A 55565-nucleotide genomic window follows, 5' to 3' on the forward strand; every position below is an offset into this window, starting at 1 on the left:
GGTCGAGTCGGGACCTGCCCTGCAGATCCTGCAGGACCCGCACCACGAGTACACCAAGCGATTGGTGCGCGCGGCGCCCTCGTTGGCCTCCCGGCGTGCAGACGGTGAGCTCATCGGTGACCAGGCGCTGCAGCTCAAGGTCACCGAACCCGCCCAGGAGGCGTCGTCCGGTCCTGAGGACGTGGTGGTCGCGGCGAACCTGGTCAAGGACTTCCCGATCCGCGGTGCCGTCCCCTTCCGCGGCGGCTCGACCTTCCGCGCCGTGAACGATGTCAGCTTCACCCTGCGGCGCGGGACGACCACCGCGGTGGTCGGCGAATCCGGCTCGGGAAAGTCGACGGTGGCGCGCATGGTGCTGGGGCTGTTGGAGGCGACCTCGGGCACGGTGCACTTCGACGGAAAAGACGTCACGTCGCTGCGCGGCGCCGCGGCAAAGGAGTTCCGCCGCCGGGTGCAGCCGGTGTTCCAGAACCCTTACGGCTCACTGGATCCCATGTACTCCAACTACCGGGCGATCGCCGAGCCGCTGAACATCCACGGCATCGGAGACAAGTCCTCCCGCACCGCCCGCGTGAAGGAGCTACTCGACCTGGTCGCGCTACCGCAGTCGGTCATGCAGCGTTTCCCCAACGAGCTGTCCGGCGGTCAGCGGCAGCGCGTGGCGATCGCCCGCGCGCTCGCCCTCAACCCTGAGGTGGTGGTGTGTGACGAAGCAGTGTCGGCGCTGGACGTCCTGGTGCAGGCGCAAATCCTCACGCTACTGCGCGACCTGCAGAACGAACTCGGGCTGAGCTATCTGTTCATCACCCACGACCTGGCGGTGGTGAAGGAGATCGCCCACGACGTGATCGTGATGTCCCGCGGCGAGGTGGTGGATTCCGGGCCCACCGACCAGGTGTACGAGAACCCGACGTCCGACTACACCCGAATGTTGATCGACGCGATCCCGGGCGAGACGATCGAGCTGGCGGGCTGATCTGCGGGCGTAGCCGGTCTTTGCGGGCTACGCCGCTGCGGCACAGCCACTCTCGGGGCTTGAATTCCACATGCGCGCTCTGCGCACCGCATTCACCAAATATGAAGAAGGCCCCCGGAGAAATCTCCGGGGGCCTTCTCGCTAGTAGCGGGGACAGGATTCGAACCTGCGACCTCTGGGTTATGAGCCCAGCGAGCTACCGAGCTGCTCCACCCCGCGTCGGTGAATACAACGTTACCCAACGCTGCCGAATGAACCAAATCGTATGGTCAGACAGGGTTTTTGGGACCACCTGGTGAACCTGCGCCAGATGCAGAACTGCCCAACTCCCGAAGGAGTTGGGCAGTTTCTGACTCGTGCGGACTACTTGGCGTCGCGGTACTTGGCCATGGCGTCGTCGAGCTTCTGCAGAGCCGCGCCGTACTGGGCGAAATTGCCGCTCTGCTGGGCCGCACGCATGCCGTCGAGGGCCGCGTTGACATCTTGCAGGGCAGCGGCTTTCGCGGGCGACAGCGTCAGCGGCACGCCAGGCGACTGCACCGCGACCGGCGGGGGCTGCGGTCCCACGGCCGGTGGCTGGACCGCGCCCGGAACGGCCGCCGGAGGCGGCGTGCCGGCCGGCACATCGGTCGGGGCCGGACCGGTCGCGGTGGCGCCGGCACCGGGACCGAAGATGCCGTTGAGGGCGTCCCGGACCGTCGGGCCGTAGCCGACCTTGTCGTTGTACATCATCGCCACACGGATCAGTCGTGGGTACGACGACGCCGCGTCACTGGCGCCTGGCGAGGCGTAAACCGGTGCGACATAGAGCAACCCGCCCTGCCCCACCGGCAGTGTCAAGAGGTTGCCCCAGCGGATCCGGTTCTGGTTGTCCCGGCCGATGACGCCCAGGTCCTGGCTGACGGCGGTGTCGGTACTGATCGCGTTGAACGCCAGCTTGGGACCGTTCACCTGACCCGGGATGGTCAGCACGGTGATCTTGCCGTACGTGGCCGGATCGGAGCTGGCGCTGATGTACGCGGCCAGGAAGTCCCGGCGGAACCGGTTCATCGCGGTGGTCAGCTGGAACGACGACGAATCACCGCCCGTGGCAAGGTCTTTCGCGACGATGTAGTACGGCGGCTGGAAGCTGCTGGCCGTCGGGTTGGGGTCCAGCGGCACGTCCCAGAAGTCCGACGTCGAGAAGAACGTCACCGGGTCGTTGACGTGGTACTTGGCCAGCAGCATGCGCTGGACCTTGAACAGGTCCTCCGGGTAGCGCAGGTGCTCGGCGAGTTCCTTGCTGATGGCCGACTTCGGCTTCACGGTGTCCGGGAACACCTTCATCCACGCCTGCAGCACCGGGTCGTGCTCGTCCTGCTCGTACAGGGTGACGGTGCCGTCGTAGGCGTCGACGGTGGCCTTCACCGAGTTCCGGATGTAGGACACCTGCTTGTCCGGCAACATCCGGTTGACCGCAACCTCATTGGAGTCGGCGGTCGCACTCGACAGCGACGTGAGCTCCGAGTACGGGTAGTTGTCCAGGGTGGTGTAGCCGTCGACGATCCACACCATGCGCTTGTTGACGATCGCCGGGTAGACCGTCGAGTCGGTGGTCAGCCACGGCGCCACCGCCTCGACCCGGTGGGCCGGGTCGCGGTTGAACAGGATCTTGCTGTTCGGCCCGATGACGCTGGAGAACAAGAAGTTCCGCTCGGCGAACTTGGCGGCGAAGACCGACCGGGCCAGCCAGTTGCCGATGTCCACACCGCCGGTACCGCCGTAGGTGTAGTTCTTGGTCTCGGTGTTGGTCTCGTAGTCGTACTCGCGGTCGGCGCCGTTCTTGCCGACGATGGCGTAATCCGATGGCGCGCTGGCGATCACCGGGCCGAAGTACACGCGCGGCTGATCCAGCGGTGCCGGGCCGGGTGAGACGGCCGCGCCGTTGGCGCCGACCACGCTGGCCAGGAACTCCGGGTACCCGCCGTTCTGGTTGGGATCGTTGGCGATACCGCGCACGGTGTTGGCGGGCGAGGCGATGAAGCCGTTGCCGTGGGTGTAGACCGAGTGCTTGTTGATCCAGTCGCGCTGGTTGTCGATCAGCCGGTCGGGGTTCAATTCCCGTGCCGCGACGACGAAGTCGCGCAGCTTGCCGTCGGGCCCGTTGTAGCGGTCGATGGACAGCTGGTCCGGGAAGCTGTAGAAGTTCTTGCCCTGCTGGAACTGGGTGAAGGCCGGTCCGACGATGGTCGGGTCGAGCAGTCGGATGTTCGACGTCGTCGCCCGGTCGGCCGCCACCTGCTCCGCGGTGGCGGGCGCGTTGCCGCTGTAGTCCCGGTAGGTCACCGCATCACCGGTCAGCCCGTACGCATCGCGCGTCGCCGTGATGCTGCGACTGATGTAGTCGCGTTCCTTCTGCGCCGCGTTGGGTTTGACGCTGAACTGTTCGACCAGCATGGGCCAGCCGGCACCGACGATCACCGAGCTCAGCAGCAGCAGGACCAGGCCGATCGCCGGAATCCGCAAGTCCCGCAACACCAGCGCCGAGAACACGGCCACCGCGCAGATCACCGCGATCGCCAGCAGGATCAGCTTTGCCGGCAGCACCGCATTGATGTCGGTGTAGCCGGCGCCGGTGAACGGCTTGCCGGCACGGGTGTGGCTGAGCAGCTCGTAGCGGTCGAACCAGTAGGCAACGGCCTTGAGCAGCACCAGGATTCCCACCAGCGATACCAGCTGCATGCGGGCCGCGCGGCTGAGCGCGCCCTGGCGGCCCGACAGGCGGATGCCACCGAACACGTAGTGGCCCAACAGGTTCCCGACGAGCATCAGGAAGACGCCGACGAACAGGTAGCCGAGCACGAGCCGGTAGAACGGCAGGTCGAAGGCGTAGAAGCCCAGATCCTTGCCGAATTCTGGATCGGTGATGCCGAACGAGCCGCCGTGCAGGAACAGCTGCACCCGCACCCAGTAGGTCTGCGCCACGAATCCGGCCAGCAGCCCGATGAACGCCGGGACACCGATGGCGAACAGCCGCAGCCGCGACAGGACGGTGGCGCGGTAGCGGGCCACCGGATCGTTGGGGCCGGACGCCGGCACGAACACCGGACGGGACCGGTACGCCAGTGCCATTCCCCCGAATGCCACGGCGCCGATGAAGACTCCGGCCACCAGGAAGACCACCAGGCGCGTCACCAGGACGGTGCTGAACACCGAACGGAAACCGACCTCACCGAACCACAGCCAGTCCACGTAGGCGTCGACCAGTCGCGGGCCGACCATCAACAAACCGACGATCAGCAACGCGATCCCGACCAGGATTCGGCTTCGTCGCGTCAGCTTCGGCATCCTCGCCGCAGGCCGCATCCCCACTCGTGCGCTCCAGTCTGTTGAAAGTCTGTATGAAATCCGAAAAGGCCAGCTTGACCTACGACTCTACGCAACCAGGGGTGATCGCACGCTCAGCAGCGGGGCGGTTCGCCACCAGCGGACACGGCGTGCAGGGCGTCGACCGCGCCGGTGAGGTTCTCGACCTTGATCAAGCTGAGTCCGTCGAGGTGGGCCGACACCGCTTCGGCGCAGTTCTCGGCGGGCACCATGAACACCGTCGCGCCGGCCTCTCGCGCGGCCAGCATCTTGTGCGTGATGCCGCCGATCGGGCCGACCTTGCCGTCGTCACCGATGGTGCCGGTACCCGCAACGAACTTGCCGCCGTTGAGGTTTCCGTCGGTCAGCTTGTCCACCACGGCCAGGCTGAACATCAGGCCGGCCGACGGGCCACCGATGTTGGCCAGGTTGAAGTCGATGGCGAACGGCGCCCAGGGCGCGTTGAGCACCGTCGTACCGAGATAGCCGTAGTCCCGGTCCTTGTTGGAGCCCAAAGTGATGGTCGCGACGCCGATTCCGGCGTTCTTGCGCCGGTAGTCGAGCACGACGTGGTCACCCGGCTTGGTCTTCTTCAACAGCGAGGTGAACTCCTCGACGTTGGCCACCGGGATGCCGTTGACCATGTCGATGGCATCGCCCGCGCGCAACTGACCGGCCGAGGGCCCCGGATCGGCGACGGCCTGGACCGTCACGGCCTTCGGGTACTTCAGGTAACTCAGCGCCGCGTACTCGGCGTCTTCCTCGGAGTTCTTGAAGTCGGCGTTGTTGGCCTTGTCGACCTGCTCCTTGGACTTGTCCGGCGGATAGACCAGATCGCGCGGCACCAGCTGCTCGCGGCCCGACATCCACAGCGCCAGCGCCTGGCCCAGCGTCAGCCCGTCGCTCTGCGACACCGTCGTCATGTTGAGGTGCCCCGACGTCGGATGCACCTTGACGTCACCCTTGATGTCGACGACCTTCTTGCCGTCGACCTCACCGAGCGTGTCGAACGTCGGGCCGGGACCCAGCGAGACGAACGGCACGGTCACCACTGACACGAGCACGACGAACACGATGATCGGCACCAGAGCGACCACGAGCGTAGAAATCCGCCTGTTCACGCCGCCAACAGTAAAGCTCGCGGCTAGGTTCGCTGACAGCATGACCCGCGAAGCCACCCGCGGCGCGGGCTGGCAGTACCGTTGACGGTATGGCTGACCTGCCTTTCGGCTTCTCCAGCGGCGAAGACCCCGACCGCGACAAATCCAAGAAAGAGCCTGGACCAGGCTCTTCCGGTGGCTCGTCGGACCCGTTCGGGTTCGGCAACGCGTTCGGCGGCCCCGGCGGCGCCGGCATGCCCGACCTGGGCCAGATTTTCACGCAGCTCGGCGCGATGTTCAGCGGCGCGGGCGCCTCGATGAACAACCCGCAGTCCGGCCCGGTGAACTACGACCTGGCCCGCAAGCTGGCGTCGAACTCGATCGGGTTCGTCAAGCCGGTGCCCGAGCAGACCGCGACGGCCATCTCCGACGCCGTGCACCTTGCGGAGACCTGGCTCGATGGCGTCACCGCCCTGCCGGCCGGCACCACCCGCGCCGTGGCGTGGACGCCGAGCGACTGGCTCGACAACACCCTGAACACCTGGAAGCGGCTGTGCGACCCGGTCGCCGAGCAGCTGTCGACCGTGTGGGTGTCGGCGCTGCCCGAGGAGGCCAAAGCAATGGCCGGCCCGCTGCTGGCGATGATGTCGCAGATGGGCGGCATGGCGTTCGGCTCGCAGCTGGGCCAGGCGCTGGGCACGCTGTCCAAGGAGGTGCTGACCTCCACCGACATCGGCCTGCCGCTGGGGCCGTCCGGCGTCGCCGCGCTGATGCCCGAGGCAGTCGAGGCGTTCGGCGAGGGCCTCGAGCAGCCGCGCAGCGAGGTGCTGACGTTCCTCGCGGCGCGTGAGGCTGCCCACCACCGCCTGTTCAGCCACGTGCCGTGGCTGGCCAGCCAGCTGCTCAGCGCCGTCGAAGCCTTCGCCAAGGGCATGAAGATCGACATGAGCGGGTTCGAGGAAATGGCCTCCGGCCTGGACCCGGCGTCGCTGATGGGCGATCCCGGCGCCATGGAGAAGCTGCTGAGCCAGGGCATGTTCGAGCCGAAGGCCACCCCCGAGCAGGCGGCGGCGCTCGAACGGCTCGAGACGCTGCTGGCGCTCATCGAGGGCTGGGTGCAGACCGTCGTCACTGCCGCGCTCGGTGAGCGGCTGCCCGGCACGTCGGCGCTGAGCGAGACGCTGCGTCGTCGTCGCGCCACCGGCGGGCCGGCCGAGCAGACCTTCGCGACCCTCGTGGGCCTGGAACTGCGGCCGCGCAAGATGCGCGAGGCCGCCACGCTGTGGGAGAAGCTGACCGACGCCGTCGGCGCTGACAAGCGCGACGCCGTCTGGCAGCACCCCGACCTGCTGCCCGGCGCAGCCGACCTCGACGAGCCCGCAGCCTTCATCGACCGGGCACTCGGCGGCGACACCTCGGACCTGGACCAGGCGCTGGCCGACCTGGAGAAGGACCTCAAGCGGGACTCGGGAGACGACCCAGCCGAGGGCTGAGGGTGCCTGTGGATAACTGATTCGCCGAATCGGCGTGCCGTTGGCACAGTTGGGCAGGTGACATCAGGGGTGGATCGCGGCGCCGCGCAGTGCATGTTGAACCCGGCCATGCCGGTGTTGCAGCGGCCCGACGGGACCGTGCAGCTCGGCTGGGACCCGCGGCGCGCCATCGGCATTCGGCCACCGGACGGGTTGACGGTCGGTGACCTGGCAGACCTGCTGCGCGGTATGCAGAGCGGCGTCGACGCCGAGAGCAGCCAGGCGCTCGCGCTGGCCGCCGGGCTGACCGACGTCGACGGCTGGACTGCGCTGGTCGACGCCCTGAACTCAGCGGGACTGTTGCAGACAGTGCCGGATACCGGCCGGCGACCGGTCTCGGTTCGCATTCACGGCAGCGGTCCCCTCTCGGACCTGTTGGCCGGCGCCTTGAACTGTTCCGGAACCCGGGTGCGCACCAGCCGATTCGGTCACGTCGCCGTCACACGGGACGCCGCAGATCTGGTGGTGCTGTCCGATTTCCTGGTGGCCGACCGCCGTCTGGTGCGCGACCTGCACCGTGCCGGGGTGCCGCATCTGCCGGTGCGGATCCGGGACGGCACCGGGCTGATCGGTCCCCTCGTTTTGCCCGGGGCGACGAGTTGTTTGAACTGTGCCGACCTCCACCGCAGTGACCGCGACGCGTCGTGGCCGGTCCTCGCCGCCCAACTGGAGGGCACCGTCGGCAGCGCCGACCGCGCCACCGTGCTCGCCACCGCGGCGGTGGCGCTCAACCAGGTGGACCGGGTGATCGACGCGATCCGCGGCGGCGGGGGCCGCGCAGAGCCACCGCCGACGCTCGACGCCACGCTCGAATTCGACATCGGCTCGCGGACCACTGTGGTGCGCCGGTGGTCGCGTCATCCGTTGTGTGACTGGTGTGATCGACTTTCGTGACAACACGCGTTGCCATGTCGCTGCCGTGCACTCAGCAACGTCATGGATGATGTGAATGTGGCTGATATCAAACGGGGCAGTGTGGCACGCAACGCGAAGCTCGCCGGTCTGGCCGGCGGCATGGCGGGACGGGCGGCGCTGGGCTTGGGCAAGCGCCTGGCGGGCAAGTCCAAGGACGAGGTGACCGCCGAGCTGATGGACAAGGCTGCCAACCAGCTGTTCACCGTGCTGGGCGAGCTCAAGGGCGGCGCGATGAAGGTCGGCCAGGCCCTGTCGGTGATGGAGGCCGCGATTCCCGAGCAGTACGGGAAGCCGTACCGCGAGGCGCTGACCAAGCTGCAGCGGGAAGCCCCGCCCCTGCCGGCCGCCAAGGTGCACCGCGTGCTCGACGCGCAGCTGGGCACCAAGTGGCGCGACCGCTTCCAGTCCTTCGACGACACCCCGGTCGCGTCGGCCAGCATCGGCCAGGTGCACAAGGCCGTCTGGTCCGACGGTCGCGAGGTCGCGGTCAAAATCCAGTACCCCGGTGCCGACGAGGCGCTGCGTGCCGACCTGAAGACCATCCAGCGTCTGGTCGGCGTCTTCAAGCAGCTGGCGCCCGGCGCCGACGTCCAGGGCGTCGTCGACGAACTGATCGACCGCACCGAGATGGAACTGGACTACCGGCTGGAAGCCGACAACCAGCGGGCGTTCGCCAAGGCCTACGCCGGGCACCCGCACTTCAAGGTGCCGGCGATCGTGGCCAGCGCGCCGAAGGTCGTCATCGCGGAGTGGATGGACGGCATCCCAATGTCGGTAATCATCCGGGAGGGCACCGTCGAACAGCGCGACCTGATGGGTACCCGCCTGTCGGAGCTGACATTTGACGCCCCGGCGCGCCTGGAGATCATGCACGGAGACACCCACCCGGGGAACTTCATGCTGCTGCCTGACGGCCGCATGGGCGTCATCGACTTCGGTGCGGTGGCGCCGCTGCCCGGTGGGCTGCCGACCGCGATCGGCGAGATGATCAGCCTGGCGCGGGACAAGAACTACGAGAAGCTGCTGCCGGTGATGGAGGATGCCGGGTTCATCCAGCCGGGCGAAGAGGTCCCGATCTTCGAGGTCGACAACATGCTGCGGCAGTACGTCGAGCCGATCCAGACCGATGTCTTCCACTACACGCGGCGCTGGATCATGAAAATGGCTGCGGGCCAGCTCGACAACGGCGTGGCGCAGATCAAGATGGCCCGTCAGCTCGACATGCCGCCGAACCTGGTCATCCCGCTACGGGTCATCGCGTCGACCGTCGCGATCTGCTGTCAGCTGGACGCCCACGTCCCCGTGAAAGCCATTGCCACGGAACTGGTTCCGGGCTTCACCCCCTAGTCAAGGGCGATTACGCGGCCGCTCGGCGCCGGCGAGCGGCCGCGTAATGCACGCCAAACACGGTGTGTCGGTGTGCAAACTCCCCCGCAAGCGGGAGGTACCCCCAGGCCGGCTCGCGGTTGGTGCCCCCCCGGGGTTTGCGCGCGGGGTCATGCCGCGACGACGTCCTTGCGCGGACGACCGCGCGGACGCTTGCGTGCGATGACGGCACCCCGTTCGAGGATCTCCCCGCCCCAAACACCCCACGGCTCTTCACGTTCCAGCGCCTCGCTGAGGCACTGGAGCCGGATCGGGCAGTCGGCGCACAGCGCCTTGGCCTGTTCCAGCTGAGTGGGGTTGTCAGCGAACCACATATCGGGGTCGCCAACATGACATGGCACCGCCAGCCTTTGTCGGCAAGTCTGGCTAGTCATGTCCTCATCACCTACTTCCTGGTCGTCTTGCGTCTCATCTGTCTGATGGATCGGTGACCAGGTGGTGGTTTTGAGGTTGTGCCCCAAAAACATTGGCCACGGATCCGGTGGTTTCGGGTCCGTGGCCAGGTTTTGGCTTTTGTAGGCGCTACCTAAGTAGTGCCCCGCTTCACGGACGCGAAGGTCTTGGCGTTGCGCTTGCGCTGCGGGTGGTCGGCGACATGCCCGGCCGTCGCGAGACGTGCCGCCGGCATAGCGGCGGCTGCAGCGGCAGCGGGAATGGCGGGGACGTCAACGATCTGATGCCAACCGGCGCCGACGCGCGATACCGCCTCATAGGCGGCAGCGGTCAACGGCGCACGGGAACCAGAGACAGCGAGGACAGCGCCACGGGACGCATCAAAACTGATCATCGGGGCCACCTCCTCAGCGGTCGACTGCGGATTCGCACGGTGCGAATTCGCGGGATTTCGTTGCGGCTTCGAGGCTAGACGCTACCACCAAAATCAGGCAAGCGATTTTTTGACCAGCAGTTTTGGCGCAATTTGCGTCATGTTTGGCGCAATTTAGTGGGGCTAACGGGACGCGTTCACCAATGCCAGCACATCCGGACCGTATTGCTCCAGCTTGCGCGCACCGATCCCGGGAATGGCCACCAGCGCGGCATTGTCGGCCGGCAGAGCCTCGGCGATCGCGATCAAGGTGTTGTCGGTGAACACCACGTAGGCGGGCACCTTCATCTCCTGCGCGGTACGCAGGCGCCACTCCTTGAGCCGGCCGAGCAGCTCCTCGTCGAGGTTCGACGGGCACGATTCGCAGCGCCGCAACAGGATCGCGGTCGACGACGTCAACGCCGCATTGCAGACGCGGCAGCGCGGCGCCGGACCCCGTTTACGTTGCGGCTGTTGGGGTTCCCGGCGACTCTGCGGTGTCAGCCCGTTGAGGAACCGCGAGGGCTTGCGGCTCTGCCGCCCGCCGGCGGCCCGGGCCAGTGCCCATGAGATGGTCAAATGCACTCTGGCCCTGGTGATTCCGACGTAGAAGAGGCGACGCTCCTCCTCGACCGGCTCGCTGTCCGCGCCGTGTGACAACGCATGCGAGATGGGCAGCGTGCCGTCGACCAGACCGACCAGGAACACCGCATCCCACTCGAGACCCTTGGCCGCGTGCAACGATGCCAGCGTCACACCCCGCACGACCGGTGGGTGCCGCGAATCGGCACGCTGACGCAACTCGACGAGCAGGCCCTGCAGGTCCAAATTGGGACGTACCGCGACTTCCTGCTCGACCAGTTCGACCAAGGCCAACAACGCATCCCAGCGTTCCCGGGCCTTGGTACCCGCCGGCGGCTCGGCCGTCAGCCCCAGCGGTTCGAGCAGATCCCGGACCAGCTGCGGCAGCTCGACACCGGCGACGTCACCCTGGTGTCCCGCGGCGCGCTGCAGCGCCAGCAACGACTGCCGAATCTCCTGGCGGCTGAAAAAGCCCTCACCCCCGCGCACCTGGAACGCCACCCCGGCCGCGGTGAGCGCCTCCTCGTACACCTCGGACTGCGCGTTGATGCGGTACAGCACCGCGATTTCCGAAGGTGCGGTACCGGATTGGATGAGCTTCTTGATGGCGGCGGCGACGGCGTTGGCCTCGGCGACCTCGTCGGGATGTTCCCGGAACACCGGCTTGGGCCCCGGATCGCGCTGACCGATGAGCTGCAACCGGCTGGCGGCCATCCGGCCGGACGCCGCCGAGATCACCTGATTGGCCAGCGACACCACCTGCGGCGTGCTGCGGTAGTCGCGCTCCAGCCGGATCAGTGCCGCATCGGGGAACCGTCGCGAGAAGTCGAGGAGGTACTGCGGGGTGGCACCGGTGAACGAGTAGATGGTCTGGTTGGCATCACCGACCACCGTCAGGTCGTCCCGCTCCCCCACCCAGGCATTGAGCACCCGCTGCTGCAGCGGGGTGACGTCCTGGTACTCGTCGACGACGAAGCAGCGGTAACGATCGCGGAATTCGCCGGCGACGGCGGCGTCGTTCTCGATGGCGGCGGCGGTGTGCAACAGCAGATCGTCGAAGTCCAGCAGCGCCGAACCGTCACGACGGGCCTTGAGACCCTCGTACCCGGCGTACACCGCGGCGACCTTGGCGGCGTCGAACGGAATGTCGCGCTCGATCTTGGCGACCTGCTCCGGATACAGCTCGGGACTGATCAGGGACGACTTGGCCCACTCGATCTCGCCGGCAAGGTCACGCACGTCGTCGGTGCTGGCCTGGATGCCCGCGCGGTTGGCTGCCTGCGCGACCACCGCGAACTTGCTGTCGAGCAGCTCCCAGCCGGTGTCGCCGACCACCCGCGGCCAGAAGTACCGCAGCTGCCGCAGCGCCGCGGCGTGGAATGTCATGGCCTGGACGGCCCCCGTGCCGGCAGCGCCGTCGATCTCCTGTTCCAGGCTGCGCAGGCGGCCGCGCATCTCGCCCGCGGCGCGCTGGGTGAACGTCACGGCCAGCACCTGACCCGGCGAGACATGTCCGGCGGCGACGAGGTACGCGATGCGGCGGGTGATGGTGCGGGTCTTGCCCGTGCCGGCGCCGGCCAGCACGCACACCGGGCCACGGGGCGCGAGGACGGCCTCGCGCTGTTCCTCGTCGAGGTCCTCGAGGAGCGTGGACGGCGGGGCCTCGGCTGGCATGGTCCCCATCATGACAGCCGGGTGTGACACACGAGGCACCGCCGGGCGGCATGACGCGGCCATCGGATACGTTGAGTCGCGTTATGAGTGCACTCATCATGTACAGCACGACCTGGTGCGGCTACTGCAAGCGGCTCAAGACCGCGCTGAAGGCCGAAGGCATCTCCTACACCGAGATCGACATCGAGCAGGACCCGGCCGCCGCCGAGTTCGTCGGTTCGGTCAACAACGGCAACCACGTGGTTCCGACGGTGAAGTTCCCCGACGGCTCCACGCTGACCAACCCCAGCATAAAGGACGTCAAGGCCAAGCTGGCTTAGCGATTTGTGCACGATTTTCCGCGCTGAGCGCGGATTTTCGTGCACAAATCACTGGGCCGCCCAGGATTCGATGATCTCCCGGGCGATCGAGATGGAGCCGGGCAGCAGCAGGCGGGTATCGGCAGTGCTGTTCCAGTCGCCGTGCTCGAGGGCCTCGCGCACCTCGGCGCGGGTGAACCAGTCCGCCTCGGCGATCTCGCCGTCGTTGAACGAGAACGGCTGCTCCGGATCGCCGATGGCGTGGAACCCGACCATCAGCGAGCGCGGGAACGGCCAGGGCTGACTGCCCAGGTACTTGACGTCGGTGACGGTCAGCCCGATCTCCTCGGAGATCTCGCGGACCACGCAGGACTCGAACGACTCGCCGGCTTCGACGAACCCGGCCAGCAGTGAGAACAACCGCTCGGGCCAGTTCGTCTGCCGGGCCAGCACCGCGCGGTCGTGGCCGTCGTGCACCAGGCAGATGATCGCCGGATCGATGCGCGGGAATTCCTCGTGGCCGCCGATGCTGTTGACCCGTGCCCAGCCGCCCTTGACCGGCTTGGTCGGCGCGCCGTCGATGGCGCTGAAGCGGGCGCTGTCATGCCAGTTCAGCAGTGCCGTCGCCGTCGAGACGAGCTGGGCGCTGATGTCGTCGAAGATGGTCCCCGCGCGGCGCAGGTCGAGAACCTCGACGGGCGCGTCCGTCCCGCCGGCGGGGTCCTCCAGTGCGGCGCGCACGCCCCACACGTGCCGGCCGTCGGGCATGCGGCCCAGGAACACCGCGTGCTCGTCGGGCTTGTCCCCGAGCTCCGCCGCCCGACCCAGCACCACCTGGCCGCCAGAGATCAGCACCTGGTTGCGGCGGTCGACGCGCAGCAGCAGCGCGTCCTTCCAACCGGCGATCGCGGCGTCGACGTCGGTGCGCAGCGTGTCGGCCCGGTCGGCACCGACCCGGGACAGCAGCGGGACGTTACGCAGGGTGAAATCGCTCATCGCAGCGGCTACCGTTCGACTTCGGCGTTGCGGATGTAGAGCAGTCGGTCCCCGGCCGCCAGGGCGTCGACCTCAGGGGCGTCGACCCGCAGCAGCCGTCCGTCCCGGACCACCCCGAGCACGATGTCCGTCAGGTGCCGCGGCGAGCCGCCGAGCTCCTTGACCTCGACCTCGCGCTCGGAGATCGCGAAGCCGGCATCCGGGGTGAGCAGGTCCTCGACCATCTCGACGACGCTCGGGGTCTGGGTCGCAATGCCCAGCAGCCGGCCGGCGGTCTCCGAGGACACGACCGTCGAGTCGGCACCGGACTGCCGCAGCAGGTGCTGATTCTCGGCCTCCCGGGCCGAGGCGACGATCTTGGCCTTGGGTGCCACCTCGCGCGCGGTCAGCGTGACCAGGACCGCGGTGGCGTCCTTGTCGGTCGCGACGACGATCGACTTGGCGTGCTGGGCCCCGGCCAGGCGCAGCACCTCCGACTTGGTGGCGTCGCCGACGACGGTGACCAGTCCGGCGGCCCGCGCCCGGTCCAGTGCCGCCGGGTTCTCGTCGACGACGACGATGTCTCCGGGTGCGACCTCGTCACCGACCATGGCCTGAACCGCGGTGCGGCCCTTGGTTCCATATCCGACGACGATGGTGTGGTTGCGCACGGTGCTCCTCCATCGCTGAATCTTCAAGGCTTGGCGAGACTGCGTGGTCAGCGTCTCGACGGTCGTACCGATGAGCACGATCAGGAACGCGATGCGCATCGGGGTGATCACCAGGACGTTCACCAGGCGCGCGCTCGGGGTGAGCGGCGTGATGTCGCCATAGCCGGTGGTCGACAGCGACACCGTCGCGTAGTAGATGCAGTCCAGGAGCGACATCTCGTTCTCCTGGGCGTCGCGGTAGCCGTCCCGGTCGAGGTACACGACGAGCACCGCGGCGGCGAGCACCAGCAGCGCGTAGATGACACGGCGCACGATCCGGCGGATGGGACTGACGAACGCTTCCGGAATCTGCAGCACATCAACCAGATCCGCGTTCTGGCGGCTCGTGAGGTTCTGTTCCATCGCGGCCATGCGCCGCGACAACCTAACGCGAGCCATCAAGAGCCAATATCTGGCACAGGCTCACCACGGGACGGCTCAGCACAGCACTATGTAACCATGACCGCTCCCAGCAGCACTGCCAACACCACCCCGAGCCAGGCGCCCGCGTACCGAATGGGCGCGCTGCTCGTCGGGATGGGCGCCCTGCATTTCGTCGCGCCCAAGCCTTTCGACGGCATCGTCCCGGAGGAACTGCCCGGCACGGCGCGGTTCTACACCTACGCGTCGGGCGTCGCCGAAGTCGCCACCGGCGCCGCGCTGCTGCTGCCACGTACCCGGAAACTGGGCGCGCTGGCTGCTGTCGCGCTGTTCGTCAGCGTGTTCCCGGCGAACGTCAACATGGTCCGCCTGTGGTGGTCCAAGGGTTGGCCCGCCCGCATCGCGGCACTGGCCCGGCTGCCGCTGCAGGTGCCGATGGTGACCCAGGCGCTCAAGGTGTACCGCAACTCACCCGAGGTGAACTAGCGCCGCCAGCTCGTCGGCGCCGGGCAGGTCGGTGGGAGCCACCGTCTGCCCCGCGCGCACGTAATGGAAGACCGCCCGCACCGAATCCACGGGCACACCCTGGATGGACGACCACGCCAGGCGGTACACCGCCAGCTGAATCGCCTTGTTGCGCATGGCCTCCGGGGTCGACGGCGGATCGCCCGTCTTCCAGTCCAGGACGGTGTAGCCACCGTCGGCGTCGGAGAACACCGCGTCGATCCGGCCGCGGATCACCCGGTCGCCGATCACCATGTCGAACGGCACCTCGATGTCGGTCGGGGTGCGGGACGCCCACTCGGACAGCGCGAACGCGGCCTGCAGATCCGCCAGTTCCTCAGCGACGGCCTGCCCCAGCTCGGCGTCGACCGCACCGGGCAGGTCGTCGAGGTCGAACAGCCGCTCGGCGGAGAAGTACCGTTGCACCCAGTCGTGAAACGCGGTGCCCAGCAGCGCCTGCGGGTCCGGCCGGGCAGGCAGCCGCCGCTGCAGCCGTTGCAGTGCGCCGGACCGGTCGGTGCCCAGATCCACCAGCGTGCTCACCGACAACTGCGGCGGCAGGTCGAGCGGACCGCGCTCGTGGGCGCGCGCACGCTCGGCCAGCAGGGCGTCCACGTCGGCGGACCACCCGTGCGGATCGTCGACGGTTTCGTCGGTGCGGGCGGTGAGTGCCTGGGCCACCAGCGCCGCACCCCGGTCGACGTCACCGCGACGGGAACCGGCCGGGTCGACGGGCCATGAGCATTCGACGACGTTGTCCCGCAACGGGTTGACGGCATTCTCGGCGGGTGCGGGCGCCCACTGTTCGATCTCGCCGCAGGGGTCGCCCTCCTGCGCTGCCCGGTCGATGATGTCGCGTATCTCGATGAGGAAGTCGGACGGTCCGGCCGGTTTCCCGGCCGTCGTCCCCCAGTGGTACCCGGACAGCAGCAGGGTGTCCTCGGCGCGGGTGAGGGCCACGTAGAGCAGGCGGCGTTCCTCATCGGTGCGCCGCTGCGCAAGCAGGTCCTTGTGCGCGGCGATCTTGTCCGCCAACATCTTCCGGTCGTAGACGTCGGAGGTGTCGAGTACGGGCACCCCGTGTTCGGACAGCTCGGCGCGGTCGCCGCGCAGCAACGGCGGCAGGTCCCCCGCATCGGTCAGCCAGGTGCGCTGCGACGCGGTGGACGGGAACACCCGGGCCACCAGGTGCGGAACCGCGACGATCTGCCATTCCAGTCCCTTGGCCGCGTGCACCGTCAGGATCTGTACCCGGTCCGAAGCCACCGTCACCTGCGCCGGCGCCAGCCCGTTCTCCACCTCAGCGGCCGCCGTCAGATACGCCAGCAGTCCGGCGATGGGCGCGAACATCTCGGCGTCGCCGGCCGGCCGCGCAGCGTATCCCGCGACCACATCGGCGAAGGCATCGAGATGCTCGGTGCCGCGCCAACCCTCGGAAACGCCACTGGCCGCCCGGGTTTCGGCGTCGATCCCCAGGACCCGCCGGACCTCGGCGACCAGATCCGGGAGCGGCTGATGCAGGTGTGCGCGCAGCTGGCTCAATTCGGCAGCCAGCGCCAGCAGCCGACGATGTCCCTCGGGTGAATAGCGGTCGGCCGGACCGGGATCGCTGATCGCGTCCGCCAGGCAGGCGTGGTCGGCGTCGGGGGCGACCTGTGCGACGGCCTGCTCGGCGGCCGACCCGGACGTCCGCGCGGCGTCGGGCACGTCGAGTTCGGCGGCGCGGCGCCAGAGTGCGGCCAGATCCGCGGCGCCGAACCGCCATCGCGGGCTGGTGAGCACCCGCATCGCGGCGACGCCGGCGGTCGGCTCGGCCACGAGGCGCAGCATCGCGACCACGTCGGCGACCTCGGGAATAGCCAGCAGCCCGGCCAGACCGACCACCTCGACCGGCACGCCGCGGGCGGTCAGCGCCTCGGCGATCGGCGCGGCGTCGGCGTTGCGGCGCACCAGGACCGCGGCCGTCGGCACCGGCTCACCCGCCGCCACGGCACCGTGGTACCGGCGGGCCAGGTGGTCGGCCACCCAATCACGTTCGGCGACAACATCATCCAGCAAGGCGCACTGGATGGTTCCCGGCTCGGCGCCCGGCCGCGGCAGCAGTTCGCGCACGCTGACGCTGCGGCGCCGGGCCTCCGCGGAGACCTCGTTGGCCAGCCTGAGCGCGCGCGGCGAGTTGCGCCAACTGGTCCGCAGTTCCAGGGTCGGCGCCGGTGACCCGTCCGACAGGCGGAAGTCGGTGGTGAACCGGGGCAGGTTCGTGGCCGACGCACCGCGCCAGCCGTAGATCGACTGGATGGGGTCACCCACCGCTGTCAGTGCCAGGGCGTCGTCGACGCCACCGCCGAACAACGACGAGAGCGCGACCCGCTGGGCGTGTCCGGTGTCCTGGTACTCGTCGAGCAGGACCACGCGGTACCGCTCCCGCAGTTGCGCACCGACCTGTGGAAACTGCTCGGCCAGACGGGCCGCGGCGGACATCTGGGTGCCGAAGTCCATCACCTGTGCGTCCCGCATCCGCTGGTGCACCGCATCGATCAGCGGCACCAGTTCGGCCCGCTCGGTCTGGGTGGCCAGCAGATTCAGCAGCCACTGGGTTGGTCCACCGCGCTGGCCGGGCCCCGCGGGAAGAGTGTGGATGAGCCGTTCGAGCTCGTGATGGGTGTCGCGCACGGCGTCGGTGTCGACGAGATGCTCGGACAGTTGGCCCGCCAGACGCAGCACCATCTGGGTGACGGCGGCCGGCGACTTGTCGGTGTCCAGGCGGCCCGGGAAGTCGGACACCACGCGAAAAGCCAACTGCCACATCTCGGTTTCGGTGACCAGCCGGGTGGCCGGCTCGATGGGCAGCAGCAGCCCGTACTCGCGGAGCAGCGTACCGGCGAAGGCGTGATAGGTGCTGACGGTGGCGTGTTCGTCGGCCAGCGAGACGCCGGGCAGCAGACCCGAACCGGCGAGGCGGGCCAGCCGGGTGCGTACGCGGCGCAGCAGTTGTCCGGCGGCTTTTCGGGTGAACGTCAGTCCCAGCACCTGCGACGGCGTGGCATAGCCGTTGGCCACCAACCACACCACGCGCGCGGCCATGGTCTCGGTCTTCCCGGCACCGGCGCCGGCGATCACCACCAGTGGTCCCGGCGGCGCGGCGATGACCGCCGCCTGCTCGTCGGTCGGGGTGAACAGCCCGAGTGCCTCGGCAAGGTCGGCGGGGCTGTACGTCACGGGCATGCCCCCTTCGTACCCTGCGCCGGGCACATGGCCCGCACCGGGCATGTCGCACACCCGGCGCCGGCGCGCGCGACGAAGTGCGGACCGGCCGTCGCGGCGGCGGCTTCGGTGACCCGCTGCCGCCACTGCGCCTGCGCCGTCTCCCCCATCGGATCCTGCTCGCGTTCGGTGGCGCCGGTCTTGGCAGGCTTGGCCGGATACACCAGCCGGCCGCCGCCAGGCTGATCACCATGCGGCACAACGCCTTCAGCGATGGCCAGCTGATACAGCGCGAGCTGGGCGTGCTGCTGGGCGTCGGCCTTGGTGGCGGGGCTCTTGCCGGTCTTGACGTCCACCACGACCAGGCGGCCCTCGCGGTCACGTTCCAGCCGGTCGATGCGTCCTTTCACCTGCACCTGCGGGCCGTCCGGCGAATCGACGATGGTGCCGGCGACCTCGAGCTCGGTACCGACCTCGGTGAGCTCGCCGCGGCTCTCCTGCCGCCAAGTCGTGAACGTCGCCAGCATGGCGCGGTACCGCTCCAGCTCGTTGTCGGCATACCAATTCGAATCGAAAGGCAGCTGCTGCCAGACTTTTTCGAGTTCACCCCGCAGCTGGGCCTCGCTAGAACCGGAATCGGCGACCAGCGCGTGCACCAGTGAGCCCAGCGCCGACCGCAGGTCCCGGCCGTCGCTGCCGCCGTGGCGCTCCAGCATCCACCGCAGCGGGCAGTCGGTCAGCGTCTGCACGGTCGACGGCGACACCGTGACGACGTGGTCATCCCCCGACCACAGCGGCTCGGCGGTGGACAGCTCCGTGCTGGCGTACCAGTGCGCCGGGTCGGCACCCGGCACACCGGCTGCGGCCAGCCGCGCCAATTGAGCTGCCGCACAAAGCCGATCGGTCTCCTCGACCGCGCCATCGGGCGCGCACACCACCGACCGCAACCGGCCGACCAGGGCCGCCGGGGACAACACCGCGGGCGCGTGGACCGGCGGTTCGTCCGAGCCGGGGTCGGTGCCGCCGGCCAGGGCCGCCAGCTCCTCGAAGAAGGTCGACGGCAGCAGCGCCTCGTCGCCGTTGTCGCTGTCGACGGCCGTCACCAGCACCCGGTTGCGGGCCCGTCCCAATGCGGCGACCAGCAGCCGTCGTTCCTCGGCCAGCAGCGGCGCGGTGGCCGACATACCGCGAACGTCGCCCACCCCGTCGACGATGTCGAGCAACTGCTGGGTTCCGAGCACGCCCCCGCGCGGAGCGGTGTTGGGCCACAATCCTTCCTGCAGGCCCGCGATGACCACGAACTCCCATTCCCGGCCCAGCGCGGCATGTGCACTGAGCACCGCCACCTCGTCGGCCTCGGCGCGTTCGGGGGCCGACCCCGACCAGGACAGGGCACGGACGTGGTCGATCAGGCCGGCGAGCGACGCGGCCGCGGTGCGGGCCACGTACTGATCGGCGGTGTCGAACAGCGCGGTGACGGCATCCAGATCGGCATTGGCCGCCAACCCGACCGCACCCGGGCGCCCGGCCGCGGCCTGCCACCGGCGGGACAACCCACTGGCGTGCCAGGCCTGCCACAGGACGAACCGCGGATCCTGGCCGGCCATTGCCGCCCGGTGCGCCGCGTCGAGGACCGCGCGGACGCGGCGCACCGGGCGGGCCAGCTGGTCGGAAAGCTGATCCTTGCCGTCAGTGCCCAGCGCCTCGACGAGCAGCTCACCGAACTCGCGGCCACTGTCGTCGGCCCGGCGCAGGGCGCGCCGCAACTGGCGCAGCGAGACCGGGTCGACCCGGCCGATGGGACCGGTCAGCAGGGCCAGGGCCCGGTCGCCGGTCAGCTGGTCGGCGACGCAATCGAGCACCGTGAGCAGCGCGCCCACCGCCGGATGCTGGGCCGGCGGCGCGATGCCGGCCTGCTGCTGCACCGGAACCCCAGCCGCCGTCAGGGCCCGGGCCAGCGCCGTCCCGGCCCGCGGCACCGATCGCACGATGACGGCCATCTGCGACCACGGCACGCCGTCGACCAGGTGTGCGCGGCGCAATGCGTCGGCGATGAGGGCGGACTCGGCGTGCGGCGACCCCGCGACACGCACCGCCAGCGAGCCGAGCTCGTCGGTCGCCGCCGGTGTCAGTGCCCGGGACGCGTCGACGCCGGGCAGCCGCCGCGCGACGGTCGCGACCGCGCCTGCCACGGCGGGCGCGCACCGGTAGGACTCGGTCAGCACCACCTGCGGCTGGTCCTCGGGGGCGTACAGCAGCGTCGGCTCGGCGCCGCGGTAGCCGAACACCGTCTGGCTCGGGTCACCGGCGATGACCGTCAGCTGCGCACCCGCGGCCAGCACCCGCACGAGCAGCGCGGCCTGCGGGTCCAGGTGCTGCGCATCGTCGACGAGCAGCAGCTTGATGCGGGCGCGTTCGGCGTCCAGCAGTGCGGGGTCGACGGCGAAGGCCTCGAGCGCGGCGCCGACCAGCTCGGCCGCACCCAGCGCCGGCACGGTCGCCTGCGGGGCCGCCATGCCGACGGCGCTGCGCAGCAGCATCACCTGCTCGTAGACCTGCGCGAACCGGGCCGCGGCGACCCACTCCGGGCGGCCGGCCTTGCGGCCGATCCGGCGCAGATCCGCGGGATCGACGCCGCGTTCGGTGCAGCGCGCCAACAGGTCCCGCAGCTCGGTGGCGAACCCGGCGGTGCCCAACGCCGGCCGCAGGTGCAGCGGCCAGTCGACACTCGCGTCGTCGCCGTCCTCGAGGTCACCGGCCAGCAGCTCGCGAATGATGCCGTCCTGCTCGGCGCTGGTGATCAGCCGCGGCGGCGGGTCACCGGCCCGCTGCGCGGCCTGGCGCAGCACGGCGAACGCGTAGGAGTGCAGGGTACGGACCAGCGGCTCGCGGGTGACCTGGCCGGTGTCGCCGAGCAGCGCCGAGGTGATGGCACCCCGAACCCGGCTGCCCAGCCGTGCCGAGCCCGTGAGCAGGAGCACCGACTCCGGATCGGTCCCGGCCGCGATATGCGTTGCCGCCGTGCGGATCAGCAGCTCGGTCTTCCCGGTTCCGGGGCCGCCCAGCACCCGCACGAAACCACGCTGCCCGGGCTCGGTCAGGGCATTAACCGAGCCGGGCGCGGTGAGTGCGGAGTGCGGGGCGGCCATGGCAGGAATGCAACCACGGGGGTACGACAAGTCCGGCCGACTGGGCGAGCGCAGCGACGGGACGGCGTACGTCTGGCAGCATCAACGGGGTGAGCTTGCAGGTGTACCGCTACGGACCGGCGCGGCCGGCACAGATCCTGGCCCTGCACGGCCTGACCGGCCACGGAAAGCGCTGGCAGACACTGGCGGACGAGTATCTGCCCGAATATGCCGTGCTGGCCCCGGACCTCTTGGGACATGGTCATTCGTCATGGGCGGCGCCGTGGAACATCGACGAGAACGTCGCGGCCCTGGCCGCCCTGCTCCACGACGAGGCCGACGGGCCGGTGGTCGTGGTGGCGCATTCGTTCGGCGGCGCGATAGCGCTCAATCTCGCTGCCGCCCAACCGAATCTCGTATCGGGCCTGGTGCTGCTGGACCCGGCGACCGGGTTGGACGGCAGCTGGATGAGCGAGATCGCCGACGCCATGCTCGGCTCCCCCGACTACCCGGACCGGCACGAGGCCCATGCCGAGAAGGTCAACGGCTCGTGGGGCGAGGTCTCGGCGAAGTACCCCGGCGAACTCGAGCGCGATCTGGACGAGCACCTGGTCGCACTGCCGGGCGGGCGCGTCGGGTGGCGCATCAGCCTGCCCGCCATGATGTCGTACTGGAGTGAGCTGGCCCGCCCGATCGTGTTGCCGCAGCAGGGCACACCGACGACGCTGGTCCTGGCGAAGCGGACCCACCCGGCCTACGTCACCGGCGAGCTGGTGTCCGGCTTACAGGCGCGCCTGGGCGCCGACTTCGTGCTGACCGAATTCGACTGCGACCACATGGTGCCGCATGCCATGCCCGCCGAAACCGCCGACGTGATCCGGCGTCACCTGGTCTGATCATGGCCGCTGTCACCGACGAACAGGTGGAGAAGGTCCGGGACCTCGTCGCCTCGATTCCGCCCGGCCGGGTGTCGACCTACGGCGACATCGCCGATGCCGCAGGGCTTTCCAGCCCGCGGATCGTCGGCTGGATCATGCGGACGGACTCCTCGGACCTGCCCTGGCACCGGGTGATCGGCGCTTCGGGCCGGCCCGCGCCGCATCTGGCGACGCGGCAGCTGGAAAGGCTTCGCGCCGAAGGGGTTCTGGCGGACGACGGCCGGGTCCGGTTGCGGGAGTGCCGGCACGAGTTCTGACGTCGTGTTCAACCCACGGTGATGGCGTCCAGCCGCTCCTTGATGAACTCCGCGGAGATCACCGGCGCCAGCCCGGACACCGCCCCGATGGGCGGCTGCAACGGGGTGATCAGCGCATCATGGTTGGCCTCGTAGAAGTAGATCAGCGACACCAGGTCCTCTTCCGGTGCGTGCGGTTGCGGCGGCAGCACGCGATGCCGGCCGGACGGCCAGCGTCGTCCGCTCCAATACTCCAGCAGGTCACCGATGTTCACCGTCAGCGCGCCGGGTTGCCACGGCGCGTCCTGCCAGCCCTCGGCGTCGGAATACACCTGCAGCCCGCCGGCGCCCGGCTCGCGGTCGAGCACGGTGACGGTGCCGAAATCGGTGTGCGGCCCGATGCGGAACTGACCAGGCTCGGGTTCACCGACCACGCTCACCGGTGGGTAGTGGTTGATGTTCATCGTCCAGGTCGGCCGATCCGCCAGCGCGGCAAAAGGATTCGCCGGCAACCCGAGCGCATGCGCGAACAGGGCCAGCAGATCATCGGACAGCCTGCGCATCTGGGCGGTGTAGTCATCCACCAGCGTCTGTAATGCGGGCACCTCGGCGGGCCAGACGTTGGGGGCGAACCAGATTCGGTCCACCTCCGGATCCCCGGTCGCGGTTTCCGCGCCGAGACTGAAACTCTCCTTGAGGTCGGGGGGCGTCTCAGTGCCCTCGGCGTAACCGTTGGCCTCGGCGCCCGGGCCGATCCAGCCGTGCCCGCCGACCGGCACCGAATACCGCCGCTTCACCTCGTCGGGCAACGCGAAGAACTCCCGACTGGCAGACCGGACCGCAGCCGCCAGACCTTGGTCCACCCCGTGGCCGGTGACGACGATGAAACCGGCGCGCTGCAGACCCTCATCGACTTCGGCAGCCAGTGCATCGGCCTCGGCTCCGCCGGCATACCAGCGGGAGATGTCCACCGTCGCAATGGCACTCATTCGCCGATGTCCTCCGCCCACAATTCGGGCCGGGCGCCGATGAACTCCGTCATCATCGCCACGCACCGCTCGTCGTCCAGAACCGTAACCGCCACACCGTGTTCGGCCAGCCAGTCATGCCCACCGTGGAACGTGCGGGCCTCCCCGATCACCACCGCGCCGATGCCGAACTGCCGCACCAGGCCGCTGCAATACCAGCACGGCGAGAGCGTCGTCACCATGATGGTCGAGCCGTAGCCGCGCTGACGTCCGGCCGCACGGAACGCGTCGGTCTCGGCGTGCACCGAGGGGTCACCGTCCTGCACCCGACGGTTGTGACCGGCGCCCAGGAGTTCACCATCGGCCCGGAACAGCGCCGCACCGATCGGAATACCGCCTTCGGCCAATCCATTTCGCGCTTCGGCGACCGCGACGTCGAGCATCTGCTCAGGGGTCATGCGGCGGCACATTCCGCGGCGATCTTCTTTCGACACAGCACCAGGTACGCGGCACCGGCGATCACGAAGCCGACGAAGAAGGTGATGTCACCGAGCTTCGGCACCACCCGGGCGACGAAGCCGACGAACTTCTCCTGGTTGGAGAACAACAGCACCGAGAGGCTCAGTCCCAGTGCGAACGACAGCAGCCCCGGCCAGTTCGAGTACGAGCGGTCGTAGAGATACCCGGCTATCTGTTGCCCGCGGCGCAGGTACTGATCGGCGAAGACCACACCCAGCCAGGGTCCGATCCAGTAGGCGATCACCAGCAGGAACGCTTCATAGCTGTGCGCGGCATCGGGCAACGCCCACCACGCGATCAGGAAACCCGCCACGCCGAAGAAGACGGTCACCAGCGCCCGCGCGATGTGTGGCGGCAACGTGATCCCAGTGGTCACGAAAGCCATTGCCCCAGAATAGATGTTGAGCGCGTTGGCAGCGATCGCACCGACCGCGATGGCCAACAGCGTCGCCTTGGCCAGCCACGGCGTCAGCTCGGCGGTGAACGACGCCGTCGGGTTGCCCAGGCTCGCCGCGCCGAACGTCGTCGACGCCGCCCCGACGATCTCCAGGACCACACACGAGACGAACAAACCGGTGGAGGCGAAGAAGCCCGTCGCGAAAGGGGACACCGCCGAGGGCAGATAGCGGGTGTAGTCCGCGGCGTACGGGGTCCAGCCGGCCGCGTATCCGAACGCGGTGCCGACGGTGAGCAGGAAGCCCCCGAGCCCGCCGAACCCACCCGACGGCGCCGGGGCACCCAGATCCGCGTGCGCGAAAATTCCCACCGCTGCCGCGCCGAAAACGATGGCGAGAGCCGGGAACGACCACCGCTCGAACGCCTGCACCAGATTGTGGCCGAAGAACGCGAACGCGGTCTGCAGCACCACGATGATGATCAGGCCGATCAGCGGTCCGAAGCCGAACAGGGTGGACAACGCGAACGCACCGCTGACACTGTTGGTGGCGAACCAGCCGACCCCCGCGGTGATCGACATCAGTGTCGCGGGCAGCGCATTACCCTTGAACCCGAACGCCATTCGTCCCAGTACCATCTGCGGCACGCCGTGCAGCGGTCCGCGCGCGGACAGGAAATAGTGGGCGATGGCACCCAGCCCGGTACCGATGATGATCCCGGCGACCGCCTGCCAGAAGGTCATACCGAACGCGAGGACGGCCAGCATGCCGACGAACACCGTCGCGAATTCCATGTTGGGCGACGTCCACGTCCAGAACAGCTGACTCGGCTTGCCGTGCCGGTCCGCCTCCGCGATGAACTCGTTGCCACCGGGTTCGACCGCAGCGATCCGGTCCTTGTAGGTTCCGTCGGTGGTGGGTTCGACAGCCGTCATGCGAGGTAACTTTCCCACCGAACGGCGCATGCTGCCATTCGAAAGCCGGCGCGGCGGCTACAGCACCAGACGGACCAGGGCTGCGGTACGGGCCAAACCCGGGAAGGCCGCCGCCGTCGACCGCGGATGCAGCGCATGCACCGCGAGCCGGAAGATCAAGGCGCGCAACAACATCTGCGGCCATTCCGGCAGCGACGCCCAACGCTCGATGAGACCGTCGTCGGCCTCGCCCCACGACAGCGCGTCGACGACTACCACACCCGCGGCCCACGACGCCGGGCGCCAGTACGGCGTGATGTCGGTGATGCCGGGCGCGGCAGTACCGGCGAACAGCACGGTGCCGTAGAGGTCGCCGTGCACCAGCTGGCTCGGGTTGCGGGTCGGCTTGCGCAGGGACGCAAGCTGATTGATCAGTTCGACCGAACGGCGGCCGTCGGTGGTGCCCGGCGCCACCCGCGAACCGGGCGGCAACGACTGCAGTGGGCGGTCTTCCCAGGCGGCACGGTCGGCGGCGATGAACACGTCGACGTCGCTCCACGGCACCGCGGGCGGCTGCGTCAGGAAGCGCGGACGCTCGAGCTTGGCCGTCGCCTCGTGCAGGCGTACCGCCGCCGAGACGATCTCGTCGTGTCGCGGCTCCGGGGTCCCGGTGACGAACGTGTCGGCACGCCAGCCGGCGACGACGTAGCGGCCATCGGTGGCGCGCACCGGACGGGCCAGCCGGACGCCGTCCACGAACAGCGTCTCGCGCACCTTGGCCGACCAGGAAGCCCGCGCGTTGTCGGCGACCATGGACAGCACGACCTCGCCACAGCGCCAGCCGCCCTCCCAGCTCGAGCCGAGCGGCACCGGCCGGAGACCGGTCAGGCCGAACGCCGTGAGCACATGTTCGGGGGGACGGTCGACGGTCACCCGATCAGACTAAGGTGTGCCCGCCTCTACCTGACGTCAGTACATCACCATGTCGGGCTCGAGTTGCCGCGCCCAGGCCACGATGCCGCCCTGCAGGTGCAGCGCGTCGGCGAATCCGGCCTGTTTGAGCGCGAGCAGGGCCTCGGCCGAGCGGATCCCGGTCTTGCAGTACAGCACCGCGATTCGGTCCTGCGGCACACGGGCCAGCCCGGCCCCGGAGTCGAGCGTCGACTTGGGGATCAGTTCGGCACCCTCGATGTGGTTGATGGCCCATTCCGCGGGTTCGCGCACGTCGATGAGCGCGACGAGCTTGCCGGCGTCGATCATGTCCCGCAACTCCAGCGGGGTCACCGTCGAATCGGCTGCCGCCTCGGCCGCCGCATCGGAGACCACGCCGCAGAACTCGTCGTAGTCGATGAGTTCGGTGATCTTCGGCGTCGCCGGGTCCTTGCGAATCGCGATGGTGCGGTAGGTCATGTCGAGGGCGTCGTAGATCATCAAGCGGCCCAGCAGCGGTGTGCCGATGCCGGTGATGACCTTGATGGCCTCGGTGCCCATCACCGAGGCGACCGAGGCACAGAGAATTCCCAGCACGCCGCCCTCGGCGCATGACGGCACCGTGCCCGGGGCCGGCGGCTCCGGGTAGAGGTCGCGGTAGTTCAGTCCGCGCCCGTCGGGGGCGTCCTCCCAGAACACCGATACCTGGCCGGAGAACCGGTAGATCGAGCCCCAGACATACGGCTTGTGCGCGAGCACCGCGGCGTCATTGACGAGGTAGCGGGTGGCGAAGTTGTCGGTGCCGTCCAGGATCAGGTCGTACTGCTCGAAAAGCGGCACCGCGTTGTCGGTGTCGAGCCGGAACTCGTGCAGATTGACGGTGACGAGTGGGTTGATCTCCAGGATCGAATCGCGGGCGCTGAGGGCCTTGGACCGGCCGACGTCGGACTGGCCGTGGATGATCTGGCGCTGCAGGTTGGATTCGTCGACCACGTCGAACTCGACGATGCCGATGGTGCCGACGCCGGCCGCCGCGAGGTACAGCAGGGTGGGGGACCCCAGTCCGCCGGCGCCGATGACGAGCACCCGCGCGTTCTTGAGCCGCTGCTGACCGTCGACGCCGAAGTCGGGGATGATCAGGTGGCGGCTGTACCGCGCCACCTCGTCGCGGGTCAGTTCGGCCGCCGGCTGGACCAGCGGCGGCAAGGAGCCGTTTTCCTCCTTGCGTCCGGACGGGGATGCCATGCCCTCAACAGTAATCAGCGACTCCGCATGACATTTCGGGGCCGCTCGGCGGCGACGAGGGTGCGCCACGTGTACGCAGATTGCGGCGTGTCGCCGTGCAGACGCGGCCGCTCGCGGGAGATGGCTAGGGAATCTCGCGGGGAGTGGCTAGGGAATCTCGCGGGGAGTGATCAGGGAATGGGGTACGGCCAGGAGTTGACGTGGCAGGTCTTGCCGTCGGGCTTGACCGACTCCGGGTCGAACTTGGCGTCGTCGTTGTTGTTGGTCGAGAAGGTCTGCTGCATCATGATCGGCGCCAGCCCGCCGTTGTCACCGCAGGGCTCGTGCATCCGGAAGCCGAGGGCGTGCCCGACCTCATGGTTGATCAGGTACTGGCGGTACGAGCCGATGTCGCCCTGGAACGGCACCGCGCCGCGCACCCAGCGCGCCTCGTTGATGAACACGCGGGACTGCGCCTTGCCGCCGTCGGCCGGGAAGTACGCCGGGTTGAAGCACGACGACTCCAGCTGGATGTCGTAGCCGCAGCCCTCGCGCACCGTCATCGGCGAGGTCAGGGACACCCGGAAGTCAGGTGTCTCCGGCGACGACGCGTCGAGCCTGGTGAAGGCGAACTTCCCGTCGTGCGTCCAGCTCTTCGGGTTGGCGAGGGTTTCGGCGACCATCCGGGCAAACGCCTCGTCGCCGCCGAAACTGGTGGTGTCGACGCCGTCCTCCACCTCGACGGTGTAGGTCACCGACTTGGTGGTGCCCTGACCGATCTTGCCGGTGGTGCCCGGCACGATGTGCCAGGCCTTGGCGCCGGCCTCGGTGAACGGCCCGCCGTCCGGGAGGATGCCGGTGGGCAGATTGACGTCGAACTGCGTCAGGCCCTTGGGCGGCGCGCCGACGATCGCGGTGCTCGCCGAGTTGATGGTGGGCTGGCCGACCATCGGCACGTGCGGATGCGCCGGCGTGATCGGTTTCGGACCGGAGATGCCCTGGTAGACCACGATTCCGGTGACGACGGCCAGCGCGGGCAAGGCGTACGCGCGCCACCCGTAGGTGGATACGAAGCGACCCAGCCAGGACTGCTTGCGCCACTGCTGCCGGTCGTCCCGGTTGGACCGCAGCCGTCCGGAGTCCTCGGCCACCGGATCCCGCTGCGCGCGCAAGGGCTCACGCCACTCATTGCGCACCACAGGGACGCGACCGGTGCCTCGGCCCGGGTCGTAGGTCACCGAACCAGGATGGCATAGAGCTGCGCGTACGCCGGTAATGGCACGCCACCGGGTGTTCAAGTGGGACCGGACACAATCGCCGAACCGCTGGTAGCACGCGGATGCCGCGAACTAACGGTAGTAGTGTCGTGGCGATAAACTGCCGGGTCGGTCAACCTGAACAACAAGTTGGGCGGCCATGAACAGCGGGGTCCAGATCGGACAATGCCAGATTGAGGACGTAATGAGCGAGGTTGCCAACACCTCAGACGCCAGAGGCACGCAAGCCGGAACCGACGGCACGCAGGGCGGCCCGACCACGAATCGACGGGGCAACCGCCTGCCTCGGGACGAACGGCGCGGCCAGCTGCTGATCGCGGCGAGCGACGTCTTCGTGGACCGCGGCTACCACGCCGCCGGCATGGATGAGATCGCCGAACGCGCCGGCGTGAGCAAACCCGTCCTGTACCAACACTTTTCGTCGAAGCTGGAGCTGTACCTGGCGGTGCTGCAGCGGCACGTCGACAACCTCCTGCAGGGCGTCCGCGGGGCGCTCAGCGCCACCACCGACAACCGGCTGCGCCTGCGCGCGGCCGTCGAGGCCTTCTTCGACTTCATCGAGCACGACAGCCAGGGCTACCGGCTGATCTTCGAGAACGACTACGTCACCGAGCCGCAGGTGTCGGCCCAGGTGAAGGTCGCGACCGATTCGTGCACCGACGCCGTGTTCGACCTGGTGAGCAGCGATTCCGGGTTGGAGCCCCATCGCGCCCGGATGATCGCCGTCGGCCTCGTCGCGATCAGCGTCGACTGTGCCCGCTACTGGATCAACAACGACCGGCCGATCTCGAAGGACGCAGCCGTCGACGGCACGGTGCAGTTCGCCTGGGGCGGACTGTCACACGTTCCACTCACCCGCTGACGCGGCCCGAACAAGAAAACTGCCCCTTTCCGTTGTGGAAAGGGGCAGTTTTCTTGTGTGCGGGCGGAGTCAGTCCTTGCCGGTGACGCCGAAGCCGACCCGGCGGACGTCAGCCGCGCCGATCTCGACGTAGGCGATCTTGGCGGTCTGCACCAGGAACCGGCGGCCCTTCTCGTCGGTCAGCGCGAGCACGCCCTCCTTACCGAGCGCGTCGGTCACCAACTTCTCCACTTCCTCGGGAGTCTGCGCGCTGTTGAGGAACAGTTCGCGCGGGCTGTCGGTGACACCGATCTTGACCTCCACGCTGACCCCTTTCATTCGTTTTCAAGACTTCAGTCGAGCTGCTATCGAACTCTCCTCAGGAGGCTAGTGGACGACGGCGGCCGGGGTACCCGGGGGCACGTTCGCCTGTAGGCGAATCAGCGCGCGCGACCGTTGGACGCCGCCGGCGAGGTCACGACGTCGTCACAGTTGCCGGCCTCGACTCACCGCCGGACGGCACCGCTTTTCGAGGTCGCGACGGGTCGTCGCGGCGGGGTCGACCGAACCGAGTCCCGACCGTTATCAGGCGGCCAGCGAGCCGAGCTCATCCGTAACTTCTGCACCATTAGCATCGACGAGGTAAGTGATACTCGAGCGGGGAAAGTCGCCATGAGCAGGACATATTCGCGATATTCAACACCGTCGGGGGCGTCCACCGGCAGCTACGGGGACACCCCGAGCTACGAGGGCTACGACCGCGGTTACAGCTACGGCTCCAGCACCGCGTACGGCAGTGGATACGGCAGCACGGAGTACAGCAGCGACCGCAGCCACTCGTACGGCTCGTACAGCTCGTACGGTTCGGCCACCGATCTGGCCGACCGACCGGCGCGCGAGTACACCAGCACCTACGGCGACACCGATCGGTTCACCGCGTCCGACGCGGGCTACACCGACGCGGACGCCGACGCGGCATACGACGACTACGACGACGACATCTACGAGTACGACGAAGGCATCGACCGGCGCTGGGTGTGGGTGGCCGGCGTCGCCGGTGCCATCCTGCTCGTCGCCGTCATCTGCACCGTCGTGATTCTCGGCGGCGGCGACAGCGGGCCTGTCACCGCGCCGATCACACCGCCCAGCACCAGCCAGTCGGCAACGCCGACCGCCTCGGCCGCGCCGTCGGCCGCTCCGCGCCCCCGGGTGACGGCGGCGCCGCCGACCGCGTCACTGGCACCCGAGACCGTCACGACCGTCACCCCGACCGCAGCGGCGCCCACACCGGCCGAGGCCGTCCCGCCGGCCGACGCCGCGGCGGTGCCGGCGGCACCACTGCCGAACACCATCACGTACCGCATCACGGGCAACAAGTCGCTCCTGGACCTCGTGACGGTGATCTACACCGACGGGCAGGGCGCGCTGCAGACGGACGTCAACGTGGCGCTGCCGTGGGCCAAGACGGTCACGCTGAACCCGGGCGTCACGCTGAGTTCGGTGACCGCGACCAGCGTCACCGGTCAGCTGAACTGCTCGATCAGCGACGGGTCCGGCCAGGCGGTCGCCATGCAGACCAACAACACGATGATCACCACCTGCACGAAGTAATCACCACGGCACCACAGAACCGGGTGTGTGAGCTCAGCCGAGGCCGAGTTCGCGCACCCGGTTCTTGTGTGTCTCCTGCAGGCGCTCGAAGAACTCGGTCATCTGGGTCAGGCCCTCGCCGCTGGACAGCACGAGATCGACGAGCTCGTCATGCTCGGCCATCACGAACTGCGCCTGGGTGATGGCCTCCCCCAGCAGCCGCCGCGACCACAACGCCAGCCGGTGCCGCTGCCGGTCGCTGGCGCTGACCGCGGCCCGCACCTCGGCCACCACGAACTGGGAGTGCCCGGTTTCCGACAGCACCGCGCGCACCACGTCGGCGGCCTCGGCGGGCAGCGAACCGGCGATCTCCAGGTAGAAATCCGCCGCGAGGGCGTCGCCGACGTACGTCTTGACGAGCGCTTCGAGCCACGTGCTCGGCGTGGTCAGCCGGTGGTAGTTCTCCAGTGCCGGAGCGTATTTCGTCATCGCCGGGACGACGTCGACGCCACGGCGCAGCAACGCGTCGCGCAATACGTCGAAATGCCCCATCTCGGCGGCGGCCATGCGCGCCAGGTTGATGCGGCCGGCCAGATTCGGCGCCATGCGCGCCTCCTCGGTCAGCCGGTAGAACGCGGCGACCTCGCCGTAGGCCAACAAGGCGAACAACTCGTTGACACCGGGATGATCGCCGGACACCGCCGGCTGCACCGGAGTTGCCGTCTGCTCGGGCCGCGCCTGGGACGTCGAAGGCATGGCCCCAACTGTAGACCGCGACTCGCGTCACAGCCGACCGGCGATGCGACCAGCTACAATGGTCTCGGCTGTAGCCAGTTCCGAGCAAGTTCCGGATCCGAGAAGGGTCCGGCGCGGGCAACGCGCAACCGGCCACGACCAAGGAAATGTGCGTGCACGTGTTGGCCCGCCTCCATCCGCGACCGACGCGGTAGGCGGTTCTCCAGCTCGCCGGAACATCCGGCTGAATCGGCAGAATCGCCCCGAGGGCCCAAGTGTTGATCGTCAGACTCGTGCGCGCGTGGACAAACAGCGAGCACTGACTCCGATGACACTGGAAGGCATCCACGCCACCTCATGACCGCATTGACTGCAAAGACAACCGAAGAAAAAACATTCGCTGACCTCGGCGTTCGGGACGAGATCGTCCAGGCGCTCGCCGAAGACGGCAAGGCCCACCCGTTCGCCATCCAGGAGCTGACCCTCCCGCTGGCGCTCGCCGGCGACGACCTGATCGGCCAGGCCCGCACCGGTATGGGCAAGACCCTGGCGTTCGGTGTGCCGCTGCTGCACCGCGTCGCCTCCGACGCCTCGCTGCCGCTGACCGGCACGCCCCGCGCGCTCGTCGTCGTCCCCACCCGCGAGCTCTGCATCCAGGTCCACGGCGACCTGACGATGGCCGGCAAACACCTCAAGGCCGGCGAGAACGGGGAACGCAAACTCCGCGTCGAGGCCATCTACGGCGGCCGCCCCTACGAGCCGCAGATCGAAGCCCTGCAGCAGGGCGTCGACGTCATCGTCGGTACCCCGGGCCGGCTCCTGGACCTGGCCCAGCAGGGTCACCTGCAGCTCGGTGGCCTGAGTGTCCTGGTCCTCGACGAGGCCGACGAGATGCTGGACCTGGGCTTCCTGCCCGACATCGAGCGCATCCTGCGCCTGACCCCGGATTCCCGGCAGGCCATGTTGTTCTCGGCGACCATGCCGGACCCGATCATCACGCTGGCCCGCACCTTCATGAACCAGCCGACGCACATCCGGGCCGAGGCCCCGCACTCGGCGGCCACGCACGACACCACCAAGCAGTTCGTCTACCGCGCCCACGCGCTGGACAAGGTGGAGATGGTCAGCCGCATCCTGCAGGCCAACGGCCGCGGCGCGACCATGATCTTCACCCGCACCAAGCGCACCGCGCAGAAGGTGTCCGACGAGCTCGCCGAGCGCGGCTTCAAGGTCGGCGCCGTCCACGGTGACCTGGGCCAGATCGCCCGCGAGAAGGCGCTCAAGTCGTTCCGCAACGGCGAGATCGACGTGCTGGTCGCGACCGACGTCGCGGCCCGCGGCATCGACATCGACGACATCACGCACGTCATCAACTACCAGATCCCCGAGGACGAAATGTCCTACGTGCACCGCATCGGGCGGACCGGTCGTGCCGGCAAGACCGGTATCGCCGTCACGCTGGTGGACTGGGACGAGCTGACGCGCTGGACGCTCATCGACAAGGCCCTGAACCTGGACTGCCCGGACCCGGCCGAGACGTACTCGCGTTCGCCGCACCTGTACGAAGAGCTGGACATCCCCACCGATGTCACCGGCTCGATCGGTGCCTCGCGGGCCAAGCCCGCCAAGAAGTCGGCTTCTGACCCCGAGCTCAAGCGCGAGTCGAGCGCCGACAAGGACCGCCCGGCCCGCAGCCGCAGCCGGTCGCGCCGCCGTACCCGCGCCGGCGAAACGGCCACCGGTCATGTCGAGGCGTCCGGTGCCGCCGAGGGCGACGCCCCCGCCGAAGCCGGTGCGCCGACCGGCGACACGCCCGCCGAGTCGACCCATTCGGGTCGTCGCCGCCGGCGTCGTCGTCCGAGCAAGGCCGGCGCCGAGGCCGCGGCCGTCGCAGCACCTGCAGCCGAATAGCCGCAGGTCGTCGGCGCCCTATGGTCAAACCGGAACGACGTACCAAAGCTGATCTGATCGCCGCCGCGGCCATCGTGGTGGTGGTCGCGGTCGGCGCCGCGCTGATCTGGTGGAACAGCGACGCGCGGGCCACCGTCAGCCGGCCCGCCGAGCGTCCCATCCCGGCGTTGCATGCCGCGAAGACAGTCCCGACGACGCTGCGCGAGCTATGGACCGCAGCCAGCGGCAAGACCACCCAGCCGGCGGTCGTCGGCGGCGTCGTGGTGACCGGCGACGGCGACGAGATGCTGGGCCGGGACCCGGCCACCGGCAGCACCGTCTGGAGCTACTCCCGCGGCCGCGAACTGTGCGGCGTCACCACCGTGTACCAGTACGCGGTGGCGGTGTACCCCGACGACCGCGGCTGTGGGCAGGCCAGCGCGATCGACGCGAGCACCGGACGTCGCGGACCCGCCCGCAGCAGCCTGGCCGACGCCGAGGTGAAGCTGTCCACCGACGGGACGACGATCCTGTCGTACGGGGACAGCCGCCTCGAGCAGTGGCGCTCGGACCTGGTGCGCATGATCAGCTACGGCTACCTCGACGCCGTCGTGAAACCCGGTGTGCCGGCCTCTCCCCTGTGCCGGTTGACCTCCGCCGCGGCGAGCCCGGCGTCGGTGGCCGTCATGGAGGCCTGCCCCAAGCAGAACGACCTGCGGTTGACGCTGCTCAAGGCCGCCAAGGAAGAAGACCAGCCGGACGTCAAGCGGGTGGCGTTGCCCGGTGTGAGTGTGGACTCCGACGCCCAGGTGATCGCGGTGTCCGAGACCAAGGCGGCCATCTACGTGCCGACGCCGCAGCCGTGCGTGAACATCGTCGACGAAACCGGCAACACCATCGCCAGCACGCTGCTGCCGCATGCGCCGACACCGGTGACCGCGACGACCCGCGTCGGTGACGTCGTCACCTGGTACACCGGCGACTCGGTGCTGGTTTTCGACGCCAACGGGTTGCGCTACAAGTACACCGTCAGAGCGCAGGGTGGACAGGCGCCGATCGGCCCGGCGACCATGCTGGCCGGCCATCTGCTGGTTCCGGTGACCAGCGGCTACGACACGTTCGACGCCCAGAGCGGCGCCGGCCAGACGCACATCGCGCTGGCCAGGCAGCCCGTCAACACCGCGGTCATCCCGGCCCTGGCCGGTTCGGTGCTGCTTGAGCAGCGCGGCAGCCAGTTGGTGGCGTTGGGTCAGTGACCCGCGGTCACACCTCAGGGGTGAAGACGGGCAGCGCCTTGTTCTTCTTCCAGTGCTTCAGCAGCGACTGCGCCAGTTCGCGATAAGCGATGGCGCCCTTGTTCTTTCGGCCTGCGAGGACCGACGAACCCGACGCGCTGGCCTCGGCGAACCGCACCGTGCGCGGGATCGGCGGGGCGAGCACCACGAGGCTGTAGCGGTCGGCCACATCGAGCAGGACGTCGCGGCTGTGCGTGGTGCGGGCGTCGTACAGCGTGGGCAGCGCGCCCAGCAGGCGCAGGTCCGGGTTGGTGATCTGCTGCACGTCGGTGACGGTCCGCAGGAACTGGCCGACACCGCGGTGGGCCAGCGTCTCGCACTGCAGCGGCACGACGACGTCGTTGGCCGCGGTCAGGCCGTTGAGCGTCAGCACGCCCAGCGACGGCGGGCAGTCGATGATCACCACATCGAACTGGTCGGCGACCTTGGCGAGCGCGCGCTTGAGCGCGTACTCGCGACCGGCCCGCATCAGCAGCATCGCTTCGGCACCGGCCAGGTCGATGTTGGCCGGCAGCAGGGTCATACCCTCGGTGGTCGAGACCAGCGCGACGTCGGGCTCCACGTCACCGAGCAGCACCTCGTGCACCGAGACCGGCAGCTTGTCGGGGTCCTGGCCGAGAGAGAAGGTCAGGCAGCCCTGCGGATCGAGGTCGACGAGCAGAACGCGCTGCCCTTCCTCGGTCAGCGCTGCACCCAGCGACGCCACTGTCGTCGTTTTTGCGACCCCACCTTTTTGGTTGGCGACCGCAAGTACCCGTGTCACGGTGCCCATCCTGACACGCGGCCATGTGGCACCGCTCACCGTGGGGCAGAATCTCGGGCGTGAGTACCGCAGCCGATCTTTCCAAACACAGGCTGTTGCTGCTTCGCCACGGCCAGACCGAATGGTCGCGCAGTGGCCGGCACACCGGACGCACCGACCTCGAGCTGACCGAGGAAGGCTTGCAGCAGGCCCGCAGCGCCGCCTCGGCGCTGGCCGAGCTGAAGCTCGCCGACCCCTTGGTGATCAGCAGTCCGCGCCGGCGGGCCGTGGTGACGGCCGAACTCGCCGGGCTGGACGTCGCCGAGACCACCGAACTGCTGGGCGAGTGGGACTACGGCGATTACGAAGGCCTGACGACGCCGCAGATTCGCGAGCAGGTGCCCGACTGGCTGGTGTGGACGCACGGCTGCCCCGGCGGCGAGAGTCTGGCCGATGTCAGCGCCCGCGCCGACCGGGCCGTCGCGCTGGCCCTGGAGCACATGGCGACGCGCGACGTGGTTTTCGTCGGGCACGGCCACTTCTCGCGCGCCGTGATGACCCGCTGGATGGAGCTCCCGATCACCGACGGCATCCGGATCTCGATGGCGGCGGCCTCTATCGCGGTGTGCGGCTTCGAGCACGGCGTGCGCCAGTTGGTCGCGCTCGGTCTCACCGGCCACCCCAACCCGTGCCTGCCCGAGTGACCCCGGTTTTCGTGCTGGCGGGTCCCGATGGGGTGATGCTGGCAGACGGCCCGGCCCGGGCGTTCCCCGATCTGGCCGAGGCACGACGGGCGCTGGCCGCCGGCGAGGTGCCGATCCTGGTGGGCGCCTTGCCTTTTGATCTCGACACCCCCGCCGCACTGATGGCGCCGGCCTCGGTCACCTATGCCGACACGCTGCCGTTCACCGATGACCGGCTGCCGGCGGTCCGGATCGCGGCCAGCGTGCCCTCGCCCGACGAACACCGGGCCCGGGTGGCCGCGGCGGTACGGGCCCTGCGCGATCCGGCGGCCGGCCTGCACAAGGTGGTGCTCGCCCGAGCCCTGGAGCTCGTCGCCGACGACACCCTGGACCCGTACGTCGTGCTGAGCCGTCTCGCCGACGACCACAGCGCCACAGCGTTTTTCACCGATCTCAGCGCGGCAGGGGCGCCGTACTCCGGCACCGCGTTGCTCGGCGCGAGTCCCGAACTGCTCGTCGCCCGCCGCGGCGATGTGGTGACCTGCAAGCCGTTCGCCGGCTCGGCACCGCGGTCCGCCGACCCCGACACGGACGCCGCCAACGGCGCCGCGCTCGCGGCGTCGGCCAAGAACCGGCATGAGCACCAACTGGTGGTCGACATCATGCGCGAGGCGCTCGAACCGCTGTGCAGCGAACTGGACATCGCCGCCGAGCCCCAGGTGAGCGCCACCACGGCCGTCTGGCATCTGAGCACCCCGATCGTGGGACGACTGCGCGAAACATCGACCACCGCACTGGATTTGGCCATCGCACTGCATCCGACGCCGGCCGTCGGCGGGGTCCCCACCGAAGCGGCGGTGCGGCTGATCCACGAACTCGAAGGCGACCGTGGGTTCTACGCCGGTGCGGTCGGCTGGTGTGACAGCGCCGGCGACGGCCGGTGGGTGGTGTCGATCCGGTGCGGGCAGCTGTCGGCCGACCGGCTGTCCATCGACGCCCGCGCCGGCGGCGGTATCGTCGCCGAATCCGATCCCGATGACGAAGTCACCGAGACCACAACAAAATTCAGGACGATGCTGACCGCGTTGGGAGTACCCGTATGACCGTGACCATCCGCCCGGTGCAGCCCGGCGACGAAGTCGAGATCACCGCGATGATCCACGAACTGGCCGCATTCGAGAAGGCCGCCGACCAGTGCACCGTGACCGAAGCGCAGATTCGGACCGCGCTGTTCGGTGGCGCCGAATCGGGTCAGGCCGCCGTCTCGGGTCATTTTGTCGAGGTCGACGGCCGGCCGGCCGCGTTCGCACTGTGGTTCCTGAACTTCTCGACGTGGGACGGCGTCTCCGGCATCTACCTCGAAGACCTGTTCGTGCGTCCCGACTTCCGGCGCCGCGGCCTGGCCCGCAAGCTCCTGTCGACACTGGCGCAGGAATGCGTGGAGCGCGGTTACACGCGGCTGCAGTGGGCGGTGCTGAACTGGAACGTGAATGCCATCGCCCTGTACGACGAGGTCGGCGGGAAACCGCAGACCGAGTGGACCACCTACCGGGTGTCCGGACCGGAGTTGACGGCTCTGGCCGAGGGCTGATCCGGCCACCGCTGACGTTCCTCGCAAATTTCTTCCCCAATTCCCTTCTGCACGTGGGCCTCAGCTGCCACCATCGGTGGTGATCCGCGGCCCGACCGATGAGGCCGGGCCGGGGAAGGGACGGCAATGCGATTCCAGCGTCGCCAACTGCTGTCCAGGGTGAGCATCCAGTCGAAGCTCGTGGTGATGCTGGTGCTGTGCACCATCGTCGCGGCGACCGTCGTGGGTGTCATCGGGTTCCGGGCCGGTCGCGCCTCACTGCGCGACTCGGTCCTGAACCGGCTCACCGAACTTCGGCAATCGCAGTCGCGCGAATTGAAGGACCAGCTGTCGGATCTGAAGAACTCGATGATCATCTATGCGCGCGGCGCGCACACCCAGGGTGCTCTGGCGGAGTTCACCGCCGGATTCGACGCGCTGGCGGACAAACCCATCAGTCCGGCGCAGTCGCAGTCGATCACGGACTACTACACCAACACCTTTCTCAAAGAGGTCGAGCAGTCCAGCGGCGCCAAACTGAATGTCGATCAGCTCCTCCCGAGGGACAACGCCCAGCGCTACCTGCAGGCGAACTACACCGCCGTACGGAAGGACGACGACACGGCGGTCAAGGTCGACGACGCACATGACGGCAGCACGTGGTCAGCGGCGAACGCGCGGTACCAGGATTTCTTCCGCCAGATCGTCAACCGGTTCGAATTCCAGGACGCGATCCTGCTCGACAACCGCGGCAACATGGTCTACAGCGCGTACAAGGACGTAGACCTCGGCACCAACATCCTGACCGGTCCCTACAGCGGCTCCAAACTCCGTGGCGCATACGAGAAAGCGATGTCCGCGAACTCCGTCGACTACGTGGACATCACCGATTTCGAGATATACCAACCGGCGGAGAACCAACCCACCGCCTGGATGGTCACCCCGATCGTGACGGCGGGACGCGCAATGGGGGTGCTCGCCCTCCAGTTCCCGATCTCGAAGATCAACCGCCTGATGACGTTCGACCAGCGCTGGAAGGAATCGGGCCTCGGTAACACCGGCGAAGTCTTCCTGGTCGGTCCCGACGACCTGATGCGCTCGGATTCGCGGATGTTCCTGCAGGATCGGCAGACCTACAAGAACGACGTCGTCGCGGCCGGCACGCCGGCCGACGTCGCCGACCGGGCCATCCAGCTGGGCGGCACCACCCTGGTGCAACCGGTGCCACCGACCACCAACAAGCAGGCCTTGCGGGGCGAGTCCGGAACCCGGCTGGCCACTGACTATCTCGGCCATGAGGTGCTGTTGGCCTACGCACCCATCACGATTCCCGATGCCGAACTGCACTGGACCATCATCGGCAAGATCGACACCGCGGAGGCGTTCCAGCGGGAGACCGCGTTCACCCGGACCATCGTGCTGACGACCGTCGGCATCATCTTCGTCGTGTGCATCGCCGCGATGTTCCTCGCCCAACTCTTCGTGCGGCCCATCCGGCGGCTGGAGGCGGGCGCGCAACGCATCAGCGCCGGCGACTACAACATCAACGTGCCCGTCGAGACGCGCGACGAGATCGGTGAACTGACAGAGGCTTTCAACGAGATGAGCCGGAGCCTGACGGTGAAGGAAGAGCTGCTCGTCGAGCAGCGCAAGGAGAACGCCAAGCTCTTGGCGCTGCTGATGCCCGAACTGGTCGTCGAGCGCTACCAGCAGGGTGAGGAGATAGTCCCGGAGGAGCACCAGAACGTCACGGTGATCTTCACCGAGGTCATCGGGCTGGACCGGCTCCAGGCGCAGTTGACGTCGCAGGGGTCGCTGGCTGTCGTCACCGAGCTCGAGCGCCAATTCGACGCCGCCGCAGACAGTCTCGGCATCGAACGCGTCCGCGCGATCCGTAACGGCTACCTCGGCAGCTGCGGACTCAACACCCCGCGACTGGACAACGTCCGGCGGACCGTCGACTTCGCCCTGGAATGCCAGCGCATCATCGACCGGTTCAACAGTGAAACCGGTAACCACCTGGGTCTGCGGGCCGGCATCGACACCGGCACCGTCAGCAGTGGACTCGGCGGCGAGTACTCCGTGGTCTACGACATGTGGGGCGCCGCGGTCAACGTCGCCTACCAGGTCAAGAGCGGCTCGCCACAACCCGGAATCGATGTCACGGACCGCGTTTATCAGGCGCTGCAGGCCACCATGACCTTCACTTCTGCCGGCACCATGTCCGTGGACGGGCAGGATGAGCCGATCTGGCGGCTGGTGGCGCCGCAATGATCGCCGACGTGTTCACCTCGGCCTGGTTCTACTGGGCCGTGGCCATCGCGGTCGGATTGCCGATCGGAATGGTGGTCCTCACCGAATGGCAGCACGCGCTGCGACGCAGGCAGAGCTACCTGGTGCGGCCGGTGACCGTACTACGCAACTACCTGCTGCCCCTCGGTGCCCTGCTGCTGTTGTTGACCGAGGCCCGGCAGGTACCGGCCGGAGCCACCTCGGTCCGCACCGTCGCAACACTTTTCGCGTTCGTCGTGCTGATCCTGCTGCTGTCCGGCGTCAACGCCACCCTGTTCCAGGGGGCGCCCGCGGGGACGTGGCGCAAGCGCGTGCCGACGATCTTCGTCGACGTCGCCCGGTTCGTCCTGATCGCGGTCGGTCTGGCGGTGATCTTCTCGTACATCTGGGGAGCGAACGTCCGCGGCCTGTTCACCGCGCTCGGCATCACCTCGATCGTCATCGGCCTGACACTGCAGAATTCGGTGGGCCAGATCATCTCCGGCCTGCTCATGTTGTTCGAGCAGCCGTTCCAGATCGGCGACTGGCTGGACACAGCTGCCGCACGCGGCCGCGTGGTCGAAGTCAATTGGCGGGCAGTGCATCTGGAGACCGGCGCCGGCACCCAGATCACCCCGAACTCGGTCCTTGCCGGGGCGTCGTTCACCAATCTGAGCCGGCCGGCCGACGCGCACTCGCTCACCGTGACCACCATCTTCTCGCTCGACGATCCGCCGAACCAGGTGTGCGCGCTGCTCACGCGCTTGGCCGCAGACCTGCCGATGCGACGCCCGGACGGCGCCGTGTCGGCAACCCCCGCGGGCGGACTCGAATATCAGACCACCATTCCACTGCACTCCCCCGCCGACGACGGCGAAACCAAAAAGCTCTTCCTGCAATGGGTCTGGTACGCATCGCGACGGGCCGGCCTGCACCTGGACGAAGCCGAGGACGATTTCGCGACAACCGAAAGGCTCGCCGAGGCCGTCGCCGACGTCGTCGCACCGACACTACGGCTGAACGCCGACCAACAAAGCGAACTGCTGGGTGCCGCGAACCTGGAACGCTACGGAATCGGCGAATTGATCCAGCGGGTCGGCGAGGTACCGGAGCGGATGACGTTCATCCTGTCCGGACGCGTTCAGTTGACCGCCAGCAGCGACGACGGCGTGGAAACCCTGATCGGGCTCCTCGAGGACGGCAGCTATCTCGGTCAGAGCACACTGACGCGCCAACCGGTGATCGGCAATGCGCACGCCCTCGACGAAGTCACGGTGGTGCACGTCGAACGCGACCACATCGAGACGGTGGTACAGCGAAATCCGGTGCTGCTACAGGAATTCGGCCGGGTTATCGAGGACCGCCGGGCCCACGCCCGGCGACTCCTGAGCGCCGACTGAAACCGTCACTCCCGCTTCGAGATCCACTCCACCGTGGACGGGCTGAACAACAACCCCAGCGTGACGATGGCGACCAGTGCCACCACGATGGCGTACTGCAACTGGCCGGATTGGAAGACGTACCAGGCGACTCCGAGCAGCAGCAGGTTGGCGAACACCCCGATGCCGCGGCCCCAGCGCCGGCCGGTGATCAGGGCCCAGCCGCCGGCGAGCACCGCGCCGCCGACGCACGCCAGCCAGATCGCATTGCCGTAACCGTTCACGATGTGCTGGTCGGCACCGGCCAGGCCGCGCACCACGTACACCGCGGCCCCGATCAGGCCGAGCGCACCTTCGGCGGCCACCAGGAATCCGGCCCGGCGCACGGCCGGCGGGTGGATCGTCGGATCAGTCACCGCGACAACCGATCTGCCAGGTACCGCACCGCCAGCTCGTAGCCGATGGGCCCCGCGCCGGCGATCACGGTCTCGGCCACGGCCGACACGTAAGAGTGGTGCCGGAAGGCCTCGCGCTTGTGGATGTTGCTCAAATGCACTTCGGCAACCGGCAATTCGGCCGCGGTGAGGGCATCGGCGATGGCCACCGACGTGTGGCTGTAGGCGGCGGGGTTGATCACGATGCCGACGCAGTCGGTGCGCGCCGCCTGGATCGCGTCGACCAGTTCACCTTCGTGGTTGCTCTGCACCGCACGCACGGAGAAGCCCAGTTGTGCCGCGAGATCGGTGACGGCCTGCTCGATCTGCGCCAGCGTGGTCGAGCCGTAGATTTCGGGCTGGCGAGTGCCCAACAGGTTCAGGTTGGGCCCGTTGACGAGGAGCAGGCGGCGATCGGTCACCCATCCACGGTACCGGCAGCGAACAGGCAGAATTGGCCGGTGCCGACCAACAATCAACCGTGTCGCTGCGATACCGGGACCGAATACGACGCCTGCTGCGGCCCGCTGCACCGCGGCGAACGTCCGGCTGCCACCGCGGTGGCGCTGATGCGTTCCCGCTTCACCGCGTTCGCCCTCGGCGATGTCGACTACCTGTTGGCGACATGGCATCCGAACACCCGCCCGGCCGATCTCGACCTCGATGACGCCGTGGTGTGGCGCCGGCTGCAGATCGTCGACACCGAGGCCGGCGGCGCGGACGACCCGGCCGGTGTCGTGCAGTTCCGCGCCCAGTACGTGCGCGACGGCAGCCGGCACATCCTGCACGAGCGCAGCCGCTTCACGCGGGGCGGCGACGGCCGCTGGCTGTACGTCGACGGCGACTTCGTGGATTAGCACCCGGGCGACCGAGTTGCCGACGGTCGCGGCGCGGATAGGCTCGTGACCCGTGCGTGCCGTGCTGATCGTGAATCCGAACGCAACCTCGACGACCCCGGCAGGCCGGGACCTCCTGGCCCACGCACTGGAGAGCCGCGTCGACCTGACCGTCGCACACACCGACCACCGCGGCCATGCCATCGAAATCGGCCATCAGGCCGCCGCTGACGGCATCGACGTGGTGATCGTGCACGGCGGCGACGGCACGGTGAACGAGGTGGTCAACGGCATTCTGGGGCACGCGGGCGGCGTACCCGGGGCGTCCAACACCGCTGTCGGCGTCGTGCCCGGCGGTTCGGCGAACGTCTTCGCCCGGGCGCTCGGCATCAGCCCCGACCCCCTCCAGGCCACCAACCAGCTCGTCGACCAGCTCAGCGAGTTTCGACGTGGGGTGCCCTGGCGGCGCATCGGGCTGATGGACTGCGGCGACCGCTGGTCGGTGTTCACCGCCGGCATGGGCGTCGACGGCGAGGTCGTGGAGGCCGTCGAGGCGCAGCGCGCCAAAGGCCGCAAGGTGACCGCGTCGCGGTACATCCGGGTGGCGATCCGCGAGGCCGTCGGCAGTGCCCGCAAGCCCCCGCGGCTGACGCTGCACCTGCCGGACCGGGAGCCGGTCCCCGGCGTGCACTTCGCGTTCGTGTCGAACGCGAGTCCGTGGACCTACGCCAACAGCCGACCGGTCTGGACCAACCCGACGACGACGTTCGAAACGGGGCTGGGCGTGTTCGCAACCACGAGCATGGGCATCTGGGCCAACCTCCGATTGCTGCGACGGATGCTGTCGCGCACGCCACAGATCGAGGGCCCGCACCTCATCCGCGATGACGACCTGCCGTGGCTGCGCGTGACAAGTGACACACCTATCGCGTGTCAGATCGACGGAGATTTCGTTGGCCTGCGCGAAAGCATGACGTTCACGTCGGTGCCGGCGGCCCTCAATGTGGTCGCGCCCCCAGCAATAACACAGTGACCAGCGATCTTGATAACACTTTGCAATATTTAGGGCGCAGGTGGGCCAAGTGTAGTACAACTGGTTCAGGGGCCTGCCAACGCGGGTCCGCAGTGACATTGCCCACGAGTTAACGCGCCGCTATTGACATCTGTCCAGCCTGTGAAAACATCAGATGCAACAGTGCAGAAACATTTCGTGTGCACCCGTTAACAGCCGAAGTGAAAAAACATTGCGCGCTTTGCTGCGCGCCCAGTGAGGAGTGTTGACCATGGATTGGCGCCACAAGGCGGTCTGTCGCGACGAGGATCCGGAACTGTTCTTCCCCGTGGGAAACAGCGGCCCGGCCATCGCTCAGATCGCTGACGCGAAGCTCGTGTGCAACCGCTGCCCGGTGACCACCGAGTGCCTGAGCTGGGCACTCGAGTCCGGCCAGGACGCGGGCGTCTGGGGCGGCATGAGCGAAGACGAGCGTCGCGCGCTGAAGCGCCGCAACGCCCGCACCAAGGCTCGCACCGGCGTCTAGCCACCACGGCATCCGAAAATGACCCCGGCGATCCGCCGGGGTCATTTTTGTGGTCGGGTAGATGGCGGGCACCGGACCGCGAGTGTGCCGTCAGATCGCAGATTTTCGGGAAATCCCGATCTGTGTGCACGCTCACACTGCGCGACCTAGACGCGAAAGAACTTGTGCGGCTGGGTTATTGCGCTGTACCTATTGCGCGGCCCGGCCGCGGCGACCGATCGGCACACGCAGCACCACATCCGTGCCGCCTCCCGGTGCCGCATCCATGCTCAGCGTGCCGTCGAGAACCGACGACACCTGCGTCTGCACGATCTGCAGCCCCAGCCGGTCCGAGTTCTCGAGGGTGAAGCCGTCGGGCAACCCGTGCCCGTCATCGTGGATCACGACGTCGAGCCAGCGCGCCGACCGGTCCGACCTGATGGTCACGCTGCCCTGCTCGGTCGTCGGATCAAAAGCGTGCTCGATGGCGTTCTGCACCAGCTCGGTGATGACCATGATCAGCGCGTGCGCGCGGTCGGCGTCCAGGACACCCAGATCACCCTCCCGCCGCACCCGGATGGGCGCGCCCAGCGAGGCCAGATCGTTCATCATCGGCAGGATGCGGTCGATGACCTCATCGAGGTTGACTTCCTCGTCCACCGACAGCGACAGGGCGTCGTGCACCAGCGCGATCGACGACACCCGGCGCACCGAATCCAGCAGCGCCTCGCGCGCCTCGGCGTTGTTCATGCGGCGGGACTGCAGCCGCAGCAGCGCGGCCACCGTCTGCAGGTTGTTCTTCACCCGGTGGTGAATCTCACGGATAGTGGCGTCCTTGGACAACAGCGCGCGGTCACGCCGCTTGATCTCCGTGACGTCGCGGACCAGAACCGCCGCGCCGACCGCCTGACCGCCCACCGACAACGGGATGGTGCGTAGCAGCACAGCGGCGCCGCCGGCGTCGATCTCCATGCGCATGCTGGACCCGCCCGCCAGGAGATCCCGGACGTGGTTCGCGAGCTCCTGCGCGTCGAAGGGGTCGGAGATCAGGGGGCGGGTGACGCTGATCAGGTTCTGACCGTCCAGCTCGGTGGCCAGCCCCATGCGGTGATAGGCCGAGATGGCGTTGGGGCTGGCGAAGACCACGACCCCGTCGACGTCGAGCCGGATGAGGCCGTCACCGACGCGGGGGCTCGATCGCGACATCGGCACGTCGCCGACGTTCGGGAACGTCCCCTCGGCCAGCATGCGCAGCAGATCGCGCGCGCAGTCCAGGTAGGCGCGCTCGAGCGGCGCCACCTTGCGGCGGTCGGCGAGCGCGGTCTGGTGCGTGAGCACCGCCACCACGTCATTGCCGTACCGGACCGGGACAGCCTCCAGATTGAGGCGCGAATCACCTTGCACCGCAGAGCTTTCCGCTCCCCGGCCGATGAGCCCGGTCTCGAAGGCCGCCGTGACCGCGGGCATGTCCGCAGCAGAGTTGATGGTTCCGACCGCATCGGCGAACAGCACCGTCAGCGCGGTGTTGGGCCGAATCTGGGCCACGCACACCAGCGCACCGTCGTCGCGCCGGACCCACATGAGGTAGTCGGCGAACGACAGGTCGGCAAGCAGCTGCCATTCACCGACCACGGCATGCAGGTGGTCGACCGCATTGCCGGGCAGGACAGTGTGCTCGGCGAGCAGATCACCGAGGGTGGACACGTCGCGTTATCCCGTTCTGGGGTTACCTAGCCGATGACGGCGATCAGGTCGCCGGCCTGGATCACGTCGCCGACAGCCACGTTGACGGATGTCACCGTGCCGGCGACCTCGGCCAGCACCGGAATCTCCATCTTCATCGACTCGAGGAGCACCACCGTGTCACCCTCGCCGATCTGGTCGCCCTCGCGAACCACGACCTCGAGCACACTGGCCACGATTTCAGCGCGAACGTCCTCGGCCATCTTCACCCCACTCGTCTATGCGTTTGTACGCAGGCGGTGCCTGCGGCCTCTATTGCACCACAGCACCACGGTTTGCAATTGGGTGGCGTGGCCGTGCGACACTGTAGGGCGAGCAACCGAACCTTTGGAGGACCATCATGGCCAAGCGTGGCCGCAAGAAGCGTGACCGCAAGCACTCGAAGGCCAACCACGGCCGGCGTCCCAACGCCTGACCTACGCCTTCAAAAAACCGCCCGGCTCCTCACGGAACCGGGCGGTTTTCGTTTTCAGCCTCGGACGATGGTGGTGCGGCTGATCTCGAGCTTCAGGCGCGCACGCAGGCCCTCAGGAGCCTTCTCGCCGCTGCACTTGGTGGCGATGAGCGCCTTCACCCGCTCCTCGATGCCGTACTGCCGCAGGCAGGTGGGGCATTCCTCCAGGTGGAACCGCAGCTTGTCGCGGGTCTCCGTGGTGCACTCCCCGTCCAGCAGCGTCCATACCTCGGCGATCACCGCGGCGCATTCGGGATGCTCCGGGTCGACGGGGCCGATCGGCGGCTGGAAGTCGTGCCCCTCGGGCCGGGTGTACTCGTCGCCCATCAGGACACCTCCTGGGTGTCGAGGCTCTCGCCGCGGAGGAAGCCCCGGTCCCGCGCGACGCCCGACAACAGTTCGCGCAGCTGCTTGCGGCCACGGTGCAGACGGGACATCACCGTCCCGATCGGGGTATCCATGATTTCGGCGATCTCCTTATACGGGAAGCCCTCGACGTCGGCGTAGTACACCGCCATCCGGAACTCTTCCGGCAACGCTTGCAGCGCCGCCTTGATTTCAGTGTCCGGCAGCGCCTCCAGCGCCTCAACCTCAGCTGACCGCAGACCGGTCGACGAGTGCTCGGCGTTGGACGCCAGCTGCCAGTCGGTGATCTCGTCAGTCGGGTATTCGGCAGGCTGCCGCTGCTTCTTGCGGTAGCTGTTGATGTACGTGTTGGTCATGATGCGGTACAGCCACGCCTTGAGGTTGGTGCCCTCACGGAACGAATGGAAGGCCGAATAGGCCTTCACCATGGTTTCCTGCACCAGGTCCTCGGCGTCTGCCGGGTTGCGCGTCATGCGCAGCGCACCGCCGTAGAGCTGATCGAGCAGCGGAATAGCGTCGCGCTCGAACCGCGCCGTCAGCTCCGCGTCGCTCTCGACCGCGGAACCCAGCCCGTCGATGTCGGTCATCGTGATCGTGACCGTCCCTTCTGTCGCGGCACCACGCAACAGGTCCGGCAACTCGACCGGACGTTCCAGACATGCCGTTGGCACCTGTGTCCCCTTCCGTCCGATCCTAGAGGCTGCGACCGACAACTTCGCGAGCCATTAATTGACCATGCTGACGGGAGTAACAGCGCCGGACCACGCAGTTGTTCCCGGCCTCTACGCTTGCCAGCCATGGCGAGTGCGGCTACCCCGGCGATCAAGGCCCTGCAGGCCGCGGGAATCGGCTACGAGATTCGGCAGTTCCGGCACGATCCGCGGGCCACGTCGTTCGGCGACGAGGCCGTCACCGAACTCGCCGCGGAAGGGTTCGTCGCGGCGCAGATCTTCAAGACGCTGGTACTCACGATCCCCGGCGGACTGGCCGTCGCGGTGCTGCCCGTGCCCGACAAGCTGTCGTTCAAGGCCGCGGCGGCGGCGCTCGGCGTGCCCAAGGCCGAGATGGCCGAGCAGGCCGCCGCGCAGCGCGCCACGGGCTACGTCGTCGGCGGCATCTCGCCGCTGGGGCAACGCAAGGCGTTGCCGACCGTCGTGGACAAGTCGGCACTCGGTTGGGACCGGGTGCTGTGCAGCGCGGGCAAGCGCGGACTGGACATCGTGCTGGCCCCCGCGGACCTGGTCGCCGCCACCTCGGCGGTGACTGCCGAGATATGTACTCCGCGGTAACTCCCGCGGCATAGGGTGTGCGCATGACACTGTCCGGGAAGACCATGTTCATCTCCGGTGCCAGCCGTGGCATCGGCTTGGCCATCGCCAAGAAGTTCGCGGCCGACGGCGCGAATGTCGCGCTGCTCGCCAAGACCGCCGAGCCCCATCCCAAGCTCGACGGCACCGTCTACACCGCGGCAAAGGAGATCGAAGAGGTCGGTGGCCAGGCGCTGCCGATCGTCGGCGACGTCCGCGACCCCGACTCCGTCACCGCCGCGGTGGCCCAGGCGGTCGAGCAGTTCGGCGCCATCGACGTCTGCGTCAACAACGCTTCCGCCATCAACCTCGGCTCCATCGAAGAAGTGCCGATGAAGCGCTTCGACCTGATGAACGGCATCCAGATCCGCGGCACGTACGCCGTCTCACAGGCCTGTATCCCCCACATGAAGGGCCGCGAGAACCCGCACATCCTGACGCTGTCGCCGCCGATCCGGATGGAATCGGAGTGGCTGAAGCCGACCGCCTACATGATGGCGAAGTATGGAATGACGTTGTGCGCGTTGGGTATCGCCGAAGAGATGCGCGAGGCCGGCATCGCCTCGAACACGCTGTGGCCACGCACCCTCGTCGCCACCGCCGCGGTGCAGAACCTGCTCGGTGGTGACGAGGCGATGGCCAAGGCCCGCAAGCCCGAGGTGTACTCCGACGCCGCATACGCCATCTTCAACAAGCCGGCCCGCGAATACACCGGGCAGAGCCTGCTGTGCGAGGACGTGCTGCTCGACTCCGGCGTCACCGACCTGTCGGTGTACAACTGCACCCCGAACGCCGAGCTCGGCGTCGACCTGTGGGTGGACACCCCCAACCCGCCCGGATACACCGGCCCCTAATCAGTGGCCGGGCAGATCTCGACACCCGTGACCATCGGCGGCCACGCCACCGTCACCTCGACGAGTGCGGCCAGCGGCGCGACCGCGGGAAATGCCCGGTCCCACTGTTTCTGTACCTGCTGCACCGCATGGGGGTGCAGAAACGTCCAGGCCATCCCGATCAGCAGGTACGGCAGCGCCAGCCACAGCAGGAATTCGGTCATCGCACCGACGCTGACGCGCCGGCTGAGCAAGCGGCGCATCAGATCAGCGCCCCGTCCCGGCGAATCTGCCTGCGTACGTAGGCCAGCAGCACGTAGCTTCCGGCCTGCCGCACGAACAGCGGCAGGAACCGGTTGACGAGAGCGACCAGCCGGAACAGCGTTTCGAACAGATACTGCCGGCCGCTGCCCCACGACATGCGCATCGCGTCGCGGAACACCGGCGCCAGGAAGCCTCCGGTCAGGAATGCCAGCAGTGGCCGAAATGGCAGGGCCAGAACCGGATTGATCATCTTGAGGCGCACGAGATCCGTCAGGTAAGCACGGACGGTGTCATCCATGGCGACCTTGGCGCAGGCCGCGGTCCAGTAGTCGTCGAACTCGGCCCTGGTGGCCGGCCACTGGTCGGCGGTGACCTGCAGCGTGGTGCCCAGCGGGGCGGCCGACCGGTAGAACTGTTCGGCCAGTTCGGGTGTCAGCTCGCCGCGCAGCAGTTGGTAGACGTCCTCCATGCCGACGAACAGGCACGCGGCGACCCACATCTGCAGGTCGCGGTCAAAAGCGTTGTAGCGCACCGGGCTGTCCGGACCGGACTGCACCTGGCGGTGCGCGGTGTCGACGGCCTTGCGCATAGCCGTGCGGTCCTCGTCATTGCCGAGGATGGCCACCGCGAGGTACTGGAACGTGGTGCGGGCGCGCTTCCACGGATGTTTGAGCAGGTTCCCCGAATCGACCTTGCTCTCGACGACACCGTGCCCGACACCCGGCCAGGACAGCTGCATGATGACGTTGGCCGCACTGGCCGCCGCGCCCCAGAAATCGGCGGCGTCGGCGATGGTCACCGGGTACTCGTCCCAGCGCGCGGTGCGGCGCCGAATCTGGATACGGCAGTCCGCGAGGGCCAGGGCAGGTGAATCGCCGGTCATGGCAGGCACATGTTCGTCAGCAGCAGCATCGGCCAGAACACCACGGTCCGGGCGAAGACCAGTACGCGCTCGAGGCCGTGCGCCGCCTCGAAGGCGCCGGTGTGGGTCACGGCCCACAGCACACCGAGCACCAGGTACGGCGCGGCGAGCATCGCTGCGGTGCCGAGCCACTCCGCGATCGTCATCTCGAAACTGAATATGCCCGGTGCGGGTTCTTCGTCGTCGGTCATGGTGCTTTCAACCTAGGCATACAGTGGCGGCATGTCGACGTGGTCAGTCGGACGGTACGAAGCCGTCGCCGAATTCATCTCCCCCATCGCCGTCGAGGTGGTGGCCGCGGTACCGCACGGCGCCGGCACCGCATTGGTCGATCTGGCCTGTGGAACCGGTAATGCGTCGCTGCACGCCGCCGGCCTCGGTGCCCGGGTCACAGGTGTCGACATCACGCCGGAGCTGCTGGCCATCGCCGAGGCCAAGCCCGGCGGCGACGCCGTCGAGTGGGTGGCCGCCGACGCGTCGGCCACCGGCCTGCCCGACGCCTCCTTCGACACCGCGGTGTCCAACATGGGCATCATCTTCGTCGAACCGACCGCGATGGTCGCCGAGCTGGCGAGGCTGCTCAAACCCGCTGGCACTCTCGGGTTTTCGACATGGGTCAAGGCCGGCGACAACCCGTTCTTCACCCCGGTCGTCGAGGTGTTGGGCCAACCGGAGCCGGGCCCGTACTCACCCGATCAGTGGGGCGTGCCCGAGCTCGTCCACGAGCGGCTCGATCCCGATTTCGCCGATGTCGCCATCGAAAGCGGCACCCTCACCTGGAGATTCGGCTCGGTGGACGACGCCGTCCGCTTCGTCACCGACGAATCACCCATGCACGTCACCACGTTGACCTACCTGGACGACGAGACCAGGAGCCGGCTCATCGGGGCCTTCACCGCGGCGTTCACCGCACACGAAGCCGCCGACGGCACCGTCGCCTTCGACGCGCCGCACGCGGTGATCACGGCACGCCGCCGCTGAAATCAGTTGGCCTGGTAGAGAATTCCCCGGGCGATGGCCTCGCGGATCTCCGGCAGCGCGGCCTCGGCCAGCGCGTCGGCGTCCACCCCGTGATGCGCGGCCAGCAGTCCGATGAGCGTGCCCAGCGGCACCTCACCGCGGCACCCGGCCAGCAGCGCCGTGAACACCTCGTCCACCCCGAGCACCGCACCCGGCCCGCCGGGACGACGGACCGCGCATCCGATCTCCTGCCAGCCGTCCGGCCCCGGCAGTGAATGCTGTTCCAGCAGTACCGGAGCGGTCGACAGGCGGGCAGCCAGCAGCGCGTCGTCCGAGGTGTCACGCAGGTAGGCGCGACGGGCGAAGAACGCCTCCACCTCGATGCCCGTGATGGGTTCGTCGGTGATCTCCTCGAGGATCTGCTCGGGTGCCTCACCGGGACGCGGCACACGCAGCGAGATCAGTCCCATGCCGATCCCGGTGATGCCCTCGGCGTCGAACCAGTCCAGCCAGTCGGCGCCGCGCTGCGCGATCTGTTCCGCGGACTCCCCCGCGTCGGCCAGCCACAGCGACACATAGCTGACCGGGTCGGCCAGTTCGCGCTGCACCACCCAGGCGTGCAACCCGGTACCCGCCAGCCACTCCTGCACCCGGGACCGCCAATCATCTTCCCGGACAATCCAATTGGCCATGATCTGCGCGGTGCCGCCGGGGGTCAGGTAGTTGCCGACGTTCTCGATGATGGTGCGGCACAGCCCATCTCCGGCGACCCCCGAATCGCGGTAGATGTAGTCCTGGGCGCCCGCGCCCACCACGAACGGCGGGTTGGACACGACCAGGTCGAACCGTTCCCCCGCCACCGGCTCGAACAGGCTGCCGGGCCGCATGTCCCAGGACATGCCGTTGATGCCCGCGGTCGCCCGCGCCAGTGTCAGTGCCCGCGGGTTGGTGTCGGTGCCCACGATGTCGGCGCAGTGCCCGTTCAGGTGCAGCGCCTGGATGCCGCAGCCGGTACCCAGATCGAGCGCGCGCTGCACCGGGGTGCGAATCACGGCCCGCGCCAACGACATCGACGCACCACCGATGCCGAGCACGTGCTCATGCTCGACCGGCCCGCCGCGCAGAGCGGCATCCTGGTCGGAGACGACGTAGAAATCGCGTTCACCATCACTGTGCGGCCGGATGTCGAGGGCCGCCCTGACGGTGTCGCCCACCTCCTCCAGCACGCCGGCCGCCGCCAATTCGGCCAGACCGGCCGACGGGAACGCCGCCCGCACCTGATCGGCCGGTTCGTCGGTGCCCAGCAGGAACAATCGCACCAGCGTGGCCAGGCGGCCGCCGCCGGCAGTCGCGCGCAGCGCCGGCCACCACACGCCCCGGCCCATCGCGGCGTTCGCGTCGTCGCCGAGCAGTTCGGCCACGCCGTCGGTGGTGTAGCCGGCCGAGCGCAGGTCAGCGCCGAGGGCTTCCACCAACAGCGGGTCCAGGGCGGTCAAAACAGCGTCCCTTCGGATTCGTTGTCGGCGGGCTCGATGAGTTCGGGGCCGTTGTTGCGAATGCTGTTGACCAACTTGGACACCTCACGGGTGACGATGCGGTCCAGGTCGCCGTGCCCGCGCAACAGCCCCTCGTCGATGGGTGCGTCGGGATCGAGCCAACGGTCCCAGTCACGGGCGCTGATGGTCAGTGGCATGCGGTCGTGGATACCGGCCAGCGGCCCGACCGACTCCGTCGTGATGATGGTGCAGCTGACGAGCGGCAGGCTGTCCTTGGGCGCGCCGGCCGGCCGCCACGTCGACCACAGACCCGCCATGAAGAGCAGGTCGTCGTCCGCGGCGTGCATGTAGAACGGCGTCTTCGTGGCCTTCTTGCCGTCGGCGGCCGGGTTGGGCCGCCACTCGTACCAGCCGTCCATCGGGACGAGGCAGCGCTTCGACTTCGCCGATCCGCGGAACGCCGGCGACGTGGTCAGCGTCTCGGCACGCGCGTTGATCAGCAGCGGCCCCTTGGTGTCCGGCGCGCCGTCGGCCGTGGTCTTGACCCACGGAGGGATCAGGCCCCAGCGCATCGACCGCACCCGGCGGGTGGGCTCGTCGTCAGGCTCGGAATGCCGCCGCACCACGGTGCTGATCGTCGTGGTGGGCGCCACGTTGTAGTTGGCCGACGGCAGGGTGCCGCCCTGTTCACCGCCGTCTTTGGCGGCGTCCGACGCCTTGGCATTCGTCTCGTCGAGAGCCTGGATCTTCTCGGCCAGCAGCGCCGGGTCGGTGGTGACTGCAAATCGCCCGCACATACCAGGCAGGATAGGGGCATGGAACTCTGGCCCGCACCGTCGGTGACCGGTCCGGTGCAGGCCACTGTCACCGTGCCGGGATCGAAGTCGCAGACCAACCGAGCGCTGATCTTGGCAGCCCTGGCCACACCGCAGGGCACCTCGACCATCAGCGGCGCGCTGCGCAGCCGCGACACCAACCTGATGATCGGCGCACTGCAGGCGCTGGGCGTGACGATCACCGGTGACGGCACCGAACTGACCGTCGGTGGCGCCATCTCCCCCACCGGCGACGTGCGCATCGACTGCGGGCTCGCCGGCACCGTGCTGAGGTTCGTCCCGCCGGTCGCCGCGCAAGGCACCGGACGCGTCATCTTTGACGGCGACGAGCAGGCCAAGACCCGTCCCATCACGCCCCTGCTGGACGCGATGCGCGGTCTCGGCGTCGACATCGACGGCGACGGCATGCCGTTCACCGTGTCGGGCACCGGGTCGGTGGCCGGCGGCGAGGTGCGGATCGACGCGTCGTCGTCGTCGCAGTTCGTGTCCGGACTGTTGTTGGCGGGAGCCACTTTCCGCGACGGCCTGACGGTGATCCACACCGGTGCGACGGTGCCGTCGCAGCCACACATCGAGATGACCATCACGATGCTGCGCGAGGCGGGCGTCGAGGTCGACTACAGCGAGCCGAACCGTTGGCACGTGGCGTCGGGCCCGATCGCGGCGCGGCACTGGGCCATCGAACCCGACCTGTCGAATTCGGTGCCGTTCCTGGCCGCCGCCGCGGTGACGGGCGGCACGGTGCGGCTGGCCCATTGGCCGCAGCAGAGCGTGCAGCCGACCGCTGACGTCCTGGAGCTGCTGGGCAAGCTGAATACCGTTGTCCAGGTGGTCGATTCGTTCCTGGAGGTCCGGGGCGCGCAAACCTACGGCGGCTTCGAGGCCGACCTGAAGGCCGTCGGCGAGCTAGCGCCGTCGATGGCCGCGCTCGCCGCGCTGGCCAGCGAGGGTTCGGTGTCGACGCTGTCGGGCATCGCGCACCTGCGTGGGCACGAGACCGACCGCCTGGCCGCGCTGACCGCCGAGATCAACGGGCTGGGCGGCCAGTGTCGCGAGACCGACGACGGTCTGGTGATCACGGCGGTGCCGCTGCACGGCGGCCTCTGGCGGTCCTACGCCGACCACCGCATGGCCACCGCCGGCGCGATCATCGGGCTGCGGGTGCCCGGCGTCCAGGTGGAGGACATCGCCACCACGGCCAAGACACTGCCCGACTTCCCCGGTATGTGGGCCAACCTGCTGGCCGGGAAATAGCTTGCGGGAGTACGACGAATCCGATGTCCGGGTGCGCTCGGGCAAAGGTTCGCGTCCGCGCACCAAGAACCGGCCGACCCACGCCGACGCGCGCGAGGCCATGGTCGTCACCGTCGACCGCGGCCGGTGGGGCTGTGCGCTGGACGGCAATCCCGACCACATTGTCACCGCGATGCGGGCCCGCGAACTGGGCCGCACCCCGATCGTGGTCGGCGACTCGGTGGGCATCGTCGGCGATCTGTCCGGCAAGCCCGACACCCTGGCGCGCATCGTCCGCCGCGACGAGCGCCGAACGGTGCTGCGTCGCACCGCCGATGACACCGACCCCACCGAACGGGTGGTGGTCGCCAATGCCGACCAGTTGTTGATGGTGGTCGCGCTGGCCGATCCGCCGCCGCGTGCCGGGCTGGTGCAGCGTGCCCTCATCGCC

At 68.5% G+C, this 55565-nt stretch carries 55 protein-coding genes and 1 tRNA gene (2 of these 56 cut by a window edge); 26 read left to right on the forward strand and 30 right to left on the reverse strand.

Features of this window, described 5'->3' with window-relative positions; translation table 11 throughout:
- Positions 1–976, forward strand: partial view of an ABC transporter ATP-binding protein gene (locus tag ACJEIK_RS20070; RefSeq protein ID WP_064860811.1) — the 3' portion only. Its footprint begins 716 nt before the window's first position; only the last 976 of its 1692 coding nucleotides appear in the window; its start codon lies off the left edge, out of view; the stop codon is at positions 974–976.
- A gap of 145 nt (positions 977–1121) precedes the next feature.
- Here the strand turns inward: ACJEIK_RS20070 and ACJEIK_RS20075 are convergent.
- From ACJEIK_RS20075 to ACJEIK_RS20085, 3 genes are all read right to left on the reverse strand, one after another.
- Positions 1122–1195 (reverse strand) — tRNA-Met (locus ACJEIK_RS20075).
- A gap of 144 nt (positions 1196–1339) precedes the next feature.
- Entirely contained in the window at positions 1340–4327 is a 2988-nt protein-coding gene (locus ACJEIK_RS20080; protein ID WP_135355312.1) for a UPF0182 family protein, read from the reverse strand.
- An 89-nt stretch (positions 4328–4416) separates the two neighbouring features.
- Complete coding sequence (locus ACJEIK_RS20085; protein ID WP_167837881.1) at positions 4417–5442, reverse strand: PDZ domain-containing protein; 1026 nt, start codon at positions 5440–5442, stop codon at positions 4417–4419.
- A gap of 89 nt (positions 5443–5531) precedes the next feature.
- On the opposite strand from ACJEIK_RS20085, the gene ACJEIK_RS20090 reads away from it, so the two are divergent.
- From ACJEIK_RS20090 to ACJEIK_RS20100, 3 genes are all read left to right on the forward strand, one after another.
- Positions 5532–6914 (forward strand): zinc-dependent metalloprotease, encoded by a 1383-nt coding sequence (locus ACJEIK_RS20090; RefSeq protein ID WP_060999149.1) that lies wholly within the window; start codon positions 5532–5534, stop codon positions 6912–6914.
- A gap of 93 nt (positions 6915–7007) precedes the next feature.
- Positions 7008–7847 (forward strand): TOMM precursor leader peptide-binding protein, encoded by an 840-nt coding sequence (locus ACJEIK_RS20095; RefSeq protein WP_061009647.1) that lies wholly within the window; start codon positions 7008–7010, stop codon positions 7845–7847.
- A gap of 42 nt (positions 7848–7889) precedes the next feature.
- Positions 7890–9215: an ABC1 kinase family protein gene (locus tag ACJEIK_RS20100; RefSeq protein ID WP_060999147.1), complete on the forward strand. Its 1326-nt coding sequence runs from the start codon at positions 7890–7892 to the stop codon at positions 9213–9215.
- A gap of 149 nt (positions 9216–9364) precedes the next feature.
- Here ACJEIK_RS20100 and ACJEIK_RS20105 read toward each other — a convergent pair whose 3' ends face one another.
- From ACJEIK_RS20105 to ACJEIK_RS20115, 3 genes are all read right to left on the reverse strand, one after another.
- Positions 9365–9628, reverse strand: coding sequence for a WhiB family transcriptional regulator (locus ACJEIK_RS20105; protein WP_060999180.1), 264 nt, complete (start codon positions 9626–9628; stop codon positions 9365–9367).
- A 152-nt stretch (positions 9629–9780) separates the two neighbouring features.
- Positions 9781–10041, reverse strand: coding sequence for a hypothetical protein (locus ACJEIK_RS20110; protein ID WP_060999144.1), 261 nt, complete (start codon positions 10039–10041; stop codon positions 9781–9783).
- Between the two features lie 162 nt (positions 10042–10203).
- Positions 10204–12324, reverse strand: coding sequence for an ATP-dependent DNA helicase UvrD2 (locus ACJEIK_RS20115; protein WP_409431731.1), 2121 nt, complete (start codon positions 12322–12324; stop codon positions 10204–10206).
- Between the two features lie 74 nt (positions 12325–12398).
- Here ACJEIK_RS20115 and mrx1 point away from each other — a divergent pair, with 74 nt between their 5' ends.
- Positions 12399–12635, forward strand: a complete 237-nt coding sequence (mrx1, locus tag ACJEIK_RS20120) for a mycoredoxin Mrx1 (RefSeq protein ID WP_293024214.1) — start codon at positions 12399–12401, stop codon at positions 12633–12635.
- Between the two features lie 48 nt (positions 12636–12683).
- On the opposite strand, the gene nudC is transcribed toward mrx1, so the two are convergent.
- Positions 12684–13610 carry an NAD(+) diphosphatase gene (nudC, locus tag ACJEIK_RS20125; RefSeq protein ID WP_293024217.1) on the reverse strand — a complete coding sequence of 309 codons (927 nt, stop codon included), beginning with the start codon at positions 13608–13610 and terminating at the stop codon, positions 12684–12686.
- A gap of 8 nt (positions 13611–13618) precedes the next feature.
- Complete coding sequence (locus tag ACJEIK_RS20130) at positions 13619–14698, reverse strand: TrkA family potassium uptake protein (RefSeq protein ID WP_029105580.1); 1080 nt, start codon at positions 14696–14698, stop codon at positions 13619–13621.
- A 60-nt stretch (positions 14699–14758) separates the two neighbouring features.
- On the opposite strand from ACJEIK_RS20130, the gene ACJEIK_RS20135 reads away from it, so the two are divergent.
- On the forward strand, positions 14759–15166 hold the full coding sequence (locus tag ACJEIK_RS20135) for a hypothetical protein (protein ID WP_409430186.1): 408 nt from the start codon (positions 14759–14761) through the stop codon (positions 15164–15166).
- On the opposite strand, the gene ACJEIK_RS20140 is transcribed toward ACJEIK_RS20135, so the two are convergent.
- Both ACJEIK_RS20140 and ACJEIK_RS20145 read right to left on the reverse strand, forming a co-directional pair.
- On the reverse strand, positions 15149–18409 hold the full coding sequence (locus tag ACJEIK_RS20140; RefSeq protein ID WP_409430187.1) for an ATP-dependent helicase: 3261 nt from the start codon (positions 18407–18409) through the stop codon (positions 15149–15151). The genes ACJEIK_RS20135 and ACJEIK_RS20140 overlap by 18 nt on opposite strands.
- On the reverse strand, positions 18400–21537 hold the full coding sequence (locus ACJEIK_RS20145; RefSeq protein ID WP_409430188.1) for an ATP-dependent helicase: 3138 nt from the start codon (positions 21535–21537) through the stop codon (positions 18400–18402). Before ACJEIK_RS20145 ends, ACJEIK_RS20140 begins: the two co-directional genes overlap by 10 nt.
- A gap of 89 nt (positions 21538–21626) precedes the next feature.
- Here ACJEIK_RS20145 and ACJEIK_RS20150 point away from each other — a divergent pair, with 89 nt between their 5' ends.
- Positions 21627–22412: an alpha/beta fold hydrolase gene (locus tag ACJEIK_RS20150; protein WP_409430189.1), complete on the forward strand. Its 786-nt coding sequence runs from the start codon at positions 21627–21629 to the stop codon at positions 22410–22412.
- Between the two features lie 2 nt (positions 22413–22414).
- Complete coding sequence (locus ACJEIK_RS20155) at positions 22415–22711, forward strand: MGMT family protein (RefSeq protein WP_409430190.1); 297 nt, start codon at positions 22415–22417, stop codon at positions 22709–22711.
- 8 nt (positions 22712–22719) lie between these two features.
- Here the strand turns inward: ACJEIK_RS20155 and ACJEIK_RS20160 are convergent, their stop codons facing one another.
- From ACJEIK_RS20160 to ACJEIK_RS20185, 6 genes are all read right to left on the reverse strand, one after another.
- Complete coding sequence (locus ACJEIK_RS20160) at positions 22720–23679, reverse strand: isopenicillin N synthase family dioxygenase (protein WP_409430191.1); 960 nt, start codon at positions 23677–23679, stop codon at positions 22720–22722.
- On the reverse strand, positions 23676–24116 hold the full coding sequence (locus ACJEIK_RS20165; protein WP_226519129.1) for a nucleoside deaminase: 441 nt from the start codon (positions 24114–24116) through the stop codon (positions 23676–23678). Before ACJEIK_RS20165 ends, ACJEIK_RS20160 begins: the two co-directional genes overlap by 4 nt.
- Positions 24113–25507: a cytosine permease gene (locus ACJEIK_RS20170; protein WP_293019007.1), complete on the reverse strand. Its 1395-nt coding sequence runs from the start codon at positions 25505–25507 to the stop codon at positions 24113–24115. The genes ACJEIK_RS20165 and ACJEIK_RS20170 overlap by 4 nt, the downstream gene beginning before the upstream one ends.
- A gap of 57 nt (positions 25508–25564) precedes the next feature.
- A complete protein-coding gene (locus ACJEIK_RS20175) occupies positions 25565–26419 on the reverse strand; it encodes a TIGR02569 family protein (protein ID WP_020102982.1) in 855 nt (284 codons plus the stop codon).
- Between the two features lie 36 nt (positions 26420–26455).
- On the reverse strand, positions 26456–27661 hold the full coding sequence (gene moeZ, locus ACJEIK_RS20180; protein WP_409430192.1) for an adenylyltransferase/sulfurtransferase MoeZ: 1206 nt from the start codon (positions 27659–27661) through the stop codon (positions 26456–26458).
- Between the two features lie 170 nt (positions 27662–27831).
- Entirely contained in the window at positions 27832–28878 is a 1047-nt protein-coding gene (locus ACJEIK_RS20185) for a DUF3152 domain-containing protein (protein ID WP_029105577.1), read from the reverse strand.
- Positions 28879–29101: 223 nt separating this feature from the next.
- Here ACJEIK_RS20185 and ACJEIK_RS20190 point away from each other — a divergent pair, with 223 nt between their 5' ends.
- Positions 29102–29779: a TetR/AcrR family transcriptional regulator gene (locus tag ACJEIK_RS20190; protein ID WP_029120246.1), complete on the forward strand. Its 678-nt coding sequence runs from the start codon at positions 29102–29104 to the stop codon at positions 29777–29779.
- Between the two features lie 69 nt (positions 29780–29848).
- Here the strand turns inward: ACJEIK_RS20190 and ACJEIK_RS20195 are convergent, their stop codons facing one another.
- On the reverse strand, positions 29849–30082 hold the full coding sequence (locus ACJEIK_RS20195; protein ID WP_029105576.1) for a DUF3107 domain-containing protein: 234 nt from the start codon (positions 30080–30082) through the stop codon (positions 29849–29851).
- A 348-nt stretch (positions 30083–30430) separates the two neighbouring features.
- Here ACJEIK_RS20195 and ACJEIK_RS20200 point away from each other — a divergent pair, with 348 nt between their 5' ends.
- Positions 30431–31369 carry a hypothetical protein gene (locus ACJEIK_RS20200; protein WP_409430193.1) on the forward strand — a complete coding sequence of 313 codons (939 nt, stop codon included), beginning with the start codon at positions 30431–30433 and terminating at the stop codon, positions 31367–31369.
- A 33-nt stretch (positions 31370–31402) separates the two neighbouring features.
- On the opposite strand, the gene ACJEIK_RS20205 is transcribed toward ACJEIK_RS20200, so the two are convergent.
- Positions 31403–32104, reverse strand: a complete 702-nt coding sequence (locus tag ACJEIK_RS20205) for a ferritin-like fold-containing protein (RefSeq protein WP_135355333.1) — start codon at positions 32102–32104, stop codon at positions 31403–31405.
- Between the two features lie 336 nt (positions 32105–32440).
- On the opposite strand from ACJEIK_RS20205, the gene ACJEIK_RS20210 reads away from it, so the two are divergent.
- Positions 32441–33994 carry a DEAD/DEAH box helicase gene (locus ACJEIK_RS20210; protein ID WP_409430194.1) on the forward strand — a complete coding sequence of 518 codons (1554 nt, stop codon included), beginning with the start codon at positions 32441–32443 and terminating at the stop codon, positions 33992–33994.
- 20 nt (positions 33995–34014) lie between these two features.
- The gene (locus tag ACJEIK_RS20215) at positions 34015–35229 is read left to right on the forward strand and encodes a hypothetical protein (protein ID WP_409430195.1); all 1215 of its coding nucleotides are present in this window, start codon (positions 34015–34017) and stop codon (positions 35227–35229) included.
- Positions 35230–35236: 7 nt separating this feature from the next.
- Here ACJEIK_RS20215 and ACJEIK_RS20220 read toward each other — a convergent pair whose 3' ends face one another.
- Positions 35237–36040: a ParA family protein gene (locus ACJEIK_RS20220; protein ID WP_166428055.1), complete on the reverse strand. Its 804-nt coding sequence runs from the start codon at positions 36038–36040 to the stop codon at positions 35237–35239.
- A gap of 14 nt (positions 36041–36054) precedes the next feature.
- Here ACJEIK_RS20220 and ACJEIK_RS20225 point away from each other — a divergent pair, with 14 nt between their 5' ends.
- The 5 genes from ACJEIK_RS20225 (at position 36055) to ACJEIK_RS20245 (ending at position 41934) form a co-directional block, all read left to right on the forward strand.
- A complete protein-coding gene (locus ACJEIK_RS20225; RefSeq protein WP_409430196.1) occupies positions 36055–36714 on the forward strand; it encodes an acid phosphatase in 660 nt (219 codons plus the stop codon).
- A gap of 35 nt (positions 36715–36749) precedes the next feature.
- Positions 36750–37796, forward strand: coding sequence for an isochorismate synthase MenF (locus ACJEIK_RS20230; RefSeq protein ID WP_409431732.1), 1047 nt, complete (start codon positions 36750–36752; stop codon positions 37794–37796).
- A complete protein-coding gene (locus tag ACJEIK_RS20235) occupies positions 37793–38284 on the forward strand; it encodes a GNAT family N-acetyltransferase (RefSeq protein ID WP_060999103.1) in 492 nt (163 codons plus the stop codon). Before ACJEIK_RS20230 ends, ACJEIK_RS20235 begins: the two co-directional genes overlap by 4 nt.
- Positions 38285–38410: 126 nt before the next feature.
- Positions 38411–40537, forward strand: a complete 2127-nt coding sequence (locus ACJEIK_RS20240) for an adenylate/guanylate cyclase domain-containing protein (RefSeq protein ID WP_409430197.1) — start codon at positions 38411–38413, stop codon at positions 40535–40537.
- Positions 40537–41934 (forward strand): mechanosensitive ion channel family protein, encoded by a 1398-nt coding sequence (locus tag ACJEIK_RS20245; RefSeq protein ID WP_374704240.1) that lies wholly within the window; start codon positions 40537–40539, stop codon positions 41932–41934. The genes ACJEIK_RS20240 and ACJEIK_RS20245 overlap by 1 nt, the downstream gene beginning before the upstream one ends.
- A gap of 5 nt (positions 41935–41939) precedes the next feature.
- Here the strand turns inward: ACJEIK_RS20245 and ACJEIK_RS20250 are convergent, their stop codons facing one another.
- Entirely contained in the window at positions 41940–42329 is a 390-nt protein-coding gene (locus tag ACJEIK_RS20250) for a hypothetical protein (protein WP_060999098.1), read from the reverse strand.
- A complete protein-coding gene (aroQ, locus tag ACJEIK_RS20255) occupies positions 42326–42769 on the reverse strand; it encodes a type II 3-dehydroquinate dehydratase (RefSeq protein WP_043392452.1) in 444 nt (147 codons plus the stop codon). Before aroQ ends, ACJEIK_RS20250 begins: the two co-directional genes overlap by 4 nt.
- 39 nt (positions 42770–42808) lie before the next feature.
- On the opposite strand from aroQ, the gene ACJEIK_RS20260 reads away from it, so the two are divergent.
- From ACJEIK_RS20260 to whiB1, 3 genes are all read left to right on the forward strand, one after another.
- Positions 42809–43204, forward strand: coding sequence for a YchJ family protein (locus ACJEIK_RS20260; protein ID WP_133426886.1), 396 nt, complete (start codon positions 42809–42811; stop codon positions 43202–43204).
- A 52-nt stretch (positions 43205–43256) separates the two neighbouring features.
- Positions 43257–44216 (forward strand): diacylglycerol/lipid kinase family protein, encoded by a 960-nt coding sequence (locus ACJEIK_RS20265; RefSeq protein ID WP_409430198.1) that lies wholly within the window; start codon positions 43257–43259, stop codon positions 44214–44216.
- Positions 44217–44466: 250 nt separating this feature from the next.
- Positions 44467–44721: a transcriptional regulator WhiB1 gene (whiB1, locus tag ACJEIK_RS20270; RefSeq protein ID WP_043392449.1), complete on the forward strand. Its 255-nt coding sequence runs from the start codon at positions 44467–44469 to the stop codon at positions 44719–44721.
- A 189-nt stretch (positions 44722–44910) separates the two neighbouring features.
- Here the strand turns inward: whiB1 and ACJEIK_RS20275 are convergent, their stop codons facing one another.
- Both ACJEIK_RS20275 and ACJEIK_RS20280 read right to left on the reverse strand, forming a co-directional pair.
- The gene (locus ACJEIK_RS20275; protein WP_060999092.1) at positions 44911–46404 is read right to left on the reverse strand and encodes a sensor histidine kinase; all 1494 of its coding nucleotides are present in this window, start codon (positions 46402–46404) and stop codon (positions 44911–44913) included.
- A gap of 26 nt (positions 46405–46430) precedes the next feature.
- Positions 46431–46646 carry a biotin/lipoyl-binding carrier protein gene (locus tag ACJEIK_RS20280; protein WP_036421130.1) on the reverse strand — a complete coding sequence of 72 codons (216 nt, stop codon included), beginning with the start codon at positions 46644–46646 and terminating at the stop codon, positions 46431–46433.
- A gap of 137 nt (positions 46647–46783) precedes the next feature.
- Here ACJEIK_RS20280 and ACJEIK_RS20285 point away from each other — a divergent pair, with 137 nt between their 5' ends.
- Complete coding sequence (locus ACJEIK_RS20285) at positions 46784–46858, forward strand: 50S ribosomal protein bL37 (protein WP_085976028.1); 75 nt, start codon at positions 46784–46786, stop codon at positions 46856–46858.
- A gap of 54 nt (positions 46859–46912) precedes the next feature.
- Here ACJEIK_RS20285 and rsrA read toward each other — a convergent pair whose 3' ends face one another.
- Together rsrA and ACJEIK_RS20295 are read right to left on the reverse strand one after the other, a co-directional pair.
- Complete coding sequence (gene rsrA / locus ACJEIK_RS20290) at positions 46913–47224, reverse strand: mycothiol system anti-sigma-R factor (RefSeq protein ID WP_060999089.1); 312 nt, start codon at positions 47222–47224, stop codon at positions 46913–46915.
- The gene (locus tag ACJEIK_RS20295) at positions 47224–47850 is read right to left on the reverse strand and encodes a sigma-70 family RNA polymerase sigma factor (protein ID WP_174814157.1); all 627 of its coding nucleotides are present in this window, start codon (positions 47848–47850) and stop codon (positions 47224–47226) included. Before ACJEIK_RS20295 ends, rsrA begins: the two co-directional genes overlap by 1 nt.
- 210 nt (positions 47851–48060) lie before the next feature.
- Between ACJEIK_RS20295 and ACJEIK_RS20300 the strand changes: the two genes are divergently transcribed.
- Positions 48061–48552 (forward strand): aminoacyl-tRNA deacylase, encoded by a 492-nt coding sequence (locus tag ACJEIK_RS20300; protein WP_138250048.1) that lies wholly within the window; start codon positions 48061–48063, stop codon positions 48550–48552.
- Between the two features lie 23 nt (positions 48553–48575).
- Entirely contained in the window at positions 48576–49424 is an 849-nt protein-coding gene (locus tag ACJEIK_RS20305; RefSeq protein WP_064858404.1) for an SDR family oxidoreductase, read from the forward strand.
- Here the strand turns inward: ACJEIK_RS20305 and ACJEIK_RS20310 are convergent.
- From ACJEIK_RS20310 to ACJEIK_RS20320, 3 genes are read right to left on the reverse strand one after another with little or no spacing between them, the layout of a single operon-like run.
- Positions 49421–49627: a hypothetical protein gene (locus ACJEIK_RS20310; protein WP_162563280.1), complete on the reverse strand. Its 207-nt coding sequence runs from the start codon at positions 49625–49627 to the stop codon at positions 49421–49423. The genes ACJEIK_RS20305 and ACJEIK_RS20310 overlap by 4 nt on opposite strands.
- A 38-nt stretch (positions 49628–49665) precedes the next feature.
- A complete protein-coding gene (locus tag ACJEIK_RS20315) occupies positions 49666–50550 on the reverse strand; it encodes an oxygenase MpaB family protein (protein WP_138250049.1) in 885 nt (294 codons plus the stop codon).
- Positions 50547–50780, reverse strand: a complete 234-nt coding sequence (locus tag ACJEIK_RS20320) for a hypothetical protein (RefSeq protein WP_138250050.1) — start codon at positions 50778–50780, stop codon at positions 50547–50549. Before ACJEIK_RS20320 ends, ACJEIK_RS20315 begins: the two co-directional genes overlap by 4 nt.
- Before the next feature lie 31 nt (positions 50781–50811).
- Here ACJEIK_RS20320 and ACJEIK_RS20325 point away from each other — a divergent pair, with 31 nt between their 5' ends.
- Complete coding sequence (locus ACJEIK_RS20325; RefSeq protein WP_406783818.1) at positions 50812–51570, forward strand: class I SAM-dependent methyltransferase; 759 nt, start codon at positions 50812–50814, stop codon at positions 51568–51570.
- A gap of 2 nt (positions 51571–51572) precedes the next feature.
- Here ACJEIK_RS20325 and ACJEIK_RS20330 read toward each other — a convergent pair whose 3' ends face one another.
- Positions 51573–53045 (reverse strand): methyltransferase, encoded by a 1473-nt coding sequence (locus ACJEIK_RS20330; protein WP_138250052.1) that lies wholly within the window; start codon positions 53043–53045, stop codon positions 51573–51575.
- Entirely contained in the window at positions 53042–53842 is an 801-nt protein-coding gene (locus ACJEIK_RS20335; protein ID WP_163693052.1) for an SOS response-associated peptidase, read from the reverse strand. Before ACJEIK_RS20335 ends, ACJEIK_RS20330 begins: the two co-directional genes overlap by 4 nt.
- 18 nt (positions 53843–53860) lie before the next feature.
- Between ACJEIK_RS20335 and aroA the strand changes: the two genes are divergently transcribed.
- Positions 53861–55135, forward strand: coding sequence for a 3-phosphoshikimate 1-carboxyvinyltransferase (gene aroA, locus ACJEIK_RS20340; protein WP_406783819.1), 1275 nt, complete (start codon positions 53861–53863; stop codon positions 55133–55135).
- A gap of 1 nt (position 55136) precedes the next feature.
- Positions 55137–55565 carry the start of a ribosome small subunit-dependent GTPase A gene (gene rsgA / locus ACJEIK_RS20345; protein ID WP_060999069.1) on the forward strand. The gene runs 549 nt beyond the window's last position, so only the first 429 of its 978 coding nucleotides appear in the window; its start codon is at positions 55137–55139; the stop codon falls past the right edge of the window.

Source organism: Mycobacterium sp. SMC-16 (assembly GCF_046250085.1).
Classification (GTDB): Bacteria; Actinomycetota; Actinomycetes; order Mycobacteriales; family Mycobacteriaceae; genus Mycobacterium; species Mycobacterium phocaicum.

Excerpts from the sequence above, each read along its gene's own strand:
- mrx1 (WP_293024214.1), top strand. The coding sequence starts at position 12,399 with ATGAGTGCACTCATCATGTACAGCACGACCTGGTGCGGCTACTGCAAG.
- ACJEIK_RS20230 (WP_409431732.1), top strand. The coding sequence starts at position 36,750 with ATGCTGGCAGACGGCCCGGCCCGGGCGTTCCCCGATCTGGCCGAGGCA.
- ACJEIK_RS20140 (WP_409430187.1), bottom strand. The coding sequence starts at position 18,409 with ATGCCCGTGACGTACAGCCCCGCCGACCTTGCCGAGGCACTCGGGCTG.
- ACJEIK_RS20090 (WP_060999149.1), top strand. The coding sequence starts at position 5,532 with ATGGCTGACCTGCCTTTCGGCTTCTCCAGCGGCGAAGACCCCGACCGC.
- ACJEIK_RS20315 (WP_138250049.1), bottom strand. The coding sequence starts at position 50,550 with ATGACCGGCGATTCACCTGCCCTGGCCCTCGCGGACTGCCGTATCCAG.
- ACJEIK_RS20200 (WP_409430193.1), top strand. The coding sequence starts at position 30,431 with ATGAGCAGGACATATTCGCGATATTCAACACCGTCGGGGGCGTCCACC.
- ACJEIK_RS20310 (WP_162563280.1), bottom strand. The coding sequence starts at position 49,627 with ATGACCGAATTCCTGCTGTGGCTGGCGCTGCCGTACCTGCTGATCGGG.
- ACJEIK_RS20130 (WP_029105580.1), bottom strand. The coding sequence starts at position 14,698 with ATGGCTCGCGTTAGGTTGTCGCGGCGCATGGCCGCGATGGAACAGAAC.
- rsrA (WP_060999089.1), bottom strand. The coding sequence starts at position 47,224 with ATGGGCGACGAGTACACCCGGCCCGAGGGGCACGACTTCCAGCCGCCG.
- ACJEIK_RS20225 (WP_409430196.1), top strand. The coding sequence starts at position 36,055 with ATGTGGCACCGCTCACCGTGGGGCAGAATCTCGGGCGTGAGTACCGCA.
- ACJEIK_RS20170 (WP_293019007.1), bottom strand. The coding sequence starts at position 25,507 with ATGACGGCTGTCGAACCCACCACCGACGGAACCTACAAGGACCGGATC.
- ACJEIK_RS20210 (WP_409430194.1), top strand. The coding sequence starts at position 32,441 with ATGACCGCATTGACTGCAAAGACAACCGAAGAAAAAACATTCGCTGAC.
- ACJEIK_RS20190 (WP_029120246.1), top strand. The coding sequence starts at position 29,102 with ATGAGCGAGGTTGCCAACACCTCAGACGCCAGAGGCACGCAAGCCGGA.
- moeZ (WP_409430192.1), bottom strand. The coding sequence starts at position 27,661 with ATGGCATCCCCGTCCGGACGCAAGGAGGAAAACGGCTCCTTGCCGCCG.
- ACJEIK_RS20165 (WP_226519129.1), bottom strand. The coding sequence starts at position 24,116 with ATGACCCCTGAGCAGATGCTCGACGTCGCGGTCGCCGAAGCGCGAAAT.
- ACJEIK_RS20105 (WP_060999180.1), bottom strand. The coding sequence starts at position 9,628 with ATGACTAGCCAGACTTGCCGACAAAGGCTGGCGGTGCCATGTCATGTT.
- ACJEIK_RS20320 (WP_138250050.1), bottom strand. The coding sequence starts at position 50,780 with ATGACCGACGACGAAGAACCCGCACCGGGCATATTCAGTTTCGAGATG.
- ACJEIK_RS20155 (WP_409430190.1), top strand. The coding sequence starts at position 22,415 with ATGGCCGCTGTCACCGACGAACAGGTGGAGAAGGTCCGGGACCTCGTC.
- ACJEIK_RS20110 (WP_060999144.1), bottom strand. The coding sequence starts at position 10,041 with ATGATCAGTTTTGATGCGTCCCGTGGCGCTGTCCTCGCTGTCTCTGGT.
- ACJEIK_RS20100 (WP_060999147.1), top strand. The coding sequence starts at position 7,890 with ATGGATGATGTGAATGTGGCTGATATCAAACGGGGCAGTGTGGCACGC.
- ACJEIK_RS20325 (WP_406783818.1), top strand. The coding sequence starts at position 50,812 with ATGTCGACGTGGTCAGTCGGACGGTACGAAGCCGTCGCCGAATTCATC.
- ACJEIK_RS20280 (WP_036421130.1), bottom strand. The coding sequence starts at position 46,646 with ATGGCCGAGGACGTTCGCGCTGAAATCGTGGCCAGTGTGCTCGAGGTC.
- ACJEIK_RS20300 (WP_138250048.1), top strand. The coding sequence starts at position 48,061 with ATGGCGAGTGCGGCTACCCCGGCGATCAAGGCCCTGCAGGCCGCGGGA.
- ACJEIK_RS20220 (WP_166428055.1), bottom strand. The coding sequence starts at position 36,040 with ATGGGCACCGTGACACGGGTACTTGCGGTCGCCAACCAAAAAGGTGGG.
- aroA (WP_406783819.1), top strand. The coding sequence starts at position 53,861 with ATGGAACTCTGGCCCGCACCGTCGGTGACCGGTCCGGTGCAGGCCACT.
- ACJEIK_RS20205 (WP_135355333.1), bottom strand. The coding sequence starts at position 32,104 with ATGCCTTCGACGTCCCAGGCGCGGCCCGAGCAGACGGCAACTCCGGTG.
- ACJEIK_RS20115 (WP_409431731.1), bottom strand. The coding sequence starts at position 12,324 with ATGGGGACCATGCCAGCCGAGGCCCCGCCGTCCACGCTCCTCGAGGAC.
- whiB1 (WP_043392449.1), top strand. The coding sequence starts at position 44,467 with ATGGATTGGCGCCACAAGGCGGTCTGTCGCGACGAGGATCCGGAACTG.
- ACJEIK_RS20215 (WP_409430195.1), top strand. The coding sequence starts at position 34,015 with ATGGTCAAACCGGAACGACGTACCAAAGCTGATCTGATCGCCGCCGCG.
- ACJEIK_RS20160 (WP_409430191.1), bottom strand. The coding sequence starts at position 23,679 with ATGAGTGCCATTGCGACGGTGGACATCTCCCGCTGGTATGCCGGCGGA.
- ACJEIK_RS20235 (WP_060999103.1), top strand. The coding sequence starts at position 37,793 with ATGACCGTGACCATCCGCCCGGTGCAGCCCGGCGACGAAGTCGAGATC.
- ACJEIK_RS20135 (WP_409430186.1), top strand. The coding sequence starts at position 14,759 with ATGACCGCTCCCAGCAGCACTGCCAACACCACCCCGAGCCAGGCGCCC.
- ACJEIK_RS20305 (WP_064858404.1), top strand. The coding sequence starts at position 48,576 with ATGACACTGTCCGGGAAGACCATGTTCATCTCCGGTGCCAGCCGTGGC.
- ACJEIK_RS20295 (WP_174814157.1), bottom strand. The coding sequence starts at position 47,850 with ATGACCGACATCGACGGGCTGGGTTCCGCGGTCGAGAGCGACGCGGAG.
- ACJEIK_RS20240 (WP_409430197.1), top strand. The coding sequence starts at position 38,411 with ATGCGATTCCAGCGTCGCCAACTGCTGTCCAGGGTGAGCATCCAGTCG.
- ACJEIK_RS20335 (WP_163693052.1), bottom strand. The coding sequence starts at position 53,842 with ATGTGCGGGCGATTTGCAGTCACCACCGACCCGGCGCTGCTGGCCGAG.
- ACJEIK_RS20095 (WP_061009647.1), top strand. The coding sequence starts at position 7,008 with ATGTTGAACCCGGCCATGCCGGTGTTGCAGCGGCCCGACGGGACCGTG.
- nudC (WP_293024217.1), bottom strand. The coding sequence starts at position 13,610 with ATGAGCGATTTCACCCTGCGTAACGTCCCGCTGCTGTCCCGGGTCGGT.
- ACJEIK_RS20145 (WP_409430188.1), bottom strand. The coding sequence starts at position 21,537 with ATGGCCGCCCCGCACTCCGCACTCACCGCGCCCGGCTCGGTTAATGCC.